Genomic DNA, 57,671 nt, shown 5'->3' on the forward strand with positions numbered 1-57,671 from the left:
CGCCGTCGCTCGCCAGCGCTGCGCTTGGGGCGAGCGAGCGACGGCGGCTCCGAGGGGATGGCTTGGCCGGACCCCATGATCAATTTTGCTGAACTTGACGCACAGAACTGCTTCCACAATCCCGAACGGTCTGGAGGGAGGCCAACCCGCTGCCAACCTTCCACAGGTCGCACACCGCCTGCGCCCATTCGGCCGGGCGCTCCTGCGGCAGATTGTGGCCGGCATCGCGGAAGACACGTCGCTCGAAAAACCCTTCGAATTTGTGCGCATGATGGGCGGTGCCGCGGTTGACGCCGTCGGAATCGCCGTCAATCGCGATCGTTGGCACGGAAATCGGCGGCTGCGCAGCAAGCCGCTGCTCGATCGCCGCATAGGCGGGGTCGCCTGCGACCAGCGCATAGCGGTGCCGGTACGAATGGATCACGACGTCGACGAAATCCGGATTGTCGAAGGCGACCGCGCTCCGCGCAAAGGTCGCATCGTCAAAGGCCCATTTGGGCGACCACATCGACCAGAGCTGTCGGGCGAAGCCTGCGGGGTTGCGTTCGAGCGCGCGGCGACCGCGCTCGTTGTGAAAGAAATACTGATACCAGAGCGCGGCCTCCTCCGGCGGCGAGGCCGGCTCCATGCTGCCCGCGATGTTTTGAATGTTATAGGAATTGCCGGAGACGAGCCCTACCACCCGCGCCGGATGAAGCGCCCAAACAACACAGGCGGCGCGCCCGCCCCAATCATAGCCACCGACCACCGCGCGCTCGATTTTCAGCGCGTCCATGAAGGCAAGGAGATCGGCCCCGAGAGCCGCCTGCTGGCCCGAGCGCAGCGTCTTGTCGGAGAGAAATCGCGTCGGCCCATAGCCGCGCAGCCAGGGCACCATCACCCGCGCGCCAGACTGCGCAATGAGCGGCGCGGTCTCCGCATAAGCGTGCACGTCATAGGGAAAGCCGTGGCCCATGATGCAGGGCCAGCCGCCGGCCGCACCATATTCGCAATAGGCTATCTCGAGGACATCAGTGGTGACGGACTTCTGCGGCATGGCGTCGACCTCTCTTATCGGCGGATGAAAGAGGCAACCACCGCGCTGGCGCCTGCGCAAGCGGCAACAACCAAGAAGACAAGCGACGTCTGGTTGTGTGCGTCCATGAAGCGCCCGATCACGGGTTCACCAAGCCCCGCGAACAGATAGGCGAAGAAATTCATGCCGCCTGTCGCCGTGCCTGCCCGCTTGTGGCCGACCAGATCGGGACACAATGCCCAAAAGGATGACTGCGGGCCGTACGTGAAGAAACCGCACAGGAACAGCACCGCGATTCCGAGATAAACCTCCGAGGTCGGAATGGTGTACATGCAGAGCGACGTGATCGCCGCCAGCACCATATACAACACGATTGCGAGATAGCGGCGCGAACCGAAGAGCTTGTCCGAGATCCATCCGTTGCTGAATGCACCGACCGCCATGCCGACCGGCAGAGCAATGCTGATCCAGCGCGGATCGATGACGGATGTGGTGCCGGCCTTGGCCCAGTTGCTGCCGAGGAAGTGGACCGGAACCCACACCAGCAGACCGTAGCGAGCGGCGTTCTGGAAGCCGATCGCCACCCCTGCAATGAGCAAACGCCAGGTCGAGAGGACCGCCTTGTAGCGGATCAAGGAGCTCTCGTTATCAGTGATCGTTTTTTCGCTCGCCTGAACCTCGTCCGCCTCATCGTGCGGCGAGGTAAAGCCCATATCCTCGGGCCTTTCGCGAGCGATCAGATAGAAGGCTATCCCGCCCAACAGAAGCAGGGCAACAGGAATGCGAAAGATCCAGCGCCAGTCGAGCCGAAAATAGCCGACTACGACCAACGAAGTGACAAAGGACAACACCGACGCGAGGCCGGCAGCGAAGGTGTAGAGGCCGTAGACGGTACCGCGCTCGTGGCGTCCCCACCAGTTCGACAATAGCCGGCTGCCCGGTGCCCAGCCCATCGACTGGAAGTAGCCGTTGATGCCCCAGAACACTGAAAGGCTCAAGATCCCAGTTGAAAGGCTCGTGGCCCAGTTCATGATAAACGAGAGGATCGCGCCGGCGCTCATCACGCGGCGGCCACCAAACTTGTCGCCGAGATTGCCGTTGATCGCCTGCCCGATCGCGTAGCACCAGAGCAGTGCCGCACTGGCCCACCCTAGCGCCTCCTTGCTCACACCGAACTCAGCCTGGATGCCTGGAATGGCGAAGCCGAAGGTCTGGCGCCCGGTGTAGAAAAATAGATAGCAGAACATCGCAGCGAGCAGCATCCGCCACTGCGCGCGCCGAAATGACGTTGCGATTTCCGGGTTCTGTATCCCGGCCGGGCTGACGCTCGCAGGGCTGAACGTAATTGACATCAGAACACCTCCCTTTTTGCACTGATTGCCTTTGGATTACCGGCGCCGCTGTTCTTGTTGTTCGGCGCGCCTCCCGCTTCGGATGGACGCGCTTCTACGCGGGCCAGGGAAGCGAATACGTCTTGACGTTGGTGAAGCTCTTGATCGCCTCCTGCACGCCTTCCTTGTAGCCGAGGCCCGAATCCTTGATGCCGCCGAACGGGGACATCTCGATGCGATAGCCGGGCACCTCCCAGACGTTCACGGTGCCGACGTCGAGCTCGTTGACAAAACGCGTGATGTAGTCGAGCCGATTCGTGCACACGCCGGAGGACAGACCGAACGCGGTCGAATTGGAGATCCTGATCACGCTATCGATGTCGTTGGGGACACGAATGATCGGAATTACCGGACCGAACGTTTCCTGCATCACCAGTTCGCTGGTATAGGCGACGCGATCGACGACCGTCGGCGGATAAAGCGCGCCCTCGCGGTCGTTGCCATGGAGCAGTTCGGCGCCGTCCTGCACCGCGGCGCTGACGCGGCGCTCGAACTCCTTGGCCGCGCCTTCATGGATCACGGCGCCGACGTCGACCGTCGGATCCATCGGATCGCCGCATTTCAGGCCGCGGGCTCTCTTAAGGACCAGCGCGGCAAAATCATCGGCCACGGCCTCGACGCAGAGGATGCGCTTCACCGCCGTGCAACGCTGTCCGGAATTCTTGGTCGCGCCCACGACTGCCAGCTCAGCGGCTTTCTCGAGATCGGCGTCCTCCATCACGATCAGAGGATCGTTGCCGCCGAGTTCGAGCACCATGCGCTTGTAGCCGGCGTTTTCCGCGATGTGCTTGCCGACCCGCACGGAGCCCGTGAAAGTCACGAGGTCGGCATCCGGATCGGTGATCATCGCGTCGCCCATCGAATGCGGGTTGCCCGTCACCACCGACAGCATTTCGGGCGGCAGCCCGGCTTCATAGAGCACGTCGGCGAGCGCGAGCGCGGTCAGCGGGGTCAGCTCGGTCGGCTTCAGCACGACACGGTTGTTGGTCGCGATCGCCGGCGTGATCTTGTGGCTCACCATGTTGAGTGGATGGTTGAACGGCGTGATTGCCGAGATCGCGCCGAGCAGCGGCGTACGTGTCGTGAAGATCTTGCGCGCCTTGCCCTGCGGGCTGATGTCACAGGAGAACGTCTCGCCGTCGTCCTTGATCGCAAGCTGGCCGGCGAATGAATAGACGTCGTAGGCACGACCTGCCTCGTAAAGCGAATCTTTCCAGCACAAGCCGGATTCGGCCGTGATCAGGCGGGCAAATTCCTCCTTCCGGCGCGACAGGATGTCGGCGCTTTTGAACAGGATCTGCTGACGCTCGTAGCGCGACAGCTTGGGCTTGAATGCTTTGGCCTTCGCAAAAGCCTGGCGGACATGCTCGGGTCGCGCAGCGGGCACCGAGCCGATCGCCTTGCCCGTATAGGGATTGAAGACCTCGACCCGTTCGTCGACGTCGATACGCGCCCCTGCGATGCGCATCTGCTCATGGCGGACGGGTGGCGTCTGGATATTCATGATGGTGTCCTCCACCTTACTGGATGCGATTGAGCGCGACGTCGAATGCGTCGAAGTTTCGCAAGAGATGGCCTGGAGGAAGCGTGATCTTCCGGTTCGCGATCAACGGAACGCGTTCCTCGGTCAGACCGCCGTGCGACCTCAGCCGCTCGGTCAGGCCTGAAAGATCGTGGCGATCGCGGCTGGTGCCGAGCACCTTGTGCCTCGACGAGATGATGACGATGTCGCCGATCCTGTCGGCGGGGAGCTCGAACCGTGCGCAAGCCTCCTTGCGCGTCAGCGCGAGCTCGACGCCGTCGACATCACGCAACCTGGGCAGCAAGTCTTCAACAGAGACCTCGCCGGTGTAGACAGTCGCAAACGAGCCGAGCGAGCCGTGATGGGCGACATAGGGATCGGTGATCGGGAGAATGACACGCGTGTTGCCCTTGCCGATCCACCGGTCCACCAGATCCTGGAGGTAGATGACGTCGGGCTCACCGTTGGCCAAATGCTTGTCGTTCATCCCGTGGTCGGCGGTCGCGACAATGTTGCAACCGAGTGCATCGAGCTTCGCTAGATAGAAGTCGATCATCGCGTAGAAGTCGTTCGCGAGCTTGGTGCCGGGCGCAGTCTTGTGCTGGATGTAGTCCGTCGTCGACAGATACATCAAGTCGGGCCGGTGGATCTCGATCAGCTTGACGCCGGCGGCGAATACGAACCTCGATAGATCCGCGGAGTAGACCTCCGGCAATGGCAGACCCACGAACTCGAGAACGTTATCGATCCCGTTATCCTTCACGGTCGCTTGGTCGGCTTTCTCCGAAGAAAAGGCGATGGCTCGGCCGGTGGAGTAGTCCAGTCCGTCGGCCAAGAGCGCGTGCAGCTTGTCCTTGGCGGTGACCGCCGCGACCTTGTAACCGGCGCTATGAACGCCGGCAAGGATCGTCGGAGCCCGCAGGAAGCGGGGATCGTTCATCATCACCTCGGTGCCGCTGTCGATATCATAGAAATAATTTCCCGCGATGCCGTGGATCGCCGGCGGTCGTCCGGTGATGATCGAGAGGTTGTTTGGATTGGTGAAGCTCGGAATGACGCTGCTCGCGTGAACATGCGCGCCGTCCTTCATGAATCGCGCGAAGGTCGGTGCCAATCCGGCCTCGATCGCCTTCTCGACATAGCCGGGCTCCGACCCGTCGAGACAGATCACGACCGTGGGCCTCTCGGGTGCCTTGTAGGCGCGACCGTTTACCGAGATGGTCTTTCCATTGGATGTCATTATCGCTCTCCTTTGCGCTCGCTTCGGCCCGACGCGCTGCTCAGGCAGTTCTGGCCTTCGGCAACCGCGCTACCTGCGACGCCTCGATCAATCGCTCCCGGGATCCGAGGAAATTCCTGCCGCGCTCGCCCTCGAGTGAGTCCGCTATCAAGGCATGCCACTCCTGCCGGTCGATTCCATAGGCTGCCGGATCGCAGGAAATCCCGAGCATGCCGAGGAAATCCTCCAGATCGTGGGCGCCCTTCACAAGGTCGTCGCCGAAGATTTGTTTCAAGCTGTTCTCGCAGAGCCCGCCGACGCCCCGCACGCTGCGCAACACCATCGGCAGGGAGAACGAGCAGGCGATGCCGTGCTGCACGCCATGGTGCAGCGTGATGGGATAGGACAGTGAGTGGGCGATCGCGGTCTTGGTGTTGGAGAATGCCAGCCCGGCGAACAAGGCCGCCATCGCCATCCGGCTGCGCAGTTCGAGGTTACCGAGATCACGGACGAGCCTCGACAGTACGTCGAGAACCTCGCGCGCGGCCACGACTGCGTGGTTGGCGGACACGGGATTGCTGTTGACGTTCCAGAGGCTCTCCAGGGCATGCGAGAGCGCGTCGAGACCGGTGCTGACCGTGAGAAGTTGCGGCTTGCCCAGCATCAGGCGCGGGTCGATCACCGCGTGGGTGGGATAGAGCGAAGGGCACGCCAGCGAATATTTCTTGCCGTTCGCCTCGTCCCAGAAGGTGCCCCAGCATGTGACTTCGCTGCCGGTGCCTGCGGTGGTCGGCACCGCGATGATCGGGATCGCCGAAAGACGCTCGGCGCCCTGTTGCGTCTCGAGATAGCTCCTGACGAGCGCAAAGTCGCCACCGGCGGCAGCGAACACCTTGGCGGAGTCGATGACGGATCCGCCGCCAAGCGCCACGATCACGTCAGGCTGTTTGCGGAGGCCAGCGAAACGCGCGGTCTGTTCGGCGAGCAAGCGGTAGTCGGGATTGGGAGCGACGTCGCGGATGACCAGAACCGGAGCACCGGCGTCATCCGCCAGTCTGCGTTCCAATTGCTGAAAGACGGGCTCGCCATAGGTGACCAGCGCGTAGGCTCTCTTCCCGATCAGGGAAGCGAGCTTTGCGAAACTGTCGACGCCGAATTCAATCTGGACCGGGTTCGTGTATTTCCAAGCCATCGCGCTTTCTCCGTTTTGCGCGAGGCTACGGCCTTTCATACTATTGACAAATTCATTCTACAGATGCGTTCTATTGATTATGTCAATAGTCTTCAGCCAGCTACGCGCCTTTCACGCCGTGGCGGAACATGGCGGCTTTACCGCGGCGTCGCGCGTTCTCAATGTCGGCCAGCCGACCCTCACGATTCAGGTCAAGGAGCTCGAGCAAACATATGGAATCGAGCTGCTGATAAGATCACGGCGGACGGAATTGACCGAAGCCGGCAAGGCGCTGTTCGAGATCACTCGGGGCATCATGAAGTTCTGCGACGAAGCGCACGACTTGCTGGCGGCTCACGGAAAGGCGACCAAAGGTCATTTGCGAGTCGCAACCGTCGGCCCTTTCCACGCCACCGAGATCATCGCCGCCTTCAAGCGTGCCCACCCTGACGTCCAGATCTCGACGCTGCTCGCCAACTCCGAACGAACCTTTCGACACATCATTGATTTCGAAGCGGATGTGGGAATCCTCGCGGAGGTGCCAGACGAGGATCCGCGCGTAAAGATGATTCCCTATCGGACTCATCGGGTTGTTGTGTTCGTCAACCGGGATCACCCGTGGTTCACTCGAAAATCGGTGAAGCTTCGCGAACTGGTCGATCAGCCATTCGTGTTGCGCGAGCGTGGCTCGACAACACGCCGCGCGTTCGAGGCAACGCTGCGCGCCAAGGGGCTTGAGATCAAGCCGGTCTTCGAAATCGAAAGTCGCGAGGGCGTATGGAAGGCGGTCGAGCGTGGTCTTGGCATCAGTGTGGTGGCCGATTTCGAGTTTGTGCCGCACCCACGCTTGCGCGCCCTTGAAATCAGTGATCACGCCATCAAGACGCGCTATAGCATTGCCTATCACGTTGACCGCGGTCATTCCCCGATCATCAAGGCGTTTCTTGATACGGTTCGACGAATGAAGAACGTGGACAGCAAGAAATGACTTTCTCGCTCACGGTATCCTTACCTCAAACTGAACGCACGATCCGCCCGACGGCTCAGAACCTCTCACTTCAAGTTCGATCGATTCGGCGATTTGACCGCATTCCAGTCCGGGAACCGTGGCGGACTGAGCCAGCTCCTTTCGCGAGGTCGTAGTGCTGCTCACAGCAAGGGTCGCTGGCGGCGTCTCGGTAGAATCTAAGGCGCTGCCGATCACACTTCCCGCCTGCTACAGATCTTCGAAACGTTGCGGCTTCTGCACTACACTATCTCATCCAACTCGTCGCTCGGCCTTATCTTGACGGCAGTCATGCCGCGTGCCCCGTGTCCGCCGGAGCTGACGGCCGCACCGGTCAGGTCAGACGAGATCGTGGATTTTTTCCGTATTCGCTCTGTTGCGCCGGTCATCGTTTTGCGCGCAACACGCGATGTGGTGGACAGGCAGTCCAGTGGCTCACTGCAATGCCATTGTCCAAAATCGTAGTCTAGCGCACAAAAGCGTAGTTTTGGTGCCCAGGGAGAGAATCATACGCAACCACCGGCACGGCAAACCGCTCTTTATCCTTAGCATGGTGGCGTGAGCGCTTTAGCATAGTGGCGGAAGTCTGCTGCAGTGCCATCGTAGGAGCCCATTTTCCTGTTGGAGGGCAGCTTAAGTCGCTAGGCGTAGACTAGCCGGGCGAAACGACAGTTAGGTGGTCCCCTCTTGGGAAAGTCGTTTCACTTCCGGACTGCGTTTGGCCGAAGAGTATTTTGCGGCTGGCGGCGTGGCATGACAGTTGTACTCCGAAGGTGGAAGCCAAACTTTCGAATCGTGTCGCGCGCGCCATTCGCCTCGATGACTTATCCGGTTATCTCGATGTTGCCGCTCCGGTTGGGCAGGCAGGGGTTAGCGAGCGGCGCATCGGGCGACATAGTCTCACTTGTGAACGCCCCATCTAGAAGAGAAGCCGAGCCACACCCCGATCCGCCGAAAACGAAACCGAAGCGCTAACATCGAAAGTGGCGCGAATCTTCTGTCTTCGGCGAAGCACACGCTCGACGTCCGTCGTCGCGACGAAATCGATCCACGACTCGAACGCCGATAAACGCCAGGGACGTCAGGCGAGCAGCGGCTCGGATTTCGCGGCCACCGCGAGAAGGCCGCCCGCGCTAAGTGTTGCCGTCGCGACCTCGTCGATGGTTCCGAGATGGTCGATCACGACGGAGGATGGGCGGGCTTCAGGGTCTTTTCGAAACCGAAAGAGCATTTTCTCGTCTGAATTTTATAGATGTAGATGACAATTCACTCGATGTAGTTACCTACTCGGACACCAAAGCACTGAACATTCGCAAACTGAGTTGTTGAGAACTTTCCTTCGCGCGGAAAACACCTTCGCTTCTGCTTAGATACTCCCAAGAATTCATCGTGCCGAACCCCAGCGCGATACCGGTCGGGAGGAAATCCATGCGGCGGATCAGGCGGAATCTTCGCGCGGTCGGCCTCGAACCAATCGCCGCTGGGCTAGAGGTTGGGCTGAGCGACAAGGTCACCACCACGCCGCTGCTTGTTCAGGACGGCTTCGGCTATGGCGGCGCAGAGCTTCCGGCCGATGGTCTCAGTTATTGCGGGCCGACCGCCGCTGCGATGTCATTGCTTTGGCTAGGCAAGAACGGCTGGAGCCAGATCGGCCCCGCCGCCCCGGCGCAGTCCGATGCGCTCGACCTCGACCTCCTGCTCGCGGGCCTGGCTGATACCTCCGCCTTGGGCGGCACATACAGCGACAACCTCCAGAATGCGGTTGCGGCCTACCTTAACGCTGGCGGGATTCCGTCGAGCGCATTCACCTATCCGTCCGGGACCAATCAGCCGTCCGTCGACCTCATCGCCCAACTCAACCAGAGCCAGACCGTCGTGACCCTGCTGCTGGGCTGGTACACGCCGGTCAGCGCCGGCAGCAGTACATATCAGCGTGTCGGCGGCCATTTCGTTGCCATTCTCGGGCAGCAACAGCCCAATCCGGAGGATCTCATCATCGGCAATCCGTGTCCGAGCTCTCTCGAATCGGTGCCGGACCTACCTGCATTCGCCCTCCAGACGCTCCCGACCTCGAATTTCACCGGCACGAGCGCGGACCTCCCCGCTCCACCTACCTCAGGCACGTTTTATCTCCAATTTCCGGACGTAACCTGGTCCGGCTCGACGCAGGCTGTCACGCCGGTGCTGGAGACTGTCTTTGCGCTGACCGTCGCCATGTCCGAGCAGTCCCGCAACGGGCCCACCCCCGCGTCGTGGAGCTTGGACACCGCGCAGACCATCGACACCAATGGCGCGCCTTTCAGAGTCCTCGCACCGCTCGCCGGCGCCGGCGGCCTCATCAAGCAGGGGGACGGCGCCCTCACGCTGTGCGCGTCCAACGCCACCACAGGTCCGAATCAGATCGCCGGAGGCTCGCTCGCATCGGCTGAGATCTCAGGCGCGTTCGGCGCTGGCAGCATCGCCATGAGCGGCGGGGCGCTCGTGGCCGATCCTGGCGGGTCAGGAGCCGAGGTCGCACTGGCCGTGGCGGGCGGCCAGAACGCCCAGTTCTCATTCAGCGGCTCAACCGTGCTCCAGCTTGTAATCGGCGAGAATGCAGGCCTCGCCGTGACGCTCGGTGGCCCAGCGTCCACGGGTGGTCCGGGGCTCGCGCAGGCCGGTTGCGGCGCGCTCATGATTTCCGTCGATGCCGGCGCCGCCGCGCTTGGCGCGGCCTGCACGTTGTCGGTCCCTGCCGGAATCGGAAACCTCGCGTCGTCCCCGATCATCGCGCCGTCGATTGTCGCGCAAAGTCCCCAGTCGGCCGGCGCCGTCGATTTCCTCACCTACGGCGAGAGCGGCTTTGTCCTTCCGAGCTACACGTCCTCGACCCAGACAATCATCAACGCCGCTTCCGCGTCGGACGTCTATTCTGTCGATGACGCGCAGACCCTCGAAGCCGAAGCGATAGCTTCCGTCTTCGCGCTGAAAGCAGGGCAATTTGAAGTCGGCGCGGCGGGCGCGAATGCTGTCTTGAAGGTCGGCCCCCAGCAGGCCGGCCAGACGGCCGGCGTGATCCTCAACGGAGCCACCCTTACGGGCTTCGAGCTTGTTCTCGGCGCGTCGGATGCGGCCGTTTATGCGAGCGGAAGCGCTCTCGTGGAAGCTGTGATCTCCGGCTCGGGTCAACTGAACTTCTTCGGCCCCGGTACGCTCCGTCTCACGGGCGCGAATGTATGGACCGGCGGCGTCCTTGTCCTGTCCGGCACCCTCGGGGTGAACAACCTCGCCGGGTCGGGAACGGGGACCGGGCAGGTGGCGGTCCAGGGCGCCGGAATTCTGAGCCTCGAGGGGACTGTCTCCGGAGCAATCTCCGCCGAGGACGGCGCAACCGTCATCCTGCAATCCGGAACGGCGGCGAGCAGTCTCAATGTCGACGCCCAATCAACCCTTGCAGGCGTAGGTCATGTCGCCGGCTCCGCGACTATCGACGGCCAAATCCTCGCCGGATCGTCGCCCGGGTCGGTCGAGTTTCAAGGCGCCGTCACCATGACCGGAACGACGATCTTTGCTTGGACGCTGTTCGACCTTGAGGACGACTCGACCGTCGGGCAAGATCCTCAATGGAACTCTCTCACCTTCACCGGCGTCGGCAATACGCTGATCCTTGGCCAAAAAGACAATTGGGTCGCCGTCATCCTCGACATGACCAAGCTCGGCTCCCGAGATCCGAACTCGGATCACGATTTCTGGACGTCGTCTCACACCTGGACGTTGTTCCACTCTGAAAACACCGCGTTCGACAGCATTTGGTACGGGCTTCTGCAGCCCCGATTCAAGGCGGGTTATTTCTTCCTGACGCACGACCCCAATTACCAATTCATGTATCTGACTTTCACGCCCTCTGTCGTCGGTTGTTCAGAACTGCGAGGACCAGAGGGCGGGTATGTTCGGCCGGCGAAATCAAATTGCCGTGGCTGACATCCTGAAGCAGGCGACCCGCGCCGCTTCCTATGTGGCCTCCCATGAAGACACTGCCAAGCATCGTCCGCCGTTCCGAGCCGCACATCAGCAAGCGATGCGTTCTAGAGCGTTTTCGAGCGAAGTGGACACCGGTTCGCGTGAAGAAAACGCGTCAAAACAAAAACCTAAAGCTTCGGTTCTGATTCCATCAGAACCGAAAAAGCTCTAGGCTTATTCGGAGATCGTATCTTAGCCGAAAGCTTCGGCTCGACGAAAAGCCAGCGGCCTGTGGCTCTGATACGCAAAGGTTAGCCACCTCGCGGCGGCAATGACCGGGCCCCATGCTGGGCTATGTACGAAGTCGCGAGAGAGTATCTACGGCGCTTCCGTGCGCGCCGCCGCTGAACGCGCGGCTCAGGTGCGCAACGAGACCGATCGGCTTGCCTGTGATCTCTGGAACAAGCGTATGCTGACCTTTCAGGGCCCGCCAGCCCTCGCCGACGCTCGCCCAGGCCCTAAACGCCGGCTACGGTTCGCGTGGAGCACAGGAAACTAGCCTCAATGATTGATCTATTGCTCGAAGCCAAACCAGCAGCGGGAAGCCGCCTGCGGGGATAACCGCGGCGCAATGATTTATACGAGACGGTCGAGCTGTCACTTGCTTTTACCCGACCTTTTATCATTGCCCAAGACGTCACAATTGTTCGGTGGCTGCGCGTCAGCGAACCGATCACCGAGCCAGCTGATAGCCTCGTGCGTACTCGCCTGCGCCGCTCGACCGTGGCCGATGTTAGGCAGAATCAGCATTGCGACCTTGCTGCCAGCGTTGCAGAGCTCCGCGGCATACGACCGTGTCGCCTCGGGGCTCACGATGGCATCCTTGTCGCCTTGCGCCAAAAAGACCGGAATTTCAGGCGGCAATGTCGTGGGCGTGTTCTTTGCAAGCAGGGACCGCCAGCGCTCGATCTCGGCAGGACCCTTCGTGGTCAGAAAGTACTGCTCAAGCGGCTTTTCAGTACGCTGACGAACGACAAGATCAAGCGGGCCTTCGATGCATTCGCGGGAGAGGCGGTCGATTGTAGGGGTGGCGCGTGGATCGAGGATTTTGTCGACCGGGGCGCCATAGACGCGCTGCCATGACCAGAGCGTCATAGCCGTGATGTTCTTGCCGCGCGCCGTGTCGATATTGTCGCGTTCGACCGGCTCTATGCCTTCGTCATCGTCCGGCTAGACCGCAGGAGAGCCCATCTGGATCAACGTCACAGCGAACCCGACGGCCGAATGGGTGGCTCGTCAAATAACCGAAGCATTTCCTTTGGGATGAGGCTCCGCACTACCTCATTCGCGATCGGGACCGGATCTACGGGAGCGCGGGCCGGCTTCGCTCCACGGCATCCGAGACAAGCCTACCGCACCAGCCTCACCCTGGCAGAACGGCTTTGCCGGACGGCTGATCGGATCGATCCGGCGCGAGTGTGTGTGGACCACATCATTGTCTTGGGCGAAGTACATCTGCGCCGTATTCTGCAATCGTACGCTCGCTGCTACAACGACATCAGAACGCATCGATCCTTGGATAAGGATGCGCCGGTCTCTGGCCAAATTCAGCGAATTGGAGGCCATCAAATCGCACGCCATCCTTGGCGGACTTCACCATCATTACGTCCGGGTTTGAGTTTTTCGATATAGACAGCCGTTTGGTCTGGCCCTGAACCGAAAGCACACTTTGCCGCGAGATGATCCGCTCTCAGAGGCAAACCTGACGTTTGCGGATAGGTTGCCGGCACAAAACATCCCAGATGCAGCGCCCGAGCTGCCATCATCGAGCGAACACGATCGCAGAAAACCGTAGAACCGCGCAGGAAATCGCGGCCAAAAGTAGCGCCCGTGATGATACTCATCACTCATCGTGAATAATGAACCCCTACAATCGATTGGCTTAGAGCCGACTGCGCGCACAATGAACTTTTCATTAGCGTGAAGTGCCCGATGACGTTGAATCGTTGCCGTAACCGTTGCATTGGTAGCCTTATGCATCTTTTGGGGCCATCTTCTTGAGCTTGAGGCGGCAAACTAGTCGCTAAGCAAATGTGGTCGTGGTCAGGCTCATCCGGCGAGCAAGACGGAAGAGGCTTGGCGTGGGCTGCATGGGGCAAGAGGGCGTAGCAGCGAAGCGGAGGTGACCTCGGAACAGTTCTACCTAAGTGCCTGAGTTTGCTGGCGCTCCCTAGGGGAATCGAACCCCTGTTTCAGCCTTGAGAGGGCTAAGGCTTATACTGGCTTGCTGCGACTGATCAGAGCGGGACGGCAAAAGCCGCCGATGGCATGGGCGCGATGTCGTGAATCCGAAGAAGCTGAGGTCGCAGCCGTTCCAAGGATTGGATTGCAGTCCGAGTTAAACCCGAGCGCTGCGACAATTTGCGACAGTGCGGTACCCAGGTTTTGTAATTCCTGCGTTCGCCTATCTGGTCGGCTCATCGCCTCGTGTTTTGTCGCGCCCATCTGCATGAACGTCCTGCACGTCTCGCCGCCGGCTACTGGCTAGCTCCGAAAGCTGGCTCTGCAGCTCATTCCGGCGAGTTTCGACAGCCGGCATGTCCTCGACGAATTGCCGAACTTGGCGAGCCAACTCGTGATCTGCTGCCACTTCAGAGCGCTGTAGCTCGGCGGCATAATCGAGATAGCGCCGCCTGATGGCGTCCTGACTTGACTTAATCAGTTCATCCCAGGCGTGTTTGGCAGTCCTGCTGCCTCTCACCTCCGACAGCACCTCCTTCCGGGCGAGCCGATCGACATCAGGCGTGATCTTTCGCTTGCGCATAGCGAGGACCGCCCCGCGGTCGGCCTTTCGAACCCGTCCGCGGGTTCGCCGCGGCGTCGCCTCCGCCGCGATCCCGCGAAGCCGGAGTTCGCCAGCAAACCGCTCCCGCCAGGCCTGAAGATCCGCCTTGCGCGGGTTGAGGCGCTTGCCGTCGTGGCCCAGCGATCGAACGGTCAAGTGCACATGGGGATGCTTGTCGTCGAGGTGCTGGACGAAGACGTAGTCGTGATTGTAGCCAAATGTCTCGATCGCAAAAGCTCTCGCTGAATCCTTGACTGCGACTGCGTCGGTTCCCGCCGGCATCGACAAAATAATGTTGATGGAAAGAGAGCTATCGCGGCGGCGCTTGTCGTCGAGGCCGGCATCATCCTCCCAGCGTTGCTGCAGATCTTTCAATCCAGAACGGCCCGCAAGGGTCACGCCCTGCTCTGATTCCGCATCGAGCTCGCCGTTTCGCGTGATGTAAGCCAGGTGCGACTTGAGATGCGCCACACTCTTGGTCCGACCGGTAATCTTGACCATCACCTCCGGTGCTCGGCGTACGATACGTTCGAGCTTTGCACGCATCGCCTGCGTAAGGCGGGCAGGCGCGGCGGGATCGGGGACATCCCACTCAGCACGTCGTGGGCGCCGATTGGGCGTTTCCCAGACATACGAGATCGGCGGAAGGTCGGAGGCCAGGTCGGTCGGCCGCGGCGAGTAGCGCCGGCTCATCGCCGTCTATCCCAATAATCGGCGTTGCCGTGCAGCGCGCTACGCAATTGCGCAAGCTCTTTTTCGATGACCAGTTTGGCCTCTTGAATTACGGATAGATCGGGCTCAACCGCCCTGCCCCGCGGCACACTCGTGTTTGCGGCCCGCGCGATCTGGTTGATGTTGCCGCCGATCCGGTTGAGCTCGCGCACGATTGCGCGGAGCGCCTCATGCTCGTTCGGGGAATGCTGCACTGGCGACGACAACCGCGAGCGCACCAACGCAACAATCCAGCCGGTTCGCGTCATGCCACGCTGATGGGAGACCTCCGCCAGCTGACGCATCTCGCTCTCGCGAAACCGCACCGTCACCTTCTCCGGACGTCCGACCGGCAATGCTAAGATGCGCGGCGATGGCGCAGCCAGTGCATCAGCAATGAGACGCCGCAGCAGCGCGGATTTGCCGCCCCGGGTAGCTGCGAAAGCTGAGAACTCCGACGCAACCTGGTCGGAGACGCGAAGCGAGATCAGAGCCATGCACTCCAATCCCAATCGCGATGTAATACATCGCTGGCGCGAAGCCTATCCTGCACTAGAAAACGCGAATCCCTCCACCCCCTCCATATTGGTTCAAACCATCGAGCTCGGCAGTCAAGGCTCGGCGGCTGCCGCAGGTGCGATCCAACACAGTCGACGATCGATGAGGAAAGCTCTTTTGGGAATGGCGCAGCCGTCGCCCTTAATGCTTGCCCTCCCCGAACACTGTGCGGGCGGATTCGCAACATTGGCACCGAATATGTGGACCGCGGCTTTCCAGCAGCCTCCGGCCTCTCTACAGCGCTGTGGGGGGCGCGTTCGGCCTCCGGCTGCTGCGCTAGCGCGCCATCCTTCGGATCGGAAATCCGCTCCGCCGGCGCACCAACTGGAGCAGTGCTTCCGAGGAGGCTGTCTAAGAGCAGCTTCATGCCGATAGGATCTCTTCGATTGTGATGGTCGATGCTGGAACCTCTTCCGCTACTTCTGCGCCATCGATCAGCAGCACGGCATGGCGTGAGCCTTGAGACGCGAGCCGATCGACCAGAAGACAGCCCCTGCGATCTTGGTGACGTACTCTTATCGTCAGTGATGTGCCCATTCGCTCGCTCCGATCGACCGAAGAGTTGGGGAGCTTTCCCGCGGCAGCCGCCTCACGGCCTCTCTCTCTGGGTTGCGATGCCACTTGCGGTGCGACCGGGCCTCGTAGTGGTTGAGCTCCAGGAGCCCCTTCGTGATCAGCAGAGGAACCGCGGACTTTCGTGCGAACTTCGCGGGCCAGTTGGCGGGCGTGTGCGTCGGTGAAGCTTTCCTGTGCTGCGCATAAGGCCTCGACCGCGTTGGGCTGCTCACGCCAGGCTTGGTAGAGTTCATACACAGCACGGATTGATGAGCCGGCAAGCTTCGACCGAAGGAACTCCGGCATATTCTGAACCGACGCGTAGCGAGACACCCAGTCCCTGGGCTTACCGAGCTTGCGCGAGATGTCAGCTTGGTTGTCACCCTGCTCCAAGCGGTCCGCGATGAACGCCGCTATTTCTGGGGCATTGAGGTCATCGCGCTGGATATTCTCGATCATCTGGAGATAACGATCCGCAGAACCAGCGGCATGAACGAAAGCCGGCATGTCACGGAGCCCGGCGCGCTTGGCAGCACGATACCGCCTTGCTCCCATGACGATCACATACCGGCCTTCGTCAGTCGCTTGCCGCAGCACGATCGGTTGCAGCACGCCATGCTGACGGACCGATTCCGCAAGCTCCTCGAGCTTTTTGTTCGTCGAAGCTGCGACGGGGCTGGTCCGGATCTTCGTCAATACGGTCGATAGAGATGCAAGTCGGTTGCCCGATTGTGGCGGCACCATCTTCCGCGGCGGCGATGAGCTGCTTAAAGCTGAGATCAAGCGCCATGTGCCGACTCGTCCATCTGCGCGACGATCTTGGCGAGAACATCCCGGATTTCCCGACCAGCCTCCTGCGCAGAGCGGTGCTTCAGCTTCCAGACCGGCAGGCGTTCCGCGACGGCTTCAGCGTAGCCGTCCCTAGCAACGATCTGGCCCGGGAACACATATTTGCCAGCCTCGCGCAAGAGTTGCTCAAGATGAGTCCTTTGACGAGGCGACTTCGTGTTGAAGTTCGAAGGCAGCAACCCGAGGAACTTCGTATCCTGGCGGCCATAGCGCCTCTGCACGCCGATCACGGTTTGCATCAGACCTTTGACGCCCCTGATCGAATAGTCCTCGAGATAAATCGGGGCTAGCACATGCGAGGCCGCAACCAAGCAACCGACACTGCGAAGTCCAAGTGATGGCGGCGTATCGATGACGCAGGCATCGAACTGATCCGAGGCGATAGCGAGGTTCTCTTGCAGAGTCGTTATGGCGACCGCGTTGCTGCGATCGAGATCGGTCAGTGAGCTATCGGCCGGCGCGAGCGTTAGGCCTTCGTCGTCTCGAGGTACGACCCGTATCCCCGGCCTGAACAAATCCGTGGCTAACGTTGAACCGGCGTAGTGCCTCAGCGTATCCGACGCATTGCTCTGCGCATCGACGTCGATCACGAGAACGCGGAGCTTCGTTTCCGCCATGAACCAAGCCAAATGCACAGCAAGTGTCGTCTTGCCGACCCCGCCCTTTTGATTGTTGATGACAATGGTCTTCATATTAAGGTCCGAAATGAGCCTGACGGCGCGAGAGTCATATTCTCGTCCGTCATGACATGTGGGATGTTGGTTTGAACCAACAGCGGATTGCGAATCCGATCGTGGGACGATCCCCAAATTCATCCGGCGAATCCGCTGCCAGAAGAGTCAGGTCTCCATAGTCCATCGGGACGAACAAATTCTGGCAAGCGAGACTGGGCTCATGCTCGTTGCTGCGGCACGGTCGCGAGAGGATCGTCACGCGAATGCGCGGAGACCATTGTGGGCTCCGGGAGCGTCGCCGCGGCGGCGCGAGTAGAGCCGTCCCCGGAGGGGCTCGCCCAAGCGGACATTGCTGAAAGAGTGGACCCGCTGGATACGAATTCTTCTATGCGACGACTATCTGCATCGATGGGAATACGTTCTACCTGTCGCGAAAAAGATTCGTTTCGCCCTTCTCGAGGCCGCCCGCTGTAGCGACAAAGTCGCCAATCTGCCAAACACTGGCCGTAGGAAGCCTTGAATCAAAGGCCGATCTCCTACCGCATGCTATTGCGATAAAGACCGGCGCAGGCCGAGCATTGCGACGCGCGCGTCCCGATATCGAAGTCTCCGTTGAGGAAAGGTCTAATCCGGCGACGGATCCCCGCATTTCCAGCGCAATTGACCTATCGACAAAATGAATCGATCTACCCGGTCGATTCATAAAACTCATTGGACGGCTCTTGCGAAGAAAGCAAGAATCCGTCCGTGCCGAAACCCGAACCAGAACCGCTTCATCTGCGCCGAATCGATGCCGCTCGCAACATGCTGCGGTTTTATGCGCTATCGACGCAGCCGACCTTGTTTGGAGAAATGTCGCTGATCCGCAATTGGGGCCGGATCGGCACGAACGGCCAGACCATGGTGCAGACCTTCGATGGCAGTGCAGAGGCGGTCGAAGCGTTCGAACGGCTGGAGCGTGCCAAGCGGAGGCGCGGTTACGCTGCAGCGGACGGAAACCTGTCATAGCCTTACAATTTTTCGGGGACTGCGGCTCCGCTTGTGATGTCGGCTCTATCTGTTCCACTGCTTTGGCGTCAGACGAGCAAAATCGAAACAAGACGGAGTTCGTCTCATGACGACTGCCAATGAGATCGCCGAAAAGATTGCAGCCGAGAACGACCTGAAAGGCTCAGGCGAAAACAATCGTCGATAGCGTGTTCAAGGCGATCGCTGATGCGGCCGCGAGCGGAGCCGAGACGAGTCTTCCCGGGTTCGGCAAGTTCAAGCTCAAGGATAGCCCCGCCCGTGAGGGCCGCAATCCGTCGACCGGCGCAACGATTGCGATCGCAGCTTCCAAGAAGCTGACCTTTACGCCGGCCAAAGCCATCAAGGATGTTCTCAACGGAGCAGAGGTCCCTAGCGAAGGTGCGACGTAAGATGCAAGGCAAGGGGTTATGCCCCCTCCCCGGCTGCGAGCGCTTCGTTGCGTTGGCGGATGAGTTCAGCCAGCTCGCGTTCGAGCGCCTTGCGCTCCGCCGGCGTGAAGACGCATTCGCGCAGCTCGGCGCACAATTCTTCAAGGGTGTCGATGGTCATGATCGCATCTCCTGTCGAAGGAAAGCAGGCCCCGCCTTGCGGCGGAGCCCGCTTGCTGAGCTTCAGTCCCGGTTCGGCCGGGACCAGATCAGCTGGAGGCCCTCGGCACCCTCGACCTCGGTCAGGGTGGCGTAGATCGGAGCGGGGAAGCTCGGATCGTCCAGCTTGACGGAGAGGTAGTCGCGCTCGGTCTCCTTGGCGGTCTTCTGCCAGGCCGCACCCAATTCGACGTTGCCCGAGTAGATGCGGAAGTGCGGTCCCTTGTCGGAAGGATTTTCGACGCGGATCAGCTTGGCCTTGACGTTGAGGTTGAGCGTCTTGATCGCGCCGGAGAAGCCATTGTCCGTGGAGGTGAAGGTGCCGATGGTAGCCATTGTCTCATTCCCTTGGTTTTCTCGGGCCGCGCCTATCGCGACCTCGATGGCGGTCGTGAGACCGGAGGCGATCGACCTGCACCCAGAGGGCCGAAATGAAATGGAGGGCGGCCGGCAGCGACTTTCTTGGACCGCGAGGAATGGTGCGCAGCACCAGGGGAAGAAAGTCGAGGACGGACGTTGCGGGGACAAGATCGAGAGCCCGCGAAGCGGGATCGGCCTCCGGTCAGACCAGCCTCTATCGAGGACGCAGATGGGCGCGCCCATCGGGAAAACACATGGAATGAAGACAGGCGGCCCAATCGGTTCAGCCATTCGGATCGTAATGCAACGGGCGTAGGAGCAAAACGCAGTTCACCTTAAGCAGGCCAACTAGGTGCCGCGTCATCACTTGCAATGGAAATTGCACTGTCAGCAATTCGGCGCACCTGTCGAAGTCGCCTATGCCGCCATGGGACGCTGCTTGTAACTCATTGTTTGGCTCGTTGGAGCACCAGGATCCCGACCTCGCGTCCAGTCGCTGCCGTCCGCGTCGAATCCGTCTGCAGCCGCGGAAGCGTTCCCTGCCCGCCGGGGCCACGCGCCAAGCTTCATGAGCAATACGAGTAACTATGGATCTACTCGCGGCGGGGTTGACGACAAGCCCTGCCGAGGCCGAATGAGTTCCATCCTAACCACCCCCAAGACCATCGAGGTGAGGAATGAAAGTTTGGCACTCGGTCTGGCGGATCGCGCACTCGATCATTCTCCTGGGCGTGGTGGCTGTGATGATCGCCATCGGCGTCTTCATCGGCCGCCCGGGTGAAAAGGGCGGCAACCAATCTAGCCTCGCCAGCGTGGATCAGCAGCAGCAGAAGCGCTTGGCGGTCTTTCTCGACGGTACGTGGAATAGCGTCGACACCAACACGAACGTGTGGCGCATGCGCTCTCTGTGCGCGCCGACGGGCAAGGACGGCAAGCCTCAATTGATCTACTATTCCGTCGGTGTGAACGGCTTTCTGGGCGGTGCCTTCGGGCAAGGACTCGATGATAACATCCGCCTGGCTTACGAGTGGCTGATCGAAAACTACCGGGACGGAGACGAGATCTTCATCTTCGGCTTCAGCCGCGGCGCGTACACCGCCAGAGCGCTGGCGGGCCTGATCGCCATCGACGGATTACTGCAGCAGGGTTCGCCGATCGGCGTGAACGAACTCTTCGATCGCTACAAAAGGGGCGATGAGGAGACGATCTGGAAGCTGAAGGAGATCGAGGCGGCCCGCGATATCGCCAAGATATCTGACCAAGAGAAGTGGCTGCTCAAATACGCGCGGCCTGTAAACGTCAAGGTGGTGGGCGTGTGGGATACCGTCGGCTCGATAGGCATCGCGGCGGGCGATTTCACCGGCATCAGCACTTCGCAGTTCGACTATCTGCAGACAGGATTGCGTCTTCCCATCCAGAACGGCTATCACGCGCTCGCCATCGATGAGCATCGCGCCAAGTTCGCGCCCACGATCTGGGATGTCCATCGCAGCACCGCCAAGCCGCGACCGCTTTCGAGCGTCGAACAACGTTGGTTTGTGGGCGCGCACGCCAACGTCGGCGGCGGTTACGAAACCGATCTGCTCGCGCAGCCCCCGCTGCGCTGGTTGATGAAGAAGGCGGAGTCGCAGGGGCTGGCTTTCCGGTCAAAAGTCGATCTGGACGGCGACGCTGTCACCGCGAAGATTGCAAACTCCTACAGGGCGTTCATGTACGGCGCCTACCAGATCGTCTCTCCGCGGCCATTTTATCGAACTATTGGCGCAGCGCCGGACGTGCGCGACGACGGAACTCACACCAACATTAACGAGACCGTCGACGCCAACGTCTTCAAACGATGGCGGGCCGATCCGACCTACCGGCCGCAGAACCTCGTGGAATGGGCTAAGCGCAAAAACGTGGATCCGGGCCAGCTGCAGAGCTCAGTCCGCGCCGACGATCCCAGCGTAGCCGTGGCCGATCCATAGCAGTTCGGGGCGGCAAAGAAATCGTGACGTGCACGAGCGGCTTCACGGCGTTCCGGAAAGAACCCGCTCGGCCACCAGGCCCACGCCTTCGACGATAAGCGCCGAAATCTGTCCGAATGCGTCCCGCTCGCTTGACGCGCAGCGCGTCAAGATTGAAATAATCCCTTCAGTGAAGTTGCGGGGGTAGCGTCGTGGAAGATTTCTACAGGGGCTTCGCGCAGCGGGCGCGCGATTTGGCCGAAAATGCGGACCCGTTCACCAGGCGGCGGCTGCTCGACCTAGCCCAACGATAGGACCTGAAGAGCAGACCAGAATCCACAAGCGGTCGATCCATCCCGCCCCCGCGTGCGACGCCGCCCACCGTCCTGTTTTCCAGCTCCGGCGAAGCTTAGCGAATCCCATCCTGGTGGACTGCGCGACCCGGTCGTCGGTTTTCCGCGTTTTCATCAACCGGGGCGACTGGTCACTGACTGTCCTGATCGGTCCAGAGGCATCTTGGCCGCCCGCATTTCGCATTCGCTGCGAGGCTATATGGCGCTCGACTGCGCCTGGATCGATGGTCATCGACGGCAAGTCGGGCGGCACGAAACTTGGCGCAACGAGCAAGCTTGCCCGCGAATGGGCTCTCGAAAATCGAGCTGTCATTGAGAGCTAGTTCAGATGATTGCCACCTTGGCGAGGGCGCTCTCTCGCGTCACCCATGCGGAAACCGACGTCGAGGACCTGAAGACCGTCGCGATCTTCTGCGGCGCCGGTCTGCTGCTGTCCATTGTGGCGGCCATGGCTTTCGGCCCCGCTCTTGGGACCGAGCTGTTCTGAAGGAAGACAGCCCGACGAAGTTACGGCCTACTCGCCACTCGACGCAGACGCTTCCTGCGGCGTCTCCTTATGTATCCGTCAGTGGGCGTCCTCAGCCTGAGCGCATTCATCGAGCGCAGCACGCTCCGTTTCGATCTCCTCCACTTTCTCATCGTGCTCCCGCTACGCCTCGTCGAGGGCTACCTCCTCTTACCCTCTATCGCGACTTACACGCCCGTTCGTCCGTGACGCCTCCGCACTTCACTCGGCCTTCCGCCGGGCGTTGTTCCTTCCGCTGGCGCGTTGCCCGCGAGCCTTCTCATCGACCTTGCTCAGCCTCGTTCGCAGCGTTGGCCTGACGTTTTGAGGTGCCGCAGCCATCCCAGCGGGTTCCGGTCGGTCGGCAGAGCGGCGCGCTCGCAAAACAACCTCGCTATCCGCCGCCGCCGGCGCATGACCACCGGGGTTCGCAATCGCCGCACGGACGATCTCGGGGGCGCCAGTCTCCTGCGCGGCGCCTGATGGGTATTGGACGCCGCAGCCAAGGCCGCATTCGACCTTAACCGCAAGCTCAGACCACGACGCGTCAGCCCGAGCCGAGGCGATGGCGCACAGAGACGCTCACCCATCGGTCAGGCCGTCCGTTTTTCATGGAGCCGGGAGTTGATCTGCGACATCAGGATCGGCCCAAGAGAAAACTCTCCGAGCTCCGCTTTCCGCGTCAACCCGCGCAAGTAGCCGCCAGCCGATCTAATCGCTGTGCCACGCTGCAAGATGCAGGCGACAACCACCGCGGCCTGCATTTCACCCAGGACGGTTTGCGCCTCCTCCCAGGCGCTCGGGCTGATCCCCAGCATCGATCGCACAACAGCCGCCGTGGCGAGGAAATCGCGCCAGTTCGAAATCCCACCCTTCGCATAATCGACGATGTCCGGGCATGCACTCAGGACCATTCCCAACGGATACGAACTCTCGGCGACTCGCGATGGTTGAGGTTTTGGCTCAGCTCTCGCCGCCCGGCCTTCGTGAAGGCTAGGTTCAAGATCAATAGGGGTGTCTGGATTTGAATTCTGTATGTGGCGCTCAGAATGGGACTCATTGGCGCTCGGATTCTTGGATTTGATATGTGCTTCCAAGAGATTGAGCACATCGTCAGCTAGTTGCGACAACTCGTCAGCGATCGGCTCGAGCTCTTGGCGGGTCGCAGTGCGCGGAATCTGAGCGACCATTGCGCGGAAGGCGGCATGCACTTCCTGCCAATCGGCCGGCCCCCGCCCTGCCCTTCGCGTTGGAACGCCTTCCTCGATGCCGGTTGCAATCATCTTCGCGATGTCGCGCCGGCACAGCGTGATCCGTTCGCGGACCAGCTTGAGTGCACGGGCCTCGGCTTCGATATCAGCCGCCAGGCTCTCGAACTCCTCAGAGCGCACGACAAGCGGCGACAGATCGAAGCCGAAGGCGAGCTCGATTTCGCCGGCATCGTCCTTCCGAGCATAGCGCTTGCCATTTGGGCTGTCGCGCCGAACGATCAGCCCAGCGTCGACCAGCACAGCGAGGTGGCGTCGCAGTGTCGATGCCGGCATGCCGTGCGCCCGCCGACTGAGCTGATGGTTCGACGGGAAGACGATCAGATCATCCTCTCCTGTGAGCGCGGTCTCAGGATGGAAGGTCAGGAGCGCGTTTAAGACCGAGAGCGAGCGCTCCGACACGCCTAGGCGCGGCCGTGCCGTGCAGATGGCGTGGAAGACCTTCCATTTGTGCACGATCTTTTCGGGACGGCGTTCGGTTGTGACCATGTGGCTTGCGACATGGGCAAGCGTCAACGATCGCCGCCCGAAAGGCGCCGTTGGAGAGTGTGACTGCATGTCTTTGCCTCAGCTGGGCAAAGGAAACCTGCTCGCCGAAACGACGATAAAATCGCGTAGAAACTCTTGACTGCGATTCGCGAAAGTGATTCTCTGTCAGTCGCCAAACTTGAAGAGAAGGGCTTCCGGAACTCCGTTTCGGGGGCCTTTTTCTTTTGCCTTGTCTGCTCCTGGTTGGTGTTTACGGGACGAGGCCGTCAGGCCTCGGTAGTTTCCTGACCGCCGCTCGTTTTGGAAAAGGCGTCGAACAGGGCCGGGAGTTGGTCGACAAGAAATGCTGCAAATGTCGCCGAGACATTCTTGTCGAGGGTAAGCTTCAATTCGCGCTCGGCGTGACGCACGTGCGCAATCTTATCGCCGGATGCGGAAAAGATCGGCTTCTCTTCCGAAGCCTTCGATGTCCCCGCAGAAGATGGACGGCTTGCCGCTGTGAATGCTGCGAGAAAGCGGGCGTCGGTTTCTCGCTCCGCAAATTTCGGTTCAGCGATCGCCGCTCTGACACGTTTGAGCGCCGCGGCATCCTTGATCAATTCAGCGAATGACTGCCACCGGCCGCGGCCAACTTTCGGAGCCTTCCCGATTGCTTGAACAACTTCGGCTGGAACCGATCGAGCGACAGCAAGTAGTTTCGAGGCCTCTGCCCGATCAATCGACAACGCATCTTGCGCGATTGCTCGGCTATGCCCGGCATCTTCGATATGCATCGCGAAGGTGGCGCGCTCAATGAAGCTCAGATCTTCGCGTTGTGCGTTCTCGAGTCCTTGCGCCACGACAAGCGCTTCATCTGACAACGCTCGCAGGATCGCTTTGACCGGAATGCCCAGTTCGCGTGTGGCGCGGACGCGGCGATGACCATACGCACTCTGGTAGCGCCCTTTTGCTTCAGGATGCTCCCGAACAAGAATGGGTACCTCTTGACCACGCTGTGCGATCGACTGCTTAAGCGACTCGAACGAGCTATCATCCTGGTCGCGAAACCGGTCGGCTAGCGGCGACGGATCGATAAGCGAGGGGTCGATTTCAAGGATCACAGCCCCGGATGCAATTTTGTCGCGCAGCTCCTCGTTCTCTTTTTCGACTTCGGAAAAAGAGTCTTTCAACGAGCGGACCGAGCCGGACGAGACCCGCGGCAGGGCACCGGGCATGTTGTCAGCTGACAACGCTGTTGATTGCGGGGCCGTGAAAAGGCTCTTGATGGTGTCTGTACGTTTGCTCATCGACCCCACACCTTCTTGAGAAGTTGCGCGATTTCGGCATTGACCGCGTCGACCGATTCCAATGCCCGGTCGTAGGCGCCCCGCCCTACGGCACCGCGCTCCAGCTCATAAAGTGATTGCTTGGTGAGACCAGCATTGGCGATCGCGGTCGATTTCCACACCGTGGCCTGGAGCACATCCGATCCAAAAAGGGTCCGGAGGAGCGCCACAATTTGAGCTTCGGGCACGTCATTGGGATCGTGACGCGTGATGACATACCGGATGAAATCGTGATCGAGTCGCCCGCCAGCCTCCTCGATGACCGACATGAGGTCCGACGTCATGAGGAGAAATTGGCTCATGGATGCGACATCGACCATCTGAGGATGGATGGTCACGAGCATCGCGGTCGCCGCGTTTAGCGCGCCCATGGTCAAGTAACCAAGTTGGGGTGGGCAGTCGATGACGACGACGTCATAGTCGTCGGCGACCTGGTCGATGGCGCTGGCGACACGGCGAAAGAAGAGATCGTGTCCGCGTTCACGCCGCTCGACCATTGCTCGAGGCGTGGTGTGCTCGAACTCCATAAGCTCGAGATTGCCTGGCACGAGACCTATCCCGTCAAAATAGCTCGGCCGAACGACCTCGCGCATTGGCCGCCGGTGCTCATCATATCGTATGGCACCGTAGAGGGTTTCGTTCGCCGCGATGTCAAACTCGGGTTGGTAGCCAAACATTGCTGACAGGGAAGCCTGCGGATCGAGGTCAATCGCGAGGACCCTAAAGCCGGCAAGGGCGAGGTATTGCGAAAGATACAAGGCCGTCGTTGTCTTGGCGGAGCCGCCTTTGAAGTTCGCGACGGTGATGATTTGGAGCTTGTCACCAGGGCGGCGGCGCGGGAGAAATTCCAGTGCTTCTCGAGGCCGTGAGGTGGCGAGATACCCGCGCAACTCATGAATCTGGGCCAAGGTATAGGATCGGCGTCCGCCAAGACCCGTCGCTGGGGTCGGTCCCAGTCCGTCGAGAGAGAGCTGCCGAAGGTACCCATCGGACACACCCGCAATTCGCGCGACCTCCCCTGAGGTGAACGAACGGAGCGACTTGCTCGCCGAAGGCGGGAAAAGCGTCGTCGCGAGCGAGCGAAGCTGGCCGGAAAGAATGCCGGCATGCCGAGATATCCGCGCAGACGCAGTCTCGCTCATCGTAACCGAATCTTCCGCTAGGATCGCCATTTGCCTTCTCAAGACGGTTTCTACGCGTCAGACGCTTAATCTCCGTCTTGAGAGATGGCCACGATTCTATGATTTGAGCAAGAAATAAAGGGTTAACGAGTTCTTAACGCTCGATGCCATGCCCAACAGCGAGCAGCGGCTTTTTGGACGCATCGCGATGTTGTTGTCAGCTGACAACAACGGCCCCACCCGGTAGAGCCTTTACTATAGCGTGAGTCGGCTGGGCTGCGCGGATCCCCGAGCGTCATTTTGTACCTCTCCACCTGCTTCACCGATCGGTGTTGCTATCGGACGGATGCGCCGACGCCTCCGTCCTGCGCAGCAAACCCCCTCGTTTCTGGCGTCCAAGTCGGCGCGCACTGCCGTTTGACGAGCGGTTGATCCATGCCGCGCGGGCGTCGCTATTCCCCGTTTCCCAGCAAGTCGTTGCCCCGGAGAATCGCATTCCTCATAATGTACTGTGGGCTCGCACCCGATGCCGAGGGCCGATGGTCCCACTAAAAGCGCCCTCCCCATCTCGTTGAAGCGCCGGAGCTGGATCGCGAACGGCGGGAAGTGTTCGCTAGCTCGAGCGGCACGCTGGGCTATCTATCGCGGTGTGGATCGACGCGCCACTGCGGCCCTAAGCTGGGCCACCGCTTGCCAAGGCAACAGGGAGCCCCACACGGTAGCAGGTCTCCGCCAATCAGCCGAACGAACAAACGTCGAGTAATCCACCGAATGCATTCCGGATCATTCGCGCCTGCTGTTGCGCTGCCGGCTATACCGAGCCCCGAACCGCCAGCCGCAAGGCCGACCAACACCTCGCGCTGCGGGGCCCCTCCTCATCGGCGGCACATGCGATCTGCTTCGGCGAAGGAAGCCAATGCGCAGTCGGGCGACCACCTTAACCGGAACGGCCGTGCGGCGGATCGACCTCGCGCCGGGCCGGATCCAATCTTAACGCCTGGCGTCCAGATACCCCAGATACCATCGCGAGCCTTCGAGTTCGAGGCGAGCACGCCACATCGGATCCCTTCCTGGACGAGACGTTTCGATCGCAGGGGGACGTCGTCGTCCCATCGGGGACGCCGCACTAATTGTTGTCAGCTGACAACGTCCCCCTTAGTCCGGACCCGCCCAACGGGATGGCGGCGTCGCGGTCGGGCAGGGGGGAGGCGCCGCCGGACCTTGGATCACGGTCGGCATCGGATCGATGCGCTGACCATGGATCGTTCAAAAGAGTAGGCTGAGCTCACGCCTCGATCCAGCCTGTCAGGAAGCTGATCCGCAGCATCCAGCGTCGGAACGCCACTCCATCGGCAGGGCAGCAAGGCGGATCTACAATCCAATCTCGCGGAGTTGCGTGACGCCGAATGAGGCCGATCGGGAGCGGAAAGTCGCCTCGCGCTCCGCTGCTGGGTAGTAACCGGCCGCTGGAGCACTGTTGTCAGCTGACAAGAAGAGCCTAGGCCTACCAAGGAAATAGATGTTGTCAGCTGACAACAATCTGTGCCTTCCAGCCGCCGACGCGCGTCCTTCTCTAGTCGTCGACGATCCGCGCCCTAATGAGTTCAGGAGCTGGGACCGGGTTGTCCCCCGGCCCGAGTCCGGTCGAGGTCATGGCGTGTGGTCTTGATGGGAAACAGCGCCCGGAAGGCCAGTAGGTGGCATTCATAGAATGCTAACCATAAATCTCCGGCCCCCGTGCGCTTTACGACCTTCTCCATCAGATTTCGCGAGAAGACCCGGCCTTCACGCGGTGTATCCGGAATGTTATATAAGGATACACGATATACGCTAGAGGAGCGCCGCATGGCCTTCCATATCAAGAATCCGGAGACTGACGCGCTGGCCCGCAGGGTCGCGGCGCTGAAGAAAATCGGGCTGACCGAGGCCGTGCACACGGCACTCGCCCATGAACTTGAGCGCGAGCAGGGCAAGCCGTCATTAGTCGACCTGGGCGTCCAGTTTTGTCGCGATTTGAAGGCAAAGGGCAATCCGCAGAGCGGCAAGCCTGCTGACAAGGCATTCCGCGACAGCCTGTACGAGGAGTCCTGATGTTCATCGACGCTTCGGCGCTCACCGCGATGCTCACCGACGAAGACGAGGCGCGCGAGTTGCTGGCGCGCGTGCAGCAAAGCACAACCCGGCTGACCTCGCCGCTGGCTGTGTGGGAGGCGGCGATTGCCATCGCCCGCGTGCTCGATCTGCCGATCGCCGCGGCGGCCGAAGCGGTCGAGAGCTATCTCGCGCTGATGGAAATCAAAATGGTGAACGCCCGCATCGCGCTCGACGCCTTCGACCGCTTCGGCAAGGGCCGACACCCGGCTCGGCTCAATTTCGGGGACTGTTTCGCCTACGCCTGCGCTCGATATCTTGGGGAACCGTTAATGTTCAAGGGCGCCGATTTTCCGCAGACCGACATCGAGGCGGCCTGACAAGTGCTACTATCGGAGCGAGCCTCAGTGTGGCAGAAGTAATGAACGCTGATTCGCGGCGAAGCCACCGAACCGCGGCGAGGAAGGCAGCCCGATAGCCGTGACGACAGTCGATCTGATCCACGAGGACATCTGAGCGCGGACGGGGCCGACGGCCTCCGGAAGAGGGCAGGGGAGCTGCCAGCGGCGCATCTTCTCGGCGGTTTGGCGCCGACCGGCGGCTAGCCCGGCTTGAGGTCGCCAGAGCTCGTTGATTTGCGAGGCGAATCCAATCCTGGACGATCCGGAACCGACATCGCTATGACGGAAGCGAAACCCGTGTTAGCTTCCGTTTCGCTGGTTCCCACTAAGGTTATCAGGACCTTGCTGCCCACCTACAAAATCCCCGATCCGCTGCCCTGGGCCCAGCTCGTCGGGCCGCTCGCCGCCGCCGAGGATGCTGTGGCCCGCTTCGACGAGCGGCTGGCCAAAAGCCCAATCCGCGACGGCGCAATCAGCCGGACACACTTCACCGATGCCTGCGCCAGTCTGTGGCTGGACGGCGAACTTGTCCACCTCGATGACCTCGTCCTCCACGACGCCGGCATGGACGTTCGCGCTCCAACCCATGAGCTGACTCGCGCCCACGCCGTGCTGCGCGCCCGTCGGCGAATCGCCGAGGCGAAGCCCGATTGGGCGCTGTCAGCTACCGGACTCGCCAGCCTGCGCGGCAGGGGCGAGCGAGAAGAGGAGACAGGCGAGGGAAATTTTGAGGTCGACGACGACGCCGAGCGGGAGGAGGCGGGTCTCGAATTGCCCCTCGGTGTCCGCGAGACCGATCCCCATCTGGCCGCCGCTTTCGACGCGGTCGACGCAGCGAACGCCAGGGCGGAGCGGAGGCTTGCCGACGAGACTCGGTTTCGGCCGGAGCGGGATTCTCTCATCTACGATCCCGACTGGGACGAGGAGGGACGCCTCGATCACTGGCGCGGCGTGGTCGACCAGACTCGCGGCTTGCCGCCGACCCTGGCGGGGTCTGTTGCCGCTGTCGCCTGGGATGAGATCGAACCACTCGAGCACACGCCTTGGCTCGGCCGCCTGCTCGCCGCGGCATTGTTGAGGGACCGCGGCAAAACGCGCTCGCATCTGCCGTGCCTGCATGCTGGGCTGAAAAGCATTCCGCGTGAGCTCCGGCGGCCACGCGACGCCGCGGCGCGTTTGGTCGTGCAACTCGAGGCCATGACTGCCGCCGCCGAGTCTGGCCGTAAGGACCACGACCGCTGGCTGATGACCAGAAATCTGCTCGCCCGAAAACTTGCCGGCCGTCGCGCCACTTCAAAACTGCCGGCTCTCCTCGACTACGTGCTGACGAGGCCGATCGTCTCGGCGGGCATGATCGCGGCGGAACTCGGGATCACTCCCCGTGCTGCCCAAAACCTGGTGGCCGAGCTCGGCCTGCGCGAGGCGACGGGGCGGGGACGGTACCGGGCGTGGGGCGTCCTGTAGCGGCGAAAGTCGGTGCTGTAAACGCTCGGCGAAAGGGCGCCTCGTCCAGATGAATAAGGCACCAACAAAAATGTCGCGCGGTTGAAATCCCGCGCGGCGGCCGTTTCCAGCACCGAGGAGGGTGTGATGCAAAACTCCGGTCACGCTCGAGACGCTGAGGCCTTTATTCGAACGGAGTGCGCGCGGGGGACGAAACCTAGTTGATATTACTTATCGTAGCCCGACTACGATAGAAGCATCAAACCGAAACCTGCGGGACCTTAGAATAGTCCGTATTATCGTAGCATGGCTACGATACACCGGGATAAGCTGAACAAGCTCTATACCCATCTGGCGCCCGGGACGCCGCTGACCTCCGATGAGCTCGCCGCCCTCGGGATCTCAGCCGACTTGCCGTCCATTATGTCCGTGCCGGCTAATTACAATAGCTGGCCCGCGGCGTGTATTGCCGGCCGAACGATCCGCCCGCCTTGCATCCGAGCCTCGTCCTGCTGCAGCGGAGCTTCGAAGGATTGCATGTCGGCGGCAAGTCCGCGCTCGACTGGCACGGCATACGGCGCTACCTGTCCCAACGGCCTGTCCTCCACGTCTATGGCTGGAAAGCGGGACGGCTTCCGGAGTGGTTCACCGAGCATTTCCCAGCCGGGTACCACCGCAAGCGACTCTTCAAGAAAGAGCCCGGAGCGCAGCTTCATGTCGCCCTTCGAGAACCGCAAGGGCGGCCCACTCGTCTCGGCGCCGGAACGCGCATTGCTGGAGGTGCTAAGCGAAGTCGGTGTCCGGCGGCCGCTGCACCAGCGTCAAGACCGTCCGCCTGCGCTCGCAACTCGGCCGCGAACTTGCCCAGCCCTAGGCCAGCAAGCTCGATCCGTCTCAGTTGCCCAAGGGCGGCGACAGTGCCTGGGTGTCACGCTCCGGTGATGGGCTCCTGGTGCTGAAGCCATGAACCAAGTCTACCTAGACAGCGCACGGTTGCTGACACGCGTGGCGCCGCTGGTGCTCGTCGACGATACGTTCGCACCCAAGGGCGGCACGGCGATCAACCTGTTCGTGCGCGACATGCCGCGGCTGTCGGTCGATCTGGTGTTTCCCTTCCAATGCGCGCGAGACGCTCCAGGCGAATCTCGAAATCCGGATGGCGTCGCTCGAAGACGTGTATGGGCGGCAAGCTGGTCGCAGCGATGGACCGGCAGCATCCCTGCGATCTGTACAACGTCATGCAGCTTCGTGCGCAGAAGGGTTGAGAAGTCGGAAGGCGTTCGGCGCGCTCCGCCGCTCGCAAAAAGGATCCAGCTGGTCGCATGATACAGTACGGAGCCCGCCTCAATCGTCGTTGGTAAGTTCGTCGGGCCACATCTGCGCGCCATGGAGCACGCGCAAGGTGCGAACGGTATCACCATCAACCAGGTACGCCGCAACATAAGATGTACGCGGGATGACCAACTGGCGCGTGCCAGCGACACTCCCCGGCAGGCCGCTATCCGGAAAGTCGAGCAGGCGCCGCCGCGGCATTGGCAATCTGTTCATCGACATGAACAGCGGCACGAGGATTCTCCGCCTCGATCTAGCTGAAAATGCTGTCGCGATCGAACAACGCGAAGCGCGACCAGACGAGTTTCACCGTTCCTGCTCCGGTGCTTTTCGAAGCGCAGCGGCACGGCGTTGTGCGAAATGCGCTTCGAGCTCGGAATCATCGATACCGGACCGCGTGTCGGCCAACGCCTGGCGCACCTTCTCACGAAACCAGGTATCGTAAGCTTGGCTGTTGCTCACGAGTTCCAGCGGAAGCATCCCTTCATTGGCCGTGCGCGTCAGCAGGATCCGCACGGCATCGGATACCGTGAGACCCATGTTTTCCAGAACCGCAGTCGCCTTTTCCTTCACGTCCGCATCGATGCGCGTTTGGACCAAGGCATTCGAAGACATAGCGACCTCCTTATTCACAGCTGAATGTCGTACATTTGAATGACATGCACCAGAGACTGCCACGGACCCGTGACCCGCGGCTGTGACAGCGGCCAAACGGCCCCGCCTTTCGGCGGGGCCGTTGCCGCGGGCGAGGTGGTGGACACTTTTTCTGGATTGCACGGAAGGAACTCCAATCACGAAGTTCTGAGACGCCCGCACAGTCGCGCCCTGGCTGACGAGGTGATGGCCGGGATCAAGTTCTTGGCGTTTCGTCGGCAAGCCGGCGAAAGCGGGCAAGACATTGAGATCGCGAGGCTTGCGCTATAGCCCGTCATCCTGCCACGGCATCGTTGACAGCGACGGCATCCGCCGCCTGGCCCTCCGCCGCTCGACCGTCATGGGCTTCGGCAGCTTCAGAGTGGCCAACTTGGCCACTCTTACCCGGCTCACCTCCGGCCGCTTCTCGAACGTGCGATGCGGCTTCACCTCGCGCGCCAGTTCTCTGGCTTCGGCCTCGTCAACGCCGCGCCAGCGGTTCGAGAGCCTGAACACATTGCTGCCGCGCGCGCCGCGCTCGATCTCGATCAGGCCGAGATTGACGAGCATCTGCAGCGCTGACGGCACCACCTTCTGCGGGATGCGGTGATCCAACATGAAGGAGAGGTAGGACACGCTCGCGCTGTCGCCGCCGCCGATCGCCTGCTCGATCGCAGCGAGCACCCCGCGCGCACTCTGTGGCAGCGCCAAATAGGCCGGGCTGTCTGATCGATCTGTCATCGTCGCCTCTCTCGATCCTTAGTTACAGGCCAATCCACACCGCCAGCGCGACCATGACGACGACCGCCGCGACGAAGATCGCAGTCTCGATCCGCGACATTCGCCACATCGCGCACCGCCTTTGTGTACCAAATGGTACATAATTTCGAGCGATATGAAGAATTGCAAATATCTTCGCACCGGGCCGTCGCGCGGTCGCCGCATTCCTCACGCTCTCCAAAGGACCGAGAAACCGATTGGGACGCGGTCGCCCCTAATTCCTGTGGTACTGGTCTTGATCGTAGGCCTGCAGGATGCGGACAAAATCGGCCATGCTGGATCGATCCCGATTACCAGCTAAAGCCGCAACCTGAGTATTGGACGCGGGCTGGCTCCCTTGCCAAAACCGCATTAGGAGATCGGCAATGTTTTTCATGGCGTACTCTCCGCAGCCAACTGTGATACTAATTACTGTGCGGCAACGCACGGCTCGATCAAGGGAAAGGCCGGCGGGCGCTACGCCGCCGACCTTGTCCTGCAAACTGCCTGCTCGCAGCCGGTTCCGTTGCTTTCACTCCGCATTCATTAGGTAGCACCGAGCACTTGGTTGACGCCATTGCGCGCGGGTATGAAGTGACCGTACTGAGGTACACTCGGTCTAGTGAATGGGTGTAGGTCGACTACACGTCGGTTTAATCCCAGGGTGTACACAAAAAGAAAGGCCGCCTGCGTTGCCACAAGCGGCCCAAGTCTAGGGAGGAAACGCCCAAGGAGGGCAGCGATAGCGCGCCTGAGGGGGCGGGGGCGCGCTACCGCATGCCCATATCTAAGACGATCGCGATCAGCGGCTCAATTGAACCTCGGTAAACATCTAGCATCAAAACGGGCTAGCGGACCGATACGAAGGTTTAAGGGCGCTGGCATCCCCGGTTTCGCGCCACGTTTTCACGCATCAGCGCAACCTCGATGAAGAAGGCGCGCGACGAAAACGGATGGAGCTTGCGGCGAGTTAATCCGCCTTACGAGAAAGATATTTGCAGGGGCGCGCGCGATGGCCGACGCTTATGTTCGCTTATGTTCGCTTGTGTGACGACGGAGAGCTGTTGGTTGCGCGGAGCATCGTCGACTTCTACGGCGGCGACGGCAGCTTTGACACCCTCCCAGTTCGGACCCGGGACTACATTGTAGCCGCCACGCCGACGAACCTGGTCGACTGGTCGTCGGCGTGGGCTTTCGATGTGCCGCTTGCTGCCTATGCGGGCATCACTGCACCAAGCCTCCTTGTGCGAGGCGAGCGCGGTCATCCAGTCCTTCAGCGCGCCGCCGAGGTGCTGACTGACGCAGTCTCCAGATCGTCGCCGGTGACCGTTCCCGGCGCCAGTCATTTCATGATCGCGACCCATGCGTCGGATGTCGCGAGGCTCATCCGTGGGCACGTCGCAACGGTTGAGACGCTGCACCAGTTTAGCGCCCGATCCGCATGGCATCGGCTCGACCTCCCGGCGCAAGGCGTCAGGGGCAACGGCCGTACAGCCCGCCGAGAGCGCGGGGCTACAGGCGCACCCCGGTCCCGCCGGTCGCGGTGCGGCCAACGTCAGCGCATGCTCCCAAATGATGACGGCTTTCGGACGTAGCTTGCGGCGAGTTAATCTGCCTTATGAGAAAGATATTTGCAGTGGGCGCGTTCTGCGGTTGGTGCACCTTGGTGTTTCCTTGGGACCATAGCCTCCTCGCTCCGGGCCGTTTCCTTGTGGTCACGCCTCGGCAACCAGCGGCGCGCACGGGAGCGCCGCCATCGCCATTAAGCCAATGACACGTTCCTGCGCATGGTGGGATACGCGCGCGAGGATCTCCTCTCCGAACGGGTGCGCTGGACCGACCTGACGCCGCCGGAATGGCGCGACCGCACCGCACGAGCGGTTGAAGAGATGAAGATGACCGGCACCGCGCAACCGTGGGAAAAAGAGTATGTCCGAGGGTGCTCGACAGACGTCCCGATCGTGCTTGTCGCAGCGGACGCTGGCTGCTCCGTCCTGAGGTGCGGATGGAGCTGCTCGAGCTGGCGCACCTTCCTCTCAGCACCCCAGCGCAGGTAGCCGTAACGAGCATCTCGCAAATAGGCGTGAGAAATTGTCTCGAAACCGCGGGCCGCGTGAAAGCGCGCGGCGAGCTCGTTGGCCAGTGCTTCGTGCTGCAGAAAGCCGTTGGCGCGGGCCGAGCGAATGGCCTGTGGACATCCATGGTTGCGCGCCACTCGGGCTCGGTCATTAGGGGCAGATCGACGGGGCTTTCGATCGAGCGAGGCCCGATTTGCCGGCACAGTCGCCCGTATGCGGCGGTCGATCGCGACCACTTCGGGAAGCGCGGCGTGAATCGCGGGCATCGCGGGACCGCTGTAGACCTTGGTGGCGGACGTGGACGCCACGATCGGCATGCCGAAAACGGTGGCAGTGCGCGCTAGAGCGATCACGTTGTTCAGAAGCAGTTGGCGATCGATCGATCCCACGCCGAAAGCAAGTCCGGCTTGCTGATCGACCAGCACCAAGGCGCAATCCTTCGGCTCGATCAGGATGTCGGGCATTGCCCTCGCGATTCCAGGTCCTTGCGTCATGATTTCGTTAACTCCAGGCATCGGGGGATTTATCACCGCGGCTTCGCTTCTGCTCCCGACAGCATAGCCTTGAAGGTGATTTCGATGAGCTGTTCAGGAAAGGCCAGTCTCGTCACGCCGATCAGGTTGCTGGCGCACCGAGGTCGTGCCGTGGCGTAGGCCTCCTTGCGTACCTTGCCCGCGGCGGCGAATGCGGCGTCGACATCGAGGACATAGAGCGTCTCCTCGACGACGTCGTCCAGCGTTGCCCCGAAGCGCGCCAAAAGCTTGACGGCATTGGCGTAGATCGCACGCATCTGCTGTTCCATCATCGAGAACTCGGCCGGCTTGCCGGATTCGTCGAGAGAAGCAGGCGCGATCAGTTTCCCCCTCTCGTCGTGGCTGAGCTGGCCGGAGACATGGATCGTGTCACCAACCTTGATCGCCTGCGCGTATCCGTAGGCATCTTCCCACGGCACACCGAAATAGGCGGCCTCTTTACCATTCACTGCGGCTGCGTTTACGTCGTTACTTTGCATTTTGAGCCTCCTGGCTTCTCAATCTGGCATCACGTCTCGGTGGCGGCACTGAAAGTTTTGGTACGACGATGCTTTGGAGAATGACCTTGCAACGCCGGCGAGGGAAATCACCTCTCGCCATAGAGTCGATAGACGATCATTATAGCCGCCGCACCGCGTGATGCCGTAGCGAGGAATGCCACCAGCCGCATCCGCAAAAAGATTTGTCGTGCGCCACGTCGCCGACCGGATGCCGGACCGAGGTAAGAGAGGGAAAGACATCGCCATTTTGCAGATGGGCAGGATGCCTACAGAAAAATTTGGGAAATCCGGAACTGCGTTACGTGAGTAACGATCAAGCTGTTCTTGCACACTTAGGTTTGGTGGTGGCACGTATCCCCTCGACCCGCCATTCGATCCGAACTGGCCCGGACGCGTTACGTCGCCTCTTGGCCCTTCGCGACATATTGCGCTGCCGCGCGATCTCGGTCGCTAACAAAGCATAGCGGAAGTTGTCGGGCAGCCGGCTATTGCAGAAGACGCTCTTGACCCGTTGAGGAAGTGGTTGGCCTTAGGGGCGAGCGCCATAAACCTTCGTATCGTATGCGTGACCCCTTTAGATGCCGCATGGTTACCTACATTCAATTGAGCCGCTGATCGCGATCGTCTTAGGGTGGATGCGTTGGAAAAGTGCATAGGCTCATGAAGTGCGACAGTGAAAATGGGATGGTGGACGAACAGCGAACGACATTGGGCGCGAGATGAACAATCACCTTGGCATGCAATGCTGGTAGCATTCACCGTCATGCTGTCGATTTCCACAATCGGTCACGCTCGCGCCCACGATCATCAACACCCTGAGTTGAACAGTTGGTATCAAAGTTTGTACAGTGGCAAAGGGCCCTGCTGCGATGGCAGTGATGCGAAGCGCGTTGATGACGCCGATTGGGAAACTAAGGGCGGTCACTATCGCGCGCATTGATGGCGAGTGGGTTGATGTTCCGAACGACGCTGTCGTGGATGGACCGAACCGCGCTGGTCGCACGATGGTCTGGCCCTACTATCTGAACGGCGCTTTGGTTGGCGTCAGATGCTTCATGCCGGGGAGCATGGGCTGATCGCGAGAGCAGGGCGATCACGCCTTGCACATATGCGTGAGTGAGACATGTCCAATCCCGTCGCAAAGATCGTCGATCGGCACCTGAAAATCTGGAACACTCGACACGCCGCTGAGCGCATCACGGGCATCCCTCTAACCTATGCAGAAGACGTGGTCATCGGCGAGCCGGCCGCGTGGTTTTCAGGTTTTGCGGGCATTGAACTTGCGATTAAAGCGGTACAGGCGCAGATGCCGGGAATGGACCTCGCGGTCACCAGCCCTATCCTGACAACGGGGGACATGTCTACGTACACTTGGGCGCTCGCGGGGAAAGACGGCAACCCCGTCGTCAAGGGCCGGGATGTGATCACAGTGAAGCACGAACGGATCATCAGTCGATACGTTTTTTTCGATACCTGACCTTTAGGACCCGCGCGGCCTTTGTGTTTGTGTGCACCCCCCGTTTTCCGGGTCTCCTTTTGGGCACAGAGCAAAGTGCCGGTTGGCGCGGTATGAAAATATTCGCAAATCATGATATCGCTGTAAATTATGTACCAACGCGTACACAATAGGCGGTGCGCGATGTGGCGCATGTCGAACGCTCAGGCGCTTATCTTCGTCGCGACGGTTGTCATGGTCGCGCTGGCGGTGTGGATGGCCCTATAGCCAACGATCGAGGGAGGCAACGATGGCGGATCGATCAGAAAGCCCGGCCTATGCGGCGCTGCCCCGAAGCGCGCGCTGGGTGTTCGCAGCGATCGAGGCGGCCCTCGGTGACGGCAGCAAGGCGAGCGTGAACTAGTGTCCTGAATCTGAAGTTCAGCGGACTCCAAATCGACTCGAAGCTAGCGGACTGTCCTCATTATTTGGGGAGGATGGTTATGGGTCGACGCTTTGCTCCGCTGGAGCTGGATGAAGCTGAACTCAATGAGTTGACGTCGCTGGCCTCGCGCCGAAGTACGGCGCAGGGCTTGGCGCAGCGAGCCCGGATCATCCTGGCCTGTGCCGCAGGCGAGCAGAGCAAGGTCGTTGCTGCTCGCCTGAGTATTGATCCCGACACGGTCGGCAAGTGGCGTTGGCGCTTCGCCGAGCATCGGCTTGAAGGTCTTCGCGACGGGCCGCGATCGGGAACGCCGCGCACGATCGAAGATGCGCGGATCGAGGCGGTGATCGTCCGCACCCTCGAGACGAAGCCGCCCAACGCCACCCACTGGAGCTCGCGCAGCATGGCGCGGGCCAGTGGACTGTCGGTCTCGACGGTACAGCGGATATGGCGCGCTTTCGGCTTACAGCCGCATCGGTTGGAGACCTTCAAGTTTCAACCGATCCCGACTTTGTCGCCAAGGTTCGCGACGTCGTCGGCCTCTACGTGGCCCCGCCCGAGCGGGCCATCGTGCTGTGTGTCGACGAGAAGTCGCAGATCCAGGCGCTGGATCGCAGCCAACCCACGTTCCCCATGCGACCTGGTCAGGCGGAACGCCGCAGTCACGACTACAAGCGCCATGGTACGACGTCGCTATTTGCCGCCCTCGACATCGCAACTGGTCGGGTCATCGGCAAGTGTTACGGGCGCCATCGCGCCACAGAGTTCCGCAAATTTCTCGATGAGATCGAGGCCGCCGTTCCAGACGATCTGGACGTTCATCTCGTCATGGACAATTACGCAACCCACAAGACCCCGCTGATCCGCAACTGGCTGGCCAAGAGGCCGCGCTGGCACGTACATCTGACGCCAACCAGTTCATCCTGGCTCAATCAGGTCGAACGCTTCTTTGCCCTCATCACCCGAGGGCAAGATCAGGCGCGGCATCTACCGCAGTGTGGCGGCGCTCCGTGCCGAGATCACGTCCTTCATCGAACATCACAACGCCGACCCAAAACCATTCCGATGGACCAAATCAGCCGACGACATTCTCAGCTCCATCGAACGCTTCTGCGCTTACAATGCGCCAGCTAAAGCCTAAAATGCCATGAACTTCTGGTTCAGGACACTAGGTCGCCTTCCGGCTGGACCACCACATCGCACGGCCTGCGGTGTCGCGGTTGCCGAAGTTGCTCGACCATCTCGGGATGATCGAGATTTCGCCGGGGCCGCGTCTGGTCAATGTGTTCCGGCTCCCGAACGGCTGGCGGTTTCCGCCAACCGTGGCAGCTCAATCCACCACGAGCTGGACGTCTGGGTTCGCGGCTAATTTAATGACTTCCACGTGAAGAAGATTGCAATGACCATAACTAGCATCACTCCTACGAAAATGACCAAAGCTAGCACCACTTCTCCTATCATGACGAACGCTGAAAGACATTCACGCCTTGGGTACTCATTGTTTTTTGTCGCGCTATTGGCGTGTGGTCTGTATGTAGCCTTTATCGCCGGACCAGCCGTGCGCGCAAGTGCGCAAGAGCGACTCGATCTCGCGATAGCGAGTTTCTCGCTTGCGCCAATGAGCTAGCGGTTATCCGGCGAAAACAGGTTGACCGCGACCGCGCGGCCGAGATTGGTTTGCTCTAGAGCACGGGTCCTTCATCACCATCCCCTACTTCTTCGGGCATGATCAGCCCCGATGGCCGGTCGCGTGCTCTCAGGATCAGTCAGTTCGCGCCTTGCAGCAGGCGCAGGAGTGGGTCTGCTTTCCGTAGGCAATCGTCGCAGCCTCGGGATCAGCGGGATCGCGTTACGCTGCCACGGTGCGTTACGGTCAAGCGTTACGATGCGTTACGTCGCGGGCCGTTACGGCCAAAGCGTAAATGCGTCCGGCAAATTGAGACAGGCGCGACCCTGTTGGGCAGTCTTCTGATCGATACCAAAGAGCTTGTTCGTAAGGTCTACTTTGCCATCTATAAGGCGCCGTCCGAGGAAGCACAAAAAGAGCCGGGCTCATTCAAGGTGAGACTGGACCACAACCTCTACCAGGATACGTAATCGCTCATCGACCCGGTTCGCCGTCAGCAGTAATTTCGAGCGCGCCGAGATCCGCGCGCGCCGCTCCCGAACCTCAAGCGGATTTCCTTTGAGTTTACCAACAAGTCGAAACGGGGATATCCAAAAGTCGCAGCCCTGCTCCGCCAAAAGTCTAACCGCCTTTCGCCCTTCCTGTCAGACGTGCGAACGCGAGTGCAATTGAGGACTTGCGTGTCGCAGGGCAGGCTCACGTCGTATCGCTTGTAGCAGCTTTCGCGCGAAGGAAGCTGCCGCTCGGCCTGACGCGGGGCCCTACTAGCCCCCAGCACGGGCACCGCGATCGTGACAACGGAATGGATGAATGAAATCCTGAATAGGACCCGGAGTTCGTCTCCATGCGTCTAGCCGATGATGACCAGTTGACAGCACGAATCCAATTCAAGCGAACCGGAGACGCGATAGCAGAAGGCCGCCCACCACTTTCGCCCTCCACGCTGCGAGCCGAGCTCCAGCAAGTCCGTTTAGGCGAGAATTTATCGAAGCCACGCGATTCGCGGAACGGCACTGAAGATCTGCAACAACTTTCAAGATCACAAGCGTTGCTTCCGATTCGATCCGCGATCACTGGAGGCGACCATGACTCGTCCATTTTCGATCCAGCTCGCCAATTGGGTGGTCACGTCGCGGCGGACGCGATCCATCCTGTCGTTGAAATCTCTTCTTCCGAGGCCGTGACGCGTCTCACTGTAACGGGGCAAGGCATGGCGGCCGAATCTGTGCGATTCACCAGCCGAAGCAAAATCCAACATCATTTTCGAGCTCCAATGCATATGCTCGTGATGTACGAGAAGGGAGAGCGCCGCGACGGAGAGACGTTCGTGGAAGGTTTGCCGCGATCAGCGATCCGGAACCTCGAGCGGAAGCTGACATTCGTGCCGGCAAGCCGCGAATTTCACGATTGGCACGAGCCGCGCGGGTCGCAGATGCGGCTCATGTACTTCTACTTCGAACCTGAGAAGCTGAACGCTCTTTCTAAGCGTGGCATCACCGACCTACCGAACGCTCCACGCCTACTATTCGAAGACGAAACGCTATGGCACACCGCGCTCAAGCTGAAGACGTTCGTCGAGAGCTCTGCAGGAGACCCGATCTACTTCGAGAGTCTCGGTACTCGGCTCATACATAACGTCGTGCGTTTCACTTGTGGGATGCCCAGCATTCAACCTCAACTCCGAGGTGGCCTTGCACCGTGGCAGCAACGACTTGTCACTGCCTATATCCAGGAACATCTCAATGAGCCGATACCGATTGGCACGTTGGCGCAGCTCGTCCGTCTGAGCCCATATCACTTCTGCCGGGTATTCAAGCAATCTCTCGGAATGCCGCCATATCGGTACCAGACCAACCGTCGCGTTGAGCACGCCAAGGTACTGCTAGCAAAACGCGCAGGCTCGATGGCAGAGATCGGTCTGGCGGTAGGCTTCAGCAGTCCTAACGCGTTCGCCACGGCGTTCCGGAAGGCGACCGGAATTGCTCCCACGGATTATCGCCGAAGTGTGGCTGCTCCTGTAACGCATGAATGACCTGCGACGTCGCGACTAACTTTGCTATTCGGAAAGTGGAGGCATCTCGGCCTCACATTGCGATGAGGATGATCGCGCTTTCGGTGCCCGCTAGAAAAGCAGCTTACGAGCCTGAGGAAGACATGCGTCTACGAGTGCCGGCCCTGGCAGCATCCGTTCTCGAGACCGTAGCGGTGAGCACGGTATCGCACGTAAACGGATCATTTCGGTCTGAAGACGCCGAACCAGTTAACACGCAGCAAATCGGAGATCTGGCTGTACTCGATGCTCCCATAGCTCACCGGCAACCGGCTAAGACTGATTTTGCCATCTTGGCTCCGCGAGCTGGAGGACCCCCTTTGCAGACAGAAAGCAGAAAGCCCCGCCGCTGGAGGTCAGCAAAGCGATCGACTGCTGAAGCGGCGCAAGAGGAACGCCCCCGCCAAAGGCCGCAGAGCGATCCTAGGGCGTTGCGCAAATCTGTTGCTGCTAACGGAGCGTGAAGGTGAGCTGACATTTCATCGGCCGCCTTACAGCAAGGGTGCTGAGGACCATCGATCTGGCGAACTTTTCTCGTGGTCACGAACGATGGCGTTCTACAGTGGAACTCGCGCGGCGTCATGTGTTGAATGGCCCTCGTGAAGGTGATATTTTTACACTGCAAGTTGGCGCGTATCGGAAGAGTATCTCATGGCGCAGCATTCTATTCAAAAGCGTGCCGTAGCCGAGGAACCAACTATCGTCATCGTTGACGATGACAAGGACTTCCGCGACTCTCTCGGAGATCTGTTCAACTCGGTCGGCTACAAGGTCAAGTTGTTTGGGTCGGCCGCAGAGCTACTCGAAGGCGAGTTGTTATCCGACGTGGCGAGCTGCCTCGTGCTTGACGTCAGACTGCCCGGCTTGGGCGGTCTCGATTTCCAAGCCGAGCTGTCGAAAGTGAACGCTTCCATTCCCATCATCTTCATGACCGGCCACGGCGACATTCCGATGTCGGTCAAGGCGATGAAGGCAGGCGCTGTGGATTTTCTGACCAAGCCGTTCCGCGATCAAGACATGCTGGATGCAGTGACGATCGCGCTGGAGCGCGATCGGACGCGGCGGAAGGCCGAGCAGCGGCTCACGGACCTGAAGTCACGTCTCGAGCGTTTGAGCCGGCGCGAGCGAGAGGTGCTGGCTCTCGTGACTACCGGCTTGAAGAACAAGCAGATCGCTTTCCAGCTGGACGTAGCTGAGATCACTGTGAAGGCGCACCGCAGCCACGTGATGCAGAAGATGGGTGCGCAATCGCTGGCCGAGCTTGTGAAAATGGCGGAGGCGCTTGGTATAAAGTCGCCGCGGTCCTAATCGCTTCGTGATGGCACGTGGGTCCGTCAGCGAAGACGTTCTTGTTTGCGCAAGCCAACTCATGCTTTTAATCGGCTGCCGAACGGTCCCTGCTGCCGCATCAAGGGTATCGACCTGGCATCAGCGCACGCGTTCGGACGTGGCCCAAACCGGGTTGAACTATTCAGAAGTTCTGCATTGATTGTTCCAAAGTATAGCATCGATTATTCCGAAGTGTGGCATCGCCTGTCCACAATATAATCGCCAAGTCCAGACCCTTGTCGTTACACTTTCATTGCTGGGGATGCGGTCCGCCGCGCGATGATTGGATAGCCGCGCAGTGTGCTTCTTGAAATGTACGCGGAACGCGAGATGCGGGATATGCCCAGCAAGAGCCAAATTTCGATCATCGATGATGATGAGCAGTTTCGCGCGGCGTTAGCGGATCTCATGCGAGCAATGGGTTTCACGATTGAGGCCTTTTCGTCCGCAGTGGATTTTTTGGCGTCTCCCAACGTACGTCATACGTCCTGTTTGATCGTTGATGTCCACATGCCGGGCATGACTGGGACTGAGTTGCATAGCAACTTGGCAGGATCTGGCTATAACATACCAACAATTCTGATCACCGCTTACCCCGATGACCGCACGCGAGCTTGGGCTCTAGGTCATGGCGTCGTTGGCTACCTGACCAAACCCATCGACGAGGAGGTTCTGCTCGGATGCGTCGAATCGGCTCTGCAGCGCGCCAAATCGGATGAAGATCCGTCATGACCGCTCAATCACCTGCCGGCGCGCGACCAGGAGTTCGGTCATATTGTGGTTTGTGCTCGGGCCGACGATCGTGAACTATACCGCCTTCGGACAGCTGGAAAATCGCATCTGCCTTCGCTAGGCTCCACGAGCGCCGCAAGCAAATTCGAATTTCAGCAATAATGATCAAGCAATCGAGCGCAAAAACGGCAAATGGGCTAGGACGACTGGAAATCGGAGATGTGGAACTGGGCATGATTTCTTATCTGGCTCTCGCGGCCTGACGGCGAGATATTTGGAACAATTTGCGCCGGAGCAATCCTCGAGGTCATCGCCGTGACCCATGGCGAAGTCACGAAAAATGGCATTTCGGTGCAGACGGTACTCGCGGGCGGCTTGCCGTCCGTTCAAGGGGATCGAGTTCACCTGCAGCAGGTGATCCTCAGCTTAATTGGACGGCACCTAAGCAGACAGGACGAATGAACCGGTCTAGCGATGCCCGGACTGACCTTTATGCACTCGTTCATCCTTATGTTGTCGTTCTGATGAAGTCGTACCTGCAGGTGAAATAGTCTAACGATTGGCTTCGAGCAGCCGTACTTGAGAGCGACCCATATCTCCAGCGTCCCGATGTTCAGCTCGAAGATCGCTGCTCTTTGAACGGGTCGCCGTAGATGTGATATCCGTTAAATTCCCATAAGCCCGGCGATTCGCGATCCAATAACTCGATCCCGCGCACCCACTTCACGCTCTTATACGCATAGAGGTTTGGTACCACGAGGCGCAGCGGGTAGCCATGCTCAGCAGTAAGCGGTTCGCCGTTATGCCGCAGCGCGAAAATCGTCGTCGGGCGCAGAAAATCCGAGAGTGGCAGGTTTGCCGTGTAGTTATTCTCGCCATGGACCATCACATGCCGCGCCTCTGGCCGCAACTTCACTCGCTTCATCAATTCTGTGGCGAGCAATCCTCCCCAATGGTTGTCGAACCGGCTCCAGCCGTTGACGCAGTGCATGTCCAAAAATACCTCGCTCTGCGGCAGATTGGAGAGCTCTTCCCACGAAAGCCGCAGCTGCTCCTCTACCAGACCGAATACGCGAAAATCCCACGTCCTGAGACGAAAGAGCGGCACCGAGCCCACATGCAGCACCGGCCACTTGAGCGTCAGCGACTGTCCTGGGGGCAGCCGCCCAGCGTCACGCATCTCACGCTCCCGTTCACGTCGCTCGTTCGATCGCACAGCTAGCTCCATCGCAAATGTATGGCGCGCGCAAAAGCACCGCGCGCCCTAGTTAGCGTACTTGTAATTTCCAGGGCCCGAAAACGCGGTCAGCCGGATGCGGCGGACAAACATTGAGCTTCTGGTACGCCACATGCCGAGAAGGTCCCTATGAAGAACTACGGAACCAGAAGCGGCGAAGGGAGCCTCACTGCTCCTCCCCCTCACCGATCTCGGAATCGGAATTATTTGCAGACTCGGAGAGTAAGCCAGGGACAGTCTTGCTGGTATTGTGACGGAAAATGTTGACGGCTCCGATCACCTCGTCCTCGTTGTCACGAATTGGAAAGACATTAACGAGCGCCAGAAGACGATTGCCGTTGGGATGCTCGCAAATTACATCGGCGTTGCGAACGGTGGCGCCGTTGTTGATCACCACGGATGGTGGTGCAAGTTCGTGCGGCATCACTTCTCCTGAAGGGTAACGCAGAAGGTGTGACCCGCAATACTTTTCCGAGGTTCCCAGAGACGGCGTGCGTCCCCAACCCGCGATTGCAGCTTTGTTGCACTTGACGACAGTGGCATCCTTTTCGAGAACGTATATCCCTACTGGGATAGAATCCATTGCCGCTTGGTCTGCAAGAATTCCTTTTGTGACGAGGTGCCCGTCGACGACTTCTCCTCGGAAGTCGATTTTGTCGAAGTCGCCATCCAAAATCATCGTGCTCGTTGCGTTGGTTGCCATTTTCAACCTCCTTTGCGTACTCACATTGTTCATAGGATCTATTCGGCCTTACACTCGAATTTGAGTAAGCATAGTCTCGCAGGTCACTACCGTCGTCTCACCGTGCGCCGCACGATGTCTCATTTTGCGCCGATCGCCATTCGGTTGTTGTTCAGTTAAGGCCGCGGAGAGGCGGGTGCGGTGATCAGCTCGCCCGCTGGAATCGAGACGCAAAGGAACTCTCCACATCCGCTTTAAAAAGTGGCAGCCCCAAAGTCTGGCACCCTCGCTTTGCCCATGTAACCGGTCTAAGGTTAGGTTTCCAAGGCATTTGGTCGGCCCACGGGATGGTCATGCAAGTCCATTTTTCCACGGACCATATTGCGCCGCGCGACCGCGTGAGGTTCTGGTGCGACTATTTCGCGAAGCAGGCCCATAGCATCACGCCGGGCGAGATTCCGGATCCCGCTGCCTTTCGCGCGGAAGCGAGTGGATCGATTGCAGGCGAATTTGCGCTGCTGGAGATAAGTTCGGGACTTGAGAGGGTCCAACGGACGGCGGCCGACGTTGCCAGGGACAAGATCGAAGCGTTCTTCGTCCGCCGATTTCGCGCGCCGGTCATCTGGAGGGCCGCGGCACGCAGCACGCCAGTCGACCTGATTCATGAGCCCGGTGATTTCTGCATAAGCTCGACCGAATGGCAATTCAACGCGGAATGGAAAGGCCCAGAGTCGTTCGACATGCTGATCATCCCGTGGGCTGCACTCTCGCCGATTATAACCGGGGGCCGACTGGAACGCCCGTTTCGGTTGGCCGGTGCCTCGCCGCTCGGCTCGCTGCTCGGCGCAGCTATTGATGCGGTGAAGGCGCAAGCCCCGCTGCTCTCCAACGAACACGGTGAAGCCGTGCTGCGCAATCTCTGCGGTCTCGTGGCACTGAGCTGTAACATCTCCAACGAAGGCATCAATCGGAGGCGGGATTCGCTACAATCGGCGCGGCTCGCGGCCGCCAAGCGTTACGTCGACCTGCATCTCGCCGATCCTTCCCTGACCGCCGCCAGCGCCGCGGCCGCACTCGGCATCTCGGCGCGCCAGTTGCATCGCCTGTTCGAGGCAAACAATGTCAGTTTCGCCCGATACGTTTCGCGCGAGCGACTGCTCCGGTGCCGCGACGCCGTCGCCGACGCGACGGGAACCGGCCGATCGGTGATCGATATAGCTTTTGGCTGGGGGTTCAACAGTATGGCGACGTTTTATCGCGCGTTCGCAAGCGAGTTCGGTAGCCCGCCCACCATGCTGCGTGCGGCATCGCAAGGACGAGTGAATGGCCAGCGCACGACAGGAAAGGACACATCGTGAATTGCTCGGGGCGATCTCCCGCTTGGCGCTAAATGAGACGTTGCTTGGCGCTAAATGAGACGACCTCGCAACTGCTTCCGTGTGAATGACCCACGGAAATCGCGCGCCAATGAGATGCGTCAGGTTGCACGACGCTTCTACGCGCCTGAGGTGTCGCATCCGATTGCTATCATGTGTCGCGCGCAACGCCGCACGCAAAGGAAATGACATCGTGGATGCTGTGCAGCAGGAGCTTGTTCAGACCACCTTCGCCCGGCTGGCGGCGATGCCTGAGGTCACCGGGGCGTTGTTCTACGAGCGGCTATTCGCCTCCAATCCGAATTTCCGGCCGCTATTCAGAAACAACATGCGTATTCAGGGCGTCAAGCTAATGACCATGCTCGCTATGGTCGTCTACAATCTACCCGCGCAGGATCAACTTTCGCCCGCGATCCATGACCTTGCCCTCCGCCATGTCGAGTACGGGGTTAAGCTCGAGGACTACGACGCGATGCGGGAAGCGTTGCTCTGGACCCTCGAACAGGCGCTTGGAGAGGATCTCACGCCCGCCGTTCGTGAGGCGTGGACGGTCTGCTACGATGAACTCGCGGGTGAAATGAAGGCGGCGGCCGGCGTCTGATTTACGATCTCCCGTCTGGCACTAAGCGCCTTTTTTCCTCTCTGGAAGCGGTGATCCCGATATGTCCGTTCCGGGTCTTGGTTGTGTGCAAACGGATAGGATCGGCGCGCGGCCGTTGTCGGCCGACGTTTATGACCTCGTGCGTAACAATCAGATGGTGTTCGGTGTCCACCGCGACCTGGACATTATAGCCGACGACACCCGATCCGCGTCCGCTGGTGGCCATCGAACGGGCATCCGGATCGGTNAGCGATATCTGTTGATCCGGCCTATTGCGCATCGTACGCATACGACGAAGACCGCCTGATTGACGCATGCGCGCGAGAGCCGGGTAGCGCTATGATAGCGCTACGTGAAGGTTAGGCAGCTTGCTGAAGTGGTGATGCTGTGGCAACAAGAATGTCACCTATCCCGGGGCTCTCGGGGTACGTGCTTTTGCCCCTGCGGGAAAGCGCGGACTTTACCCTTTACCGCGGCCGAAAGCACGACGACCCCTCGCCAGTCCTGGCGATCGCACTCTTTGAACAGGCGCCGCCTCACAGTATCAGGCGGCTCATGCACGAATACTCGTTCGCAGCCGAACTCGATCCCGCGTGGGCTGCCAAGCCTCTGGCCATTACTCGTCACGAAGGGCGGACGATCCTCTTACTCAAGGACCCTGGCGGTCAGCCGCTGGATCGGATTCTTGAGCGTGACCAGGGGCAACCGCTCGACCTGACTCGCTTCCTTCGTAATGCCATTGGGTTGGCAAGAACACTCGGTCAAGTCCATCAGCAGGGCCTCATACATAAGGATATCAAGCCTGCGAATGTCCTCGTCGACGACTCCGGCAACGCATGGCTCACCGGATTCGGGATTGCGTCCCGACTTCCGCGCGAGCGCCAGTCGCCCGAACCTCCCGAGTTCATCGCGGGAACGCTCGCCTACATGGCACCCGAGCAGACGGGACGAATGAACCGTTCCATCGATTCTCGGAGCGACCTTTACTCGCTTGGAGTGACGTTTTACGAAATGCTGACCGGCAGTCTTCCATTCACGGCCTCCGAGCCGATGGAATGGGTGCACTGTCACATCGCGAAACAACCAGCCGCACCCAGTGAGCGCGTGGAAACCGTCCCGGCTTCGGTCTCCGCGATCACGATGAAGTTGCTCTCCAAGACGGCGGAGGAGAGGTATCAGACAGCGGTGGGAGTTGAAGGCGATCTTCGGCGCTGCCTGTCCCAATGGGAGTCCCAGGGGCGGATCGATGATTTCACTCCTGGCTCTCGCGACACCCCGGATCGCCTCATGATTCCCGAGAAGCTGTACGGAAGGGACCGCGAGGTTGACACTCTGCTCACCGCCTTCGACCGCATCGTTGGCGGTGGCCGAGCGGAACTGGTGCTGGTCTCCGGATACTCCGGCATCGGCAAATCCGCAGTCGTCAATGAGCTCCACAAACCACTCGTGCCGCCACGCGGCTTGTTTGCGTCGGGCAAATCCGACCAGTACAAGCGCGACATTCCGCATGCCTCGCTGGCCCAGGCGTTTCAGAGCCTCATCCGGCGGCTCCTCAGCCAGAACGAGGAAGACGTGCGCAAATGGCGGGACGCACTTCGTGAGGCGCTGGGTCCGAACGGACTGCTCCTCGTCGATCTCGTTCCGGAACTGAGGCATGTCATTGGCGAGCAGCCGCCGGTGCCCGAATTGCCGCCGCAGGAAGCGCAGAGACGTTTTCAGATTGTGGTTCGACGGTTCATCGGCGTATTTGCGCGACGTGAACACCCGCTCGCGCTCTTCCTTGATGACATGCAATGGCTGGATGCCGCCACACTCGACCTTCTTGAAGATCTGTTGACCCGCAACGATTTGCAGCACTTACTGCTCATTGGTGCGTATCGGGACAACGAGATCAATGCCACCCACCCGCTGGTACGTAAGCTAGAAGCGATCCGTCAGGCCGGAGCGGCAGTGCAGGACATCGTTCTCACACCACTCAGTCGCGACGATCTGGGTAAACTGCTTGCGGACTCGCTTCATTGCCAATTGGAGCGCGCCGCCCCACTGGCAGACTTGATTCACGAAAAGACCACGGGCAACCCGTTCTTCGCAATCCAGTTCATTTCTACTCTGGCGGACGATCGCCTGCTGACATTCGATTACCGCGCGCGGCATTGGGTATGGGACCTGCTCCGCATTCGTGCCAAAGGCTTCACGGACAATGTTGTAGAGCTGATGGTCGAGAAGTTGAAGCGCCTTCCGCCAGAAACCCAGAAGGTACTCCAGCAGTTCGCCTGCATGGGCAACAGTGCAGAGTTTGAGATGCTGCGGATTGGGTATCAGGGCTCGGTCGAGGACCTGCACGCCCATCTCTGGGAAGCCGTGCGATCGGGCCTCATCTTCCGTGCGGACAATTCCTACGGCTTCCTGCACGACCGCGTGCAGGAAGCCGCCTACTCGATGATCCCGAAGGAGCTGCGTGCCGAGGCTCACCTGCACATCGGAGTGCTCCTCGCCGTGCACACGCCCGCTGAAAAACGTGAAGAGGCGATATTTGAGATCGTCAATCAACTCAACCGGGGCTCCCATCTCATCACCTCTGTCGAGGATCGTGAGCGCGTCGCAGAACTGAATCTGATCGCAGGCCGGCGCGCGAAACTCTCGACGGCATACGACTCGGCGCTCAAGTATCTCAGGGCCGGCAGAGCCCTTCTTGCAGAAGAGACTTGGGAACGTAATCACCAGCTCATCTTCTCGATCGAGTATCTGACAGCCGAGTGCGAGCTACTGACCGTCACGGTTTGCCTGGCCGCCGGGGATCCACTCGCGGAAGTGCAAAAGGAATGCGAGAACGGCCTGGCATTTGCTAGGCGGGTGGGTTTCGGCCCGCTCGTCGAGCGCTGCGGAGCACAACTCGGTTTGATTCTGACCTTGCGCGGGCTGACCGCGACGTTCGGGTGCCTGGATCATGAGGGATACAGCGAACTCGATACCGAACGCCGCTTGGCCAACAGCCCCGATCTGGTGCTCGCCGAGTTCTATTACTGGACGCGAAAGCTGCAGGCGCACTTTTTTGCCGGGGACCTTGCGTCGGCGGTCGACGCCTCGCTGCACGCGGAACCGCTGCTTTGGACGTCGGCGGCAATGTTCGAGTCAGCGGTGTATCGATTTTATGGCGCGCTGGCGCACGCGGCGGTCTGGGATCACGCCACACCGGAGCAGAGACCGACGCATTTCGATTTTGTGCTGGACCAACACCGGCAGCTCCAAATGTGGGCGGAGGTCAACCCCGAAACCTTCGAAGACTGCGCTGCCTTGGTCGGCGCCGAGATCGCCCGCATTGAGGGCCGGCTACTGAACGCTCAGGAGCTGTACGACAAGGCCATCCGCGACGCTCACAAATACGGGTTCGTGCACAACCAGGCAATTGCCAACGAGATTGCCGGGCGTTTCTACGCAGAGCGCGGTTACGAGAAGATCGCGGCGACCTATTTGCGGGCCGCGCGGGCCTGCTACCTGCGCTGGGGAGCCGACGGAAAGGTTCGCCAACTCGAGGAGCTTTATCCGCACCTCAAGGTGGACAAGTCGATCCCGGATTCCACCGCGACAATAGTGGCACCCAACGAGCAGCTCGATTTGGCTACCGTAATCAGAGTCTCGGAAGCCGTGTCAGGCGAGATCGTTTTCGAGAAGTTAATCAACACGCTCATGAGTTCGGCAATCGAACACGCGGGCGCCGATCGAGGTCTCTTGATCCTTCCGCGAGGCGACAAATATCAAATTGAAGCGGAGGCCACAACCAGCAGTGACAACGTGAACGTGGTCCTGAAACAGGCACGCGTCACGGCCGCAGATCTACCGAAGTCTGTGTTTCGCTACGTCCTTCGGACAAAAGAAAGCGTTCTCCTGCACGATGCGTCCAGTCAGAGCGCGTTTTCAGAGGATGGCTACATTCGCGACCACCGCTCACGGTCAGTGCTCTGCCTGCCGATACTTAAGCAGACCAGGTTGATCGGGATGCTGTACTTGGAGAACAACCTTACGACTGCCGCGTTTACTCCTGCTCGAATGGTAGTCCTCACACTGCTCGCTTCCCAGGCGGCTATCTCAATAGAGAACGCCAGCCTGTACCGCGATCTAGCTGAGCGGGAGGCCAGGATCCGACGGCTAGTGGATGCTAACATCATCGGCATCTTCGTCTGGGATCCGGACGGTCGAATCATCGATGCCAACGAAGCTTTTCTCCGCATCGTCGGATACGGCCGCGACGATCTCGTCTCCGGTCGACTGCGCTGGCGGGATCTGACGCCCGCCGAATGGCGAGATGCCGACGACCGACGTGTGGCGGATCTGGAGGCGACCGGAACCACGCAACCCTACGAGAAGGAGTACTTCCTGAAAAGCGGCGGCCGCGTGCCGGTGCTGGTCGGGGCAGCGACGTTCGGCGGGCGACACGACCAGGGCGTGGCCTTCGTGGTCGACTTAACCGAGCGCAAGCGGGCGGAGAAGGAAATTCGCGAAAGCGAGCGGCGTTACGGCGAGGTGCAGATGGAGCTCGTGCACGCGAATCGAGTCGCAACAATGGGGCAGCTCTCGGCTTCGATTGCCCATGAAGTCAACCAGCCGATTGGGGCGACGCTCAACAATGCCTCTGCGGCGTTGCACTGGCTGAGCAAAGAACCGGCAGATCTGGAGAAGGCTCGGCAGGCTCTCAACCGGATTTTTGCAAACGGCAATCGCGTCAGCGAGGTCATCGGCCGCATGCGCGCGCTTTTCAAAAAAGCACCCCTCCGGAAAGAAGACGTGGACATCAACGGAGCAATCCTCGAGGTCATCGCCCTGACCCGTGGCGAGGTCGTGAAGAATGGCATTTCGGTGCAGTCACACCTCGTGGAGGGCTTGCCGCTCATTCAAGGAGATCGGGTTCAGCTGCAACAAGTGATCATGAACCTGATCATCAACGCTATTGAAGCATTAAGCTCGGTCAGCGAGCGGTCGCGAGAGTTAGTGATCACCACTGGTAAGGTCGAGCCGGACGGCGTGCTCGTCGTAGTGCGGGATTCGGGTCCAGGTCTGAGTTCACCGGGTCTCGAGCACATCTTTGACGCCTTCAACACGACAAAGCCCGGCGGCTTGGGGATGGGTCTATCGATCTGCCGCACCATCGTTGAAGCGCATGGGGGACGACTATGGGCTACCGCCGCCCAACCTCAGGGCGCGACTTTTCAGTTCACCCTGCCTGCACAGTCAAGTCAGGCGATGTAAACTGAACATCCTGCAGCTGGCCATGTGTGGACCGCTCCGGGTGGGCAAGGAGAATCTTCATTTTACAGCATTGCACGCAGCAGGCATGTGTTCGGCCTGTTTGCGCGCTGCACATAACCGCTGGCCATAGTGCCCTACGCGGATCAAGTCCCGATCAACAGCACGCATTCGAAAATGCCGTGGCCCATGTGAGTCGTCCTGATCGCCGGATCGACCGGCGCTGCACTAGGTGCTGTTCACCGTCCCAACCGTTACGTCACACCGGATGTCGGGTGCAATCTCATCTCGATGACGCCACGAGCGCGGCGGGTTCGAATCGTGCGAACTGACGCCGAAAGCGCACGCGAGTGGCGTTTGTGAAGATCGACAACGCCTGATGAATGGTGTTCACTCTCGGAGAAGAGGTCCGAGCGAGGTCTCCAATAGCAATAGACACATTCATTGGTTCACAAGCAGGAACGAGATGTCCTTCGTCGCGCGACGATTGGCGGCGTTTTCGACCGCCATCATAATGCTTGCTGCCAGCGGAGGCAGCGCACTTTCCCAGAAGAAATACGATGCCGGCGCAACCGACACCGAAATCAAGATCGGCAACATCATGCCCTACAGCGGGCCAGCGTCGGCTTACGGCATTACAGGCAGGACCGAGGCCGCCTACTTTCGCAAGATCAACGGCGAAGGCGGCATCAACGGCCGCAAAATCAACTTCATTTCCTATGACGACGGTTACAATCCACAAAAAGCCGTCGAGCAGGCGCGCAGACTGGTTGAGAGCGACGAGGTCTTCCTCATCTTCGGCTCGCTTGGCACGCCGACCAACACCGCCATTCAGAAATATCTGAACGCAAAGAAGGTGCCGCAACTGTTCGTGCAGACCGGCGCGACCAAATGGAACGATCCGCAGAACTTCCCGTGGACCATGGGTTGGTCGCCCAACTCTCAGAACGAAGCACGGATCTACGCGAGGTATATTCTGAAGGAAAAGCCGAACGCCAAGATCGCCGTCCTCTACCAGAACGACGATTACGGGAAGGATTATCTCAAAGGCCTGAAGGATGGCCTCGGCACCAAGGCTGCGTCGATGATCATTGCCGAAGACGCCTATGAGGTGGCCGAGCCGACCATCGACCAGCACGTCGTCAAGATGAAGTCGCTCAATGCCGACGTATTCGTCGACATCACTACGCCAAAGTTCACGGCGCAGGCCATCAGGAAGGCGGCCGAGATCGGCTGGAAGCCACTGCACGTCCTCAACAGCGTCAGCACCTCCATCGGAGCCGTCATCGAGCCCGCCGGTTTCGAAAACGCACAGGGCATCATTTCGGTGGCCCATCTGATGGACGCGCTCGATCCGCAATGGAAGGATGATCCCGGCATGAAGGCCTTTGACGACTTCCTCGCCGACGATTTCCCCCAAGGCAATCGGGCCGATAGTCTGGTGATGACAGGCTTCAATATGGCGCAGACGCTGGTGCAGGTGCTCAAGCAATGCGGCGATAACCTCACGCGCGAGAACGCGATGAAGCAGGCTGCAAGCCTCAAGGACTTCAGGACCACCAACCTGCTGCCCGGCATCAAGATCAACACCGGCCCGATCGATTTCGCGCCAATCAAGCAGGTGCAGCTCAGGAGGTTCAAGGGCGACAGATGGGAGCTGTTCGGGCCTATACTAGGCAGCGAAATCGGAGGCTAGAGCGCTTTATTCGATCATAGCGGCGGATACGATCCGGCGCGTCGTCTCCGACCTTCAACGCGTGCGGTGCCACGTCTGTATCCCGGAGCCAGTCCAAGAGGTGGAAGGGGGTCTCGGAGGGTCCGCTCGTGCGCATCCTCGCAGACAGGGACATGGGTGAGGTCAAGCTGCACGCCGTCCGGCGCGCAAAGCTGCGAAGCCGTCCGCGCGTGCATTCGTCGACTTGCTTGCTTCAAGTGCCATCATGATCCTTTCTTCTGGGTCGCAGTCCCGCTCAGAGTCCCCTCGGGACCAGCGGGCATGGCGCTTATTGACCCCTGTGTGCTGCCGTAGCGAGTAAAGCTGGGCAGATCGCTCCAAATTGCTGCTAAGAAAGAAGGAGAATCCGCGTCCGTCGTACCCGGCAAGACCATGAGGACGGCTGGCATTTCTTGGGTGATAGGGTACGATTTCTCCAGGCTAGGGACAGGCCGCGCGAGCGGCACGCGAAGAGCTTGATCAGCCGACTTCAAGCCGAAGCCCGACGCTGGAGTCTGACAGATGGTGCAGCAGTCGCCGAACGTCGCGTACTCGGATGGTAGCTCCCAGGTGTTGTGGGAGGACGGCGAGCGCGTGTTCAGCCGCGGCTGGCGATTGGACGACAATGGCAACCGGCTCGCCGTGCTGCTTGTTGCCCCTGCCGCCGACCACCCGTCCCGGACAAGACTCGATCGCTTCACGCACGAATACGAGCTGAAAGATGAGCTCGACGGGGCATGGGCGGCGCGGCCATTGGCCCTCATGCGCGACGCCGGTCGGACCGTGCTGGTGCTCGATGATCCGGGCGGCGAGCCGCTCGACCGTTTGCTCGGTCGGCCCATGGAGGTCGGACGCTTTCTGCGCCTGGCTATCGCTGTTACCTCGGCTCTGGGCAAGCTTCATCAGCGCGGGCTCATCCACAAAGACATCAAGCCAGCCAATATTGTGGCGGATTGCGCGGATGGACACGTGCGCCTCACCGGGTTTGGCATCGCATCGCGAATGTCCCGCGAGCGGCAGGCGCCCGAGCCGCCTGAGACCATCGCCGGTACGCTTGCCTACATGGCACCCGAACAAACCGGGCGGATGAACCGCTCAATCGACGCCCGCAGCGATCTCTACGCCCTCGGCGTTACGCTGTACCAGATGCTCACCGGCGTTTTGCCCTTCACGGCGGCCGATCCCATGGAGTGGGTGCACTGCCATATAGCCAGAAAGCCGGTGCCGCCAGGGGAGCGGTTAGAGAGTGTCCCAGCGCCCATCTCGGCGATCATCATGAAGTTGCTCGCCAAGACTCCCGACGATCGTTACCAGACCGCCGGCGGTGTCGAGCGCGATCTGCGACGCTGCCTGGCGGAGTGGGAAGCGTGCCATCGCATTGATAACTTCCCGCTCGGCCTGCAGGACACGCCGAACCAGCTGCTGATCCCCGAAAAGCTGTACGGACGAGATCGTGAGATCGCGACGTTGCTTTCCTGCTTCGATCGCATCATCAAGACCGGTGTGCCAGAGTTGGTGCTGGTCTCCGGATATTCCGGTATCGGCAAGTCCTCTGTCGTCAATGAGCTGCACAAGGTGCTCGTACCGCCCCGCGGCCTTTTTGCCTCGGGTAAGTTCGACCAATACAAACGTGACATCCCTTATGCCACGTTCGCGCAGGCCTTCGGGGGTCTTGTCCGCTCGCTTCTCGGCAAGGAGGAAGAAGAGCTGAGCATCTGGCGCGATGGCTTTCGCCAGGCGTTGGGGCCAAACGGGGCGCTTATCATCGATCTTGTCCCCGAATTAAAGCTAATCATCGGAGAACAGCCGCCGGTTCCTGTCCTTCCGCCATTGGATGCGCAACGCCGATTCCAATTGGTATTCCGGCGATTCATCGCCGTATTCGCACGGCCGGAGCATCCGCTTACGCTGTTCCTCGACGATTTGCAGTGGCTCGATGCAGCAACGCTCGATTTGCTCGAAGATATATTGAGCTGGCAGGACGTGCAGTACATGATGTTGATCGGCGCCTACCGAGACAACGAAGTGGACTCCGCCCATCCCCTTACGCGCAGGCTCGAAGCGATCCGCAAAGCTGGCGCGATAGTGCAGGAGATCACCCTCGCGCCCCTGGCCCGTGAACACTTGGGACAATTGATAGCGGATTCCCTTCACTGCGAGCCGGAGCGCGCCACCTCGTTGGCGCAACTGGTTCAAGAGAAGACCGCTGGCAATCCGTTCTTCGCTAATCAGTTTATTTATGCGCTTGCCGAAGAGGCGTTACTGATTTTTGACCACCGCAATGCGCGATGGTCTTGGGATCTGAATCGCATTCACGCAAAGGGTTACACCGATAACGTGGTGGACCTCATGGTTGGGAAGTTGACTCGGCTGCCCGTTCGAACTCAGAACGCACTGCAGCAGCTTGCCTGTTTAGGCAACAGCGCGGATTTCGCACTACTTACGAAGGTCTACGGAGGCTCGAAAGATGTCGTGCATCGCGATCTCCTGGAAGCGGTCCGAGTTGGGCTCGTTCTCCACTCAGAAAGCGCCTATAGATTTCTGCATGATCGTGTCCAGGAAGCAGCTTATTCACTAATACCTGAAACGGCCCGTGCCGAAGCTCATATTCGAATTGGCCGCCTCCTCGCAGCGGGCATTCCGGCAACGCAGATCGAAGAGAAGATCTTCGATATCGTAAACCAGCTCAATCGTGGCTCTCATCTCATAACGTCAGATCAGGAGCGTGAGTGGGTCGCAGAATTGAATCTAATTGCAGGTAGACGCGCGAAGATCTCAACGGCGTATACTTCAGCGCTTTCATATCTCGCCGTTGGGCGGGCGTTGTTGACCGAGCAGAGTTGGGACTACAACTACGAGCTCATCTTCGCCATCGAATATCTAACAGCCGAGTGCGAATTACTGACCGCGAGTAAGTTGGCGGCCGAAAATCGACTTTCGATGCTAGCGCGTCGTGCCAGAAGCGGCCCCGATACCGCCGCCGTCACACGTTTG

Annotated in this window: 43 protein-coding genes, 1 tRNA gene and 6 pseudogenes (1 of these 50 running past the window's edge); 23 read left to right on the plus strand and 27 right to left on the minus strand. The window is 60.1% G+C overall.

Features of this window, described 5'->3' with window-relative positions; genetic code table 11:
• Positions 1-79 precede the first annotated feature (79 nt).
• The 5 genes from YY7_RS52015 to psrA form a co-directional block, all read right to left on the minus strand.
• Positions 80-1,036 carry an alpha/beta fold hydrolase gene (locus tag YY7_RS52015; protein WP_080663750.1) on the minus strand — a complete coding sequence of 319 codons (957 nt, stop codon included), beginning with the start codon at positions 1,034-1,036 and terminating at the stop codon, positions 80-82.
• 14 nt (positions 1,037-1,050) lie between these two features.
• Positions 1,051-2,277 (minus strand): MFS transporter, encoded by a 1,227-nt coding sequence (locus tag YY7_RS0118150; RefSeq protein ID WP_245287313.1) that lies wholly within the window; start codon positions 2,275-2,277, stop codon positions 1,051-1,053.
• Between the two features lie 184 nt (positions 2,278-2,461).
• On the minus strand, positions 2,462-3,910 hold the full coding sequence (gene phnY / locus YY7_RS0118155; protein ID WP_028164486.1) for a phosphonoacetaldehyde dehydrogenase: 1,449 nt from the start codon (positions 3,908-3,910) through the stop codon (positions 2,462-2,464).
• A 16-nt stretch (positions 3,911-3,926) separates the two neighbouring features.
• A complete protein-coding gene (gene phnA / locus YY7_RS0118160) occupies positions 3,927-5,168 on the minus strand; it encodes a phosphonoacetate hydrolase (RefSeq protein ID WP_028164487.1) in 1,242 nt (413 codons plus the stop codon).
• Positions 5,169-5,208: 40 nt separating this feature from the next.
• On the minus strand, positions 5,209-6,339 hold the full coding sequence (gene psrA / locus YY7_RS0118165; protein ID WP_028164488.1) for an iron-containing alcohol dehydrogenase PsrA: 1,131 nt from the start codon (positions 6,337-6,339) through the stop codon (positions 5,209-5,211).
• Between the two features lie 79 nt (positions 6,340-6,418).
• Between psrA and YY7_RS52020 the strand changes: the two genes are divergently transcribed.
• Complete coding sequence (locus YY7_RS52020; RefSeq protein ID WP_035690426.1) at positions 6,419-7,306, plus strand: LysR substrate-binding domain-containing protein; 888 nt, start codon at positions 6,419-6,421, stop codon at positions 7,304-7,306.
• A gap of 1,099 nt (positions 7,307-8,405) precedes the next feature.
• On the opposite strand, the gene YY7_RS60430 is transcribed toward YY7_RS52020, so the two are convergent.
• Complete coding sequence (locus YY7_RS60430) at positions 8,406-8,555, minus strand: hypothetical protein (RefSeq protein ID WP_155255227.1); 150 nt, start codon at positions 8,553-8,555, stop codon at positions 8,406-8,408.
• Positions 8,556-8,752: 197 nt separating this feature from the next.
• On the opposite strand from YY7_RS60430, the gene YY7_RS0118190 reads away from it, so the two are divergent.
• Both YY7_RS0118190 and YY7_RS60435 read left to right on the plus strand, forming a co-directional pair.
• Positions 8,753-11,284 (plus strand): autotransporter-associated beta strand repeat-containing protein, encoded by a 2,532-nt coding sequence (locus tag YY7_RS0118190; protein ID WP_028164489.1) that lies wholly within the window; start codon positions 8,753-8,755, stop codon positions 11,282-11,284.
• A complete protein-coding gene (locus YY7_RS60435; RefSeq protein ID WP_155255228.1) occupies positions 11,277-11,495 on the plus strand; it encodes a hypothetical protein in 219 nt (72 codons plus the stop codon). Before YY7_RS0118190 ends, YY7_RS60435 begins: the two co-directional genes overlap by 8 nt.
• Positions 11,496-11,920: 425 nt before the next feature.
• Here YY7_RS60435 and YY7_RS52025 read toward each other — a convergent pair whose 3' ends face one another.
• The 7 genes from YY7_RS52025 to YY7_RS0118220 form a co-directional block, all read right to left on the minus strand.
• A complete protein-coding gene (locus YY7_RS52025) occupies positions 11,921-12,418 on the minus strand; it encodes an alpha/beta hydrolase family protein (protein ID WP_051396784.1) in 498 nt (165 codons plus the stop codon).
• A 470-nt stretch (positions 12,419-12,888) separates the two neighbouring features.
• A complete protein-coding gene (locus tag YY7_RS60440) occupies positions 12,889-13,167 on the minus strand; it encodes a hypothetical protein (RefSeq protein ID WP_155255229.1) in 279 nt (92 codons plus the stop codon).
• Positions 13,168-13,484: 317 nt separating this feature from the next.
• Positions 13,485-13,552, minus strand: a tRNA-Glu gene (locus tag YY7_RS60445).
• Between the two features lie 175 nt (positions 13,553-13,727).
• Positions 13,728-14,801: a relaxase/mobilization nuclease domain-containing protein gene (locus YY7_RS0118205; RefSeq protein WP_028164490.1), complete on the minus strand. Its 1,074-nt coding sequence runs from the start codon at positions 14,799-14,801 to the stop codon at positions 13,728-13,730.
• Positions 14,798-15,316, minus strand: a complete 519-nt coding sequence (locus YY7_RS0118210) for a MobC family plasmid mobilization relaxosome protein (protein WP_028164491.1) — start codon at positions 15,314-15,316, stop codon at positions 14,798-14,800. Before YY7_RS0118210 ends, YY7_RS0118205 begins: the two co-directional genes overlap by 4 nt.
• Positions 15,317-15,740: 424 nt before the next feature.
• The gene (locus tag YY7_RS52030; protein WP_245287314.1) at positions 15,741-16,676 is read right to left on the minus strand and encodes a ParB/RepB/Spo0J family partition protein; all 936 of its coding nucleotides are present in this window, start codon (positions 16,674-16,676) and stop codon (positions 15,741-15,743) included.
• Positions 16,677-16,711: 35 nt separating this feature from the next.
• The gene (locus tag YY7_RS0118220; protein ID WP_245287315.1) at positions 16,712-17,596 is read right to left on the minus strand and encodes a ParA family protein; all 885 of its coding nucleotides are present in this window, start codon (positions 17,594-17,596) and stop codon (positions 16,712-16,714) included.
• A 606-nt stretch (positions 17,597-18,202) separates the two neighbouring features.
• Between YY7_RS0118220 and YY7_RS0118225 the strand changes: the two genes are divergently transcribed.
• Both YY7_RS0118225 and YY7_RS52035 read left to right on the plus strand, forming a co-directional pair.
• Positions 18,203-18,463, plus strand: a complete 261-nt coding sequence (locus tag YY7_RS0118225) for a WGR domain-containing protein (RefSeq protein ID WP_028164493.1) — start codon at positions 18,203-18,205, stop codon at positions 18,461-18,463.
• 106 nt (positions 18,464-18,569) lie between these two features.
• Positions 18,570-18,873 (plus strand): annotated as a pseudogene (locus YY7_RS52035) (HU family DNA-binding protein).
• Positions 18,874-18,889: 16 nt separating this feature from the next.
• Here YY7_RS52035 and YY7_RS61920 read toward each other — a convergent pair.
• Positions 18,890-19,033 carry a hypothetical protein gene (locus YY7_RS61920; RefSeq protein ID WP_196237283.1) on the minus strand — a complete coding sequence of 48 codons (144 nt, stop codon included), beginning with the start codon at positions 19,031-19,033 and terminating at the stop codon, positions 18,890-18,892.
• 62 nt (positions 19,034-19,095) lie between these two features.
• Positions 19,096-19,407, minus strand: coding sequence for a DUF736 domain-containing protein (locus tag YY7_RS0118240; protein ID WP_028164494.1), 312 nt, complete (start codon positions 19,405-19,407; stop codon positions 19,096-19,098).
• A 701-nt stretch (positions 19,408-20,108) separates the two neighbouring features.
• Here YY7_RS0118240 and YY7_RS0118250 point away from each other — a divergent pair.
• From YY7_RS0118250 to YY7_RS61925, 3 genes and pseudogenes are all read left to right on the plus strand, one after another.
• Positions 20,109-21,398: a DUF2235 domain-containing protein gene (locus tag YY7_RS0118250; protein ID WP_245287316.1), complete on the plus strand. Its 1,290-nt coding sequence runs from the start codon at positions 20,109-20,111 to the stop codon at positions 21,396-21,398.
• Positions 21,399-21,589: 191 nt separating this feature from the next.
• Positions 21,590-21,790: pseudogene (locus tag YY7_RS63220) on the plus strand (hypothetical protein).
• Between the two features lie 268 nt (positions 21,791-22,058).
• The gene (locus YY7_RS61925; protein ID WP_196237284.1) at positions 22,059-22,217 is read left to right on the plus strand and encodes a hypothetical protein; all 159 of its coding nucleotides are present in this window, start codon (positions 22,059-22,061) and stop codon (positions 22,215-22,217) included.
• 611 nt (positions 22,218-22,828) lie between these two features.
• Here YY7_RS61925 and repC read toward each other — a convergent pair.
• From repC to repA, 3 genes are all read right to left on the minus strand, one after another.
• Positions 22,829-24,061 (minus strand): plasmid replication protein RepC, encoded by a 1,233-nt coding sequence (repC, locus tag YY7_RS0118270; protein WP_028164498.1) that lies wholly within the window; start codon positions 24,059-24,061, stop codon positions 22,829-22,831.
• Positions 24,062-24,258: 197 nt separating this feature from the next.
• Positions 24,259-25,278, minus strand: a complete 1,020-nt coding sequence (gene repB / locus YY7_RS0118275; RefSeq protein WP_028164499.1) for a plasmid partitioning protein RepB — start codon at positions 25,276-25,278, stop codon at positions 24,259-24,261.
• On the minus strand, positions 25,275-26,489 hold the full coding sequence (gene repA / locus YY7_RS0118280; RefSeq protein ID WP_028164500.1) for a plasmid partitioning protein RepA: 1,215 nt from the start codon (positions 26,487-26,489) through the stop codon (positions 25,275-25,277). The genes repB and repA overlap by 4 nt, the downstream gene beginning before the upstream one ends.
• Before the next feature lie 1,794 nt (positions 26,490-28,283).
• Between repA and YY7_RS0118285 the strand changes: the two genes are divergently transcribed.
• The 5 genes from YY7_RS0118285 (at position 28,284) to YY7_RS65055 (ending at position 31,699) form a co-directional block, all read left to right on the plus strand.
• Positions 28,284-28,529, plus strand: coding sequence for a type II toxin-antitoxin system VapB family antitoxin (locus YY7_RS0118285; RefSeq protein ID WP_028164501.1), 246 nt, complete (start codon positions 28,284-28,286; stop codon positions 28,527-28,529).
• On the plus strand, positions 28,529-28,909 hold the full coding sequence (locus YY7_RS0118290; RefSeq protein WP_028164502.1) for a type II toxin-antitoxin system VapC family toxin: 381 nt from the start codon (positions 28,529-28,531) through the stop codon (positions 28,907-28,909). Before YY7_RS0118285 ends, YY7_RS0118290 begins: the two co-directional genes overlap by 1 nt.
• 300 nt (positions 28,910-29,209) lie before the next feature.
• Positions 29,210-30,394, plus strand: a complete 1,185-nt coding sequence (locus YY7_RS0118295) for an RHE_PE00001 family protein (RefSeq protein ID WP_196237285.1) — start codon at positions 29,210-29,212, stop codon at positions 30,392-30,394.
• 440 nt (positions 30,395-30,834) lie between these two features.
• A complete protein-coding gene (locus tag YY7_RS58160; RefSeq protein ID WP_245287317.1) occupies positions 30,835-31,332 on the plus strand; it encodes an AbiEi antitoxin N-terminal domain-containing protein in 498 nt (165 codons plus the stop codon).
• A gap of 46 nt (positions 31,333-31,378) precedes the next feature.
• Positions 31,379-31,699 (plus strand): nucleotidyl transferase AbiEii/AbiGii toxin family protein, encoded by a 321-nt coding sequence (locus YY7_RS65055; RefSeq protein WP_433994509.1) that lies wholly within the window; start codon positions 31,379-31,381, stop codon positions 31,697-31,699.
• An 18-nt stretch (positions 31,700-31,717) separates the two neighbouring features.
• Here YY7_RS65055 and YY7_RS52045 read toward each other — a convergent pair.
• The 6 genes and pseudogenes from YY7_RS52045 to YY7_RS0118350 all read right to left on the minus strand — a co-directional run bounded on the left by YY7_RS52045 (position 31,718) and on the right by YY7_RS0118350 (position 36,187).
• Positions 31,718-31,958, minus strand: a pseudogene (locus YY7_RS52045) (type II toxin-antitoxin system RelE/ParE family toxin).
• A 53-nt stretch (positions 31,959-32,011) separates the two neighbouring features.
• Positions 32,012-32,320: a type II toxin-antitoxin system RelB/DinJ family antitoxin gene (locus YY7_RS0118315; protein WP_028164506.1), complete on the minus strand. Its 309-nt coding sequence runs from the start codon at positions 32,318-32,320 to the stop codon at positions 32,012-32,014.
• 303 nt (positions 32,321-32,623) lie between these two features.
• Positions 32,624-33,079, minus strand: coding sequence for a hypothetical protein (locus YY7_RS0118325; RefSeq protein ID WP_028164508.1), 456 nt, complete (start codon positions 33,077-33,079; stop codon positions 32,624-32,626).
• A 253-nt stretch (positions 33,080-33,332) separates the two neighbouring features.
• Positions 33,333-33,494 (minus strand): hypothetical protein, encoded by a 162-nt coding sequence (locus YY7_RS61930; protein WP_196237286.1) that lies wholly within the window; start codon positions 33,492-33,494, stop codon positions 33,333-33,335.
• A 1,545-nt stretch (positions 33,495-35,039) separates the two neighbouring features.
• A pseudogene (locus YY7_RS65060) lies at positions 35,040-35,288 on the minus strand (hypothetical protein); the annotation flags it as partial.
• 413 nt (positions 35,289-35,701) lie between these two features.
• Positions 35,702-36,187, minus strand: coding sequence for a Rid family hydrolase (locus YY7_RS0118350; RefSeq protein WP_035690427.1), 486 nt, complete (start codon positions 36,185-36,187; stop codon positions 35,702-35,704).
• A 1,144-nt stretch (positions 36,188-37,331) separates the two neighbouring features.
• Between YY7_RS0118350 and YY7_RS0118360 the strand changes: the two genes are divergently transcribed.
• The 5 genes and pseudogenes from YY7_RS0118360 to YY7_RS0118410 all read left to right on the plus strand — a co-directional run bounded on the left by YY7_RS0118360 (position 37,332) and on the right by YY7_RS0118410 (position 43,826).
• Positions 37,332-37,685: a hypothetical protein gene (locus tag YY7_RS0118360; protein ID WP_028164511.1), complete on the plus strand. Its 354-nt coding sequence runs from the start codon at positions 37,332-37,334 to the stop codon at positions 37,683-37,685.
• Positions 37,686-38,140: 455 nt separating this feature from the next.
• Positions 38,141-39,229, plus strand: a pseudogene (locus YY7_RS52065) (IS630 family transposase).
• A 1,330-nt stretch (positions 39,230-40,559) separates the two neighbouring features.
• A complete protein-coding gene (locus YY7_RS52070; RefSeq protein WP_080663752.1) occupies positions 40,560-41,747 on the plus strand; it encodes a helix-turn-helix domain-containing protein in 1,188 nt (395 codons plus the stop codon).
• A gap of 669 nt (positions 41,748-42,416) precedes the next feature.
• Complete coding sequence (locus YY7_RS0118405; protein WP_028164515.1) at positions 42,417-43,073, plus strand: response regulator transcription factor; 657 nt, start codon at positions 42,417-42,419, stop codon at positions 43,071-43,073.
• A 360-nt stretch (positions 43,074-43,433) separates the two neighbouring features.
• Complete coding sequence (locus YY7_RS0118410) at positions 43,434-43,826, plus strand: response regulator transcription factor (RefSeq protein ID WP_028164516.1); 393 nt, start codon at positions 43,434-43,436, stop codon at positions 43,824-43,826.
• A gap of 613 nt (positions 43,827-44,439) precedes the next feature.
• Here YY7_RS0118410 and YY7_RS0118420 read toward each other — a convergent pair.
• Together YY7_RS0118420 and YY7_RS0118425 are read right to left on the minus strand one after the other, a co-directional pair.
• A complete protein-coding gene (locus YY7_RS0118420; protein ID WP_028164517.1) occupies positions 44,440-45,006 on the minus strand; it encodes a sulfite oxidase-like oxidoreductase in 567 nt (188 codons plus the stop codon).
• A gap of 223 nt (positions 45,007-45,229) precedes the next feature.
• Positions 45,230-45,766, minus strand: a complete 537-nt coding sequence (locus tag YY7_RS0118425) for a PAS domain-containing protein (RefSeq protein ID WP_051396797.1) — start codon at positions 45,764-45,766, stop codon at positions 45,230-45,232.
• Between the two features lie 332 nt (positions 45,767-46,098).
• Here YY7_RS0118425 and YY7_RS0118430 point away from each other — a divergent pair, with 332 nt between their 5' ends.
• Complete coding sequence (locus YY7_RS0118430; protein ID WP_196237287.1) at positions 46,099-47,103, plus strand: helix-turn-helix domain-containing protein; 1,005 nt, start codon at positions 46,099-46,101, stop codon at positions 47,101-47,103.
• A gap of 211 nt (positions 47,104-47,314) precedes the next feature.
• Positions 47,315-47,722 carry a globin domain-containing protein gene (locus YY7_RS0118435; protein ID WP_028164520.1) on the plus strand — a complete coding sequence of 136 codons (408 nt, stop codon included), beginning with the start codon at positions 47,315-47,317 and terminating at the stop codon, positions 47,720-47,722.
• A 112-nt stretch (positions 47,723-47,834) separates the two neighbouring features.
• Here the strand turns inward: YY7_RS0118435 and YY7_RS60450 are convergent.
• Positions 47,835-47,990 (minus strand): annotated as a pseudogene (locus tag YY7_RS60450) (IS5/IS1182 family transposase); the annotation flags it as partial.
• 287 nt (positions 47,991-48,277) lie between these two features.
• Between YY7_RS60450 and YY7_RS0118445 the strand changes: the two are divergent.
• The 3 genes from YY7_RS0118445 to YY7_RS52075 form a co-directional block, all read left to right on the plus strand.
• Positions 48,278-52,966: a trifunctional serine/threonine-protein kinase/ATP-binding protein/sensor histidine kinase gene (locus YY7_RS0118445; RefSeq protein WP_245287318.1), complete on the plus strand. Its 4,689-nt coding sequence runs from the start codon at positions 48,278-48,280 to the stop codon at positions 52,964-52,966.
• Between the two features lie 463 nt (positions 52,967-53,429).
• Positions 53,430-54,659 carry an ABC transporter substrate-binding protein gene (locus YY7_RS0118450; protein ID WP_028164523.1) on the plus strand — a complete coding sequence of 410 codons (1,230 nt, stop codon included), beginning with the start codon at positions 53,430-53,432 and terminating at the stop codon, positions 54,657-54,659.
• Positions 54,660-55,199: 540 nt separating this feature from the next.
• Positions 55,200-57,671 carry the 5' portion of an ATP-binding sensor histidine kinase gene (locus YY7_RS52075; RefSeq protein ID WP_080663756.1) on the plus strand. Its footprint extends 3,468 nt past the window's final position, so 2,472 of the gene's 5,940 nt are visible here — the first part of the coding sequence; its start codon is at positions 55,200-55,202; its stop codon lies off the right edge, out of view.

It is taken from the genome of Bradyrhizobium elkanii WSM2783 (assembly GCF_000472865.1).
Lineage (GTDB): Bacteria > Pseudomonadota > Alphaproteobacteria > Rhizobiales > Xanthobacteraceae > Bradyrhizobium > Bradyrhizobium elkanii_A.

What these genes read in the sequence shown, in the direction of transcription:
- YY7_RS0118290 (WP_028164502.1), top strand. Translation starts at nt 28,529, where the DNA reads ATGTTCATCGACGCTTCGGCGCTCACCGCGATGCTCACCGACGAAGAC.
- YY7_RS0118250 (WP_245287316.1), top strand. Translation starts at nt 20,109, where the DNA reads ATGAAAGTTTGGCACTCGGTCTGGCGGATCGCGCACTCGATCATTCTC.
- repB (WP_028164499.1), bottom strand. Translation starts at nt 25,278, where the DNA reads ATGAGCAAACGTACAGACACCATCAAGAGCCTTTTCACGGCCCCGCAA.
- YY7_RS60430 (WP_155255227.1), bottom strand. Translation starts at nt 8,555, where the DNA reads ATGCTCTTTCGGTTTCGAAAAGACCCTGAAGCCCGCCCATCCTCCGTC.
- YY7_RS0118205 (WP_028164490.1), bottom strand. Translation starts at nt 14,801, where the DNA reads ATGAGCCGGCGCTACTCGCCGCGGCCGACCGACCTGGCCTCCGACCTT.
- YY7_RS52025 (WP_051396784.1), bottom strand. Translation starts at nt 12,418, where the DNA reads ATGACGCTCTGGTCATGGCAGCGCGTCTATGGCGCCCCGGTCGACAAA.
- YY7_RS0118150 (WP_245287313.1), bottom strand. Translation starts at nt 2,277, where the DNA reads ATGCTGCTCGCTGCGATGTTCTGCTATCTATTTTTCTACACCGGGCGC.
- YY7_RS52015 (WP_080663750.1), bottom strand. Translation starts at nt 1,036, where the DNA reads ATGCCGCAGAAGTCCGTCACCACTGATGTCCTCGAGATAGCCTATTGC.
- phnA (WP_028164487.1), bottom strand. Translation starts at nt 5,168, where the DNA reads ATGACATCCAATGGAAAGACCATCTCGGTAAACGGTCGCGCCTACAAG.
- YY7_RS0118445 (WP_245287318.1), top strand. Translation starts at nt 48,278, where the DNA reads ATGCACGAATACTCGTTCGCAGCCGAACTCGATCCCGCGTGGGCTGCC.
- YY7_RS0118190 (WP_028164489.1), top strand. Translation starts at nt 8,753, where the DNA reads ATGCGGCGGATCAGGCGGAATCTTCGCGCGGTCGGCCTCGAACCAATC.
- repA (WP_028164500.1), bottom strand. Translation starts at nt 26,489, where the DNA reads ATGGCGATCCTAGCGGAAGATTCGGTTACGATGAGCGAGACTGCGTCT.
- YY7_RS0118210 (WP_028164491.1), bottom strand. Translation starts at nt 15,316, where the DNA reads ATGGCTCTGATCTCGCTTCGCGTCTCCGACCAGGTTGCGTCGGAGTTC.
- YY7_RS52030 (WP_245287314.1), bottom strand. Translation starts at nt 16,676, where the DNA reads ATGGTGCCGCCACAATCGGGCAACCGACTTGCATCTCTATCGACCGTA.
- YY7_RS0118425 (WP_051396797.1), bottom strand. Translation starts at nt 45,766, where the DNA reads ATGGCAACCAACGCAACGAGCACGATGATTTTGGATGGCGACTTCGAC.
- YY7_RS0118285 (WP_028164501.1), top strand. Translation starts at nt 28,284, where the DNA reads ATGGCCTTCCATATCAAGAATCCGGAGACTGACGCGCTGGCCCGCAGG.
- YY7_RS0118450 (WP_028164523.1), top strand. Translation starts at nt 53,430, where the DNA reads ATGTCCTTCGTCGCGCGACGATTGGCGGCGTTTTCGACCGCCATCATA.
- YY7_RS0118410 (WP_028164516.1), top strand. Translation starts at nt 43,434, where the DNA reads ATGCCCAGCAAGAGCCAAATTTCGATCATCGATGATGATGAGCAGTTT.
- YY7_RS61930 (WP_196237286.1), bottom strand. Translation starts at nt 33,494, where the DNA reads ATGAAAAACATTGCCGATCTCCTAATGCGGTTTTGGCAAGGGAGCCAG.
- YY7_RS0118315 (WP_028164506.1), bottom strand. Translation starts at nt 32,320, where the DNA reads ATGTCTTCGAATGCCTTGGTCCAAACGCGCATCGATGCGGACGTGAAG.
- YY7_RS0118240 (WP_028164494.1), bottom strand. Translation starts at nt 19,407, where the DNA reads ATGGCTACCATCGGCACCTTCACCTCCACGGACAATGGCTTCTCCGGC.
- YY7_RS61920 (WP_196237283.1), bottom strand. Translation starts at nt 19,033, where the DNA reads ATGACCATCGACACCCTTGAAGAATTGTGCGCCGAGCTGCGCGAATGC.
- repC (WP_028164498.1), bottom strand. Translation starts at nt 24,061, where the DNA reads ATGCAGTCACACTCTCCAACGGCGCCTTTCGGGCGGCGATCGTTGACG.
- YY7_RS52070 (WP_080663752.1), top strand. Translation starts at nt 40,560, where the DNA reads ATGCGTCTAGCCGATGATGACCAGTTGACAGCACGAATCCAATTCAAG.
- YY7_RS52020 (WP_035690426.1), top strand. Translation starts at nt 6,419, where the DNA reads ATGTCAATAGTCTTCAGCCAGCTACGCGCCTTTCACGCCGTGGCGGAA.
- YY7_RS0118325 (WP_028164508.1), bottom strand. Translation starts at nt 33,079, where the DNA reads ATGACAGATCGATCAGACAGCCCGGCCTATTTGGCGCTGCCACAGAGT.
- YY7_RS0118420 (WP_028164517.1), bottom strand. Translation starts at nt 45,006, where the DNA reads ATGCGTGACGCTGGGCGGCTGCCCCCAGGACAGTCGCTGACGCTCAAG.
- YY7_RS0118350 (WP_035690427.1), bottom strand. Translation starts at nt 36,187, where the DNA reads ATGCAAAGTAACGACGTAAACGCAGCCGCAGTGAATGGTAAAGAGGCC.
- YY7_RS60440 (WP_155255229.1), bottom strand. Translation starts at nt 13,167, where the DNA reads ATGAGTATCATCACGGGCGCTACTTTTGGCCGCGATTTCCTGCGCGGT.
- psrA (WP_028164488.1), bottom strand. Translation starts at nt 6,339, where the DNA reads ATGGCTTGGAAATACACGAACCCGGTCCAGATTGAATTCGGCGTCGAC.
- YY7_RS0118220 (WP_245287315.1), bottom strand. Translation starts at nt 17,596, where the DNA reads ATGAATTTGGGGATCGTCCCACGATCGGATTCGCAATCCGCTGTTGGT.
- YY7_RS0118295 (WP_196237285.1), top strand. Translation starts at nt 29,210, where the DNA reads ATGACGGAAGCGAAACCCGTGTTAGCTTCCGTTTCGCTGGTTCCCACT.
- YY7_RS0118405 (WP_028164515.1), top strand. Translation starts at nt 42,417, where the DNA reads ATGGCGCAGCATTCTATTCAAAAGCGTGCCGTAGCCGAGGAACCAACT.
- phnY (WP_028164486.1), bottom strand. Translation starts at nt 3,910, where the DNA reads ATGAATATCCAGACGCCACCCGTCCGCCATGAGCAGATGCGCATCGCA.
- YY7_RS61925 (WP_196237284.1), top strand. Translation starts at nt 22,059, where the DNA reads ATGATTGCCACCTTGGCGAGGGCGCTCTCTCGCGTCACCCATGCGGAA.
- YY7_RS0118360 (WP_028164511.1), top strand. Translation starts at nt 37,332, where the DNA reads ATGTCCAATCCCGTCGCAAAGATCGTCGATCGGCACCTGAAAATCTGG.
- YY7_RS0118430 (WP_196237287.1), top strand. Translation starts at nt 46,099, where the DNA reads ATGCAAGTCCATTTTTCCACGGACCATATTGCGCCGCGCGACCGCGTG.